Below are 55,275 nucleotides of genomic sequence, written 5' to 3' on the forward strand. Positions count from 1 at the left end.
CCGCACCGCCCGTGACGAACTGCGCTCGCGCGCCCCTCTGCTGCCCGGCGAGGAGCCGGGCGCCGACCGGCTCGTGGTGATCGAGGGCGAGCGTCCCGACGCATGGTGGCTGCCGGGCACAGCACCCCAACTGGCCATCACCACCGCCGCGTTGCGCCGTCTCAAGGGCCGCCAGCTCGATGCCGTACTCGCTCATGAGCAGGGGCATGCCGCGGCGCGGCACGACTGGCTGCTGCACTGTTCGTCCGCGCTGGCGAACGGTTTTCCGCAGGTGCCGGTGTTCGCGGCGTTCCAGGACGAGATGCACCGCCTCGTGGAACTGGCCGCCGACGACGTGGCCTCCCGACGCTTCGGCCGGCTGACCATCGCCCTCGCCCTCGTCGAACTCAACGAGCACCGTGGCGTGTTCGGCCCGTGCCCCACCGCGCACGCCCAGGTCCCGCAGCGCGTGAACCGGCTCCTGTCGGCCAAGCCCCGGCTCACCGCGGGCCGCCGGCTGCGGCTGACCGCGGCGGGAGCGCTGGTGCCCGTGATTCCGCTGCTGGTGGCGTTCGTACCGGGACTCAGCGCGCTGGGCTAGCCCGCAGCGGGGTACTCGGGCAAAGATCGGCCCATGTCACGTCTTCACACTCGCCCCAGCAGGCCCGCCGCACTCGCGGGCCTCTTCGGCGCGCTCGCGGCCGTCCTGCTCGTGCTCGTCGTGTTCGCCTGGCCGCCTCTGCGTTCCTTCGACACGGGGATCGCACGCACCCTTCACCGGTGGGCGCATTCCTTCGACGGCGTGACGCAGGTCAACCGCGTGCTGTCCGACTGGGTCTGGGACCCCTGGACGATGCGGGCGCTGTGCGCCGTCGTCGTGGTGGGACTGTGGGTGCGCGGCGCGCGGCACTTCGCGGTGCTGCTCGCGGTCACCTGCACGGTGGGGACGCTCGCGCAGCAGGCCCTGAAGTCACTGGTCGACAAGGACCGGCCCCAGTGGCAGCAGCCCCTGGACAGTGCGCACTACGCGGCGTTCCCCTCCGGTCATGCCATGACGGCGACGGTCGCGTGCGGACTGCTGCTGTGGCTGCTGCGGCGGTACGGGGTCAGAGGTGCTCTGTGGATCGCGGCCGTCGCGCTCTCGGCGGTATCGGTGATCGGGGTCGGTCTGACGCGGATCTGGCTGGGCGTGCACTGGCCGACGGACGTCCTGGGCGGCTGGCTGTTCGGCATGCTGACCGTCGCCGTCGCCGTATGCGTGCATCAGCGCATGGAAGCCCGGGTTGACCCCGCCGTCGCCGGCGACCGAGGATCGTCCGTATGACGATCAAGGGTGTGCTCTTCGACTTCTCCGGGACCCTGCTGCGGATCGAGGCCACCGACTCGTGGCTGCGGGCCTGCCTGGACGAGGCCGGTTTGGAGCTCCCCGAGGCCGAATTCCGGCGGTACGCGGACCAGTTGGACCACATCGGCGCGCTGCCCGGCGGCACCCCCACCCCGCGCGTGCCGGACCATCTGCGGGACATCTGGGCGGTGCGCGACAAGAGCGCGGAGAATCACCGGGCCGCGTACACGGGCCTCTCGGGTGTCGTGGAACTCCCCTCCCCCGCACTGCACGGCGCGCTCTACGACCGGCACAGGACACCGCCTGCCTGGGGTCCCTACCCGGACACCACGCGGGTCCTGCAAGGGCTGCGCGAGCGCGGTGTACGGGTCGGCGTGGTGAGCAACATCGGCTGGGACCTGCGGCCGGTGTTCCGCGAGCACGGCCTCGATCCGTACATCGACACCTACGTCCTGTCGTACGAGCACGGCATCCAAAAGCCCGACCCGCGCCTGTTCGCGATCGCCTTGGAGCAGCTCGCCGTGGCGCCCGAGGACACCTTGATGGTCGGTGACGACCGCCGTGCGGACGGCGGTGCCGCCCAACTCGGCTGCGCGGTGCACTTCGTGGACCATCTGCCCGCGCACGAGCGATCCGGTCAGCTGCTGCCCGTACTCGATCTGGTCGACGGCCGGGCGGGCTGACCCGATCCGGCCGACGGCCTGGACGGACTGAAACCCGCGAGGCTCTTTGGTCCCGGCCGCCGCTCGCGCCCTGCTGGGCCTCTGGGCCAACGGCGCCCGCCGCGCGAGGCCCTAAGGTGGTGGGCATGCCCCCCGAAACCGCCACTGGTTCCGTGCGGTCTGCTGAACTCAACGAGCAGATCCGCGCGTTGTGGACGCGTGCGGGCGGACGCCTGGACGAGCAACAGCGTGCGGAGTACGAGCGGTTGGTAACCGCTTGGGCGGCCGCCGTCCAGGCCGATGTGACCGAAACGGTCTGATCCGGGCGAACTCCCGCCCCTGATCCGGGCGAACTCCCGCCCTGGCAAAGAACTCCCGCCCCGGCAGAGGTGGACTCCGCTCCGCTGCGTGGAGGCGTCATGGAGACGGCGTACGGAGGTCCGACGTTTACCCGGGGCGGCGAGGCGAACATCACAACACCCGCCCCTGCGCGCCTCGTACACCTCGACTGTGCAGGTCAGAGCCGGTTCTACAGCTCTCGTACAGGTGGAAATCACAGAGTTTTCTCAGCGCGTTGTCATACCCGGCCCCTAAGCTCGTTCACATGTCCTCCACTCCACGTCCGCGCCCCACTCGGTCCGCCGAAGAGCTCAATGAGCAGATACGGCGGCTGATGCTGTGCTCCGGCGGGCGCCTGAGCGAGGAGCAGCGCAAGGAGTACGCCGGGCTGGTCGTCGAGTGGTCCGAGGCGGTACGCGACGGGGTGCTCGAAGCGGTCTGACGGGGCGCTCAAGGCGGCGTCACGCACCTGCCCTGGGGGTTTTCCCCCAGGAGAAGTTCCTGGTCAACCGGGTGTTCCGCAAGATCCACGGACTCTAACGTCGAAGTGTCGGCGCAATCGGAGGCGCCGCTAGACCAGGAGTCCCCATGCGCAGGATCGCCCTCACTCCGGGCCTGATCGTCGGCACCTATCTGATCGTCCGCGCCCTCGCCGAACCGTTCGTGATCGACTTCGGCGACCCCTCCACATACGCCGCGGACTGGGGCGGACCGAGTCTGATCGGCGTACTCGCGGTGCACTGTCTGCCGGGGGTGCTCTCGGCGTGGCTGATGGTCCGCATGGCCCGTCGCCGCTTCGGCCGCAGCTCCGTGAGCTCCGGCCACGGTCCCGTACAAGCGGGCTCGCGCGGCCGGTAGCCGCCCGGGCGCCACGGGACAAGACTGGGCGGGAGCCCGGCCGCCGCGGGTCAGGACTCGGCGCGACCGGCACCGTAGCGACGGGAGCTACGCCATGACTCGATGGACGCCCACCAACATACCCTCCCAAACCGGCCGTACCTTCCTCGTCACCGGAGGCAGCAGCGGCCTGGGCGCCGAGGTGGTCCGCGCGCTGTGCGCGGCCGGCGCGGAAGTGGTCCTCACCTGCAGGGACGAGGACAAGGGCCGGGCGGTGGCGGCGTCCGTGGACGGTCCGGCGCCCGAGGTCCGCCGTCTCGACCTGGCGGACCTGAAGTCGGTGCGCACCTTCGCCGAGACCTTGGCACATCCCGTGGACGTGCTCATCAACAACGCCGGCGTCATGGCGGTCCCGTACTCCGTGACGGCGGACGGCTTCGAACAGCACATCGGCACCAACCACTTGGGGCACTTCGCCCTCACCGGTCTGCTCCTCGACCGCGTACGCGGCCGGATCGTCACCGTCTCCAGCGGTCTGCACCGGCTCGGCCGCGTCCACCTCGACGATCTCCACTACGAGCATCGCCGCTACCGGCGCTGGCTCGCCTACGCCCAGTCCAAACTGGCCAACCTGCTCTTCGCGTACGAACTCCAGCGCCGTCTGCCCGCCGACGGCCCCCTGTCGGTGGCGGCCCACCCCGGTGTCGCGGCGACCGAGGGCCAGCGCGTCGACACCTCATTCCAGGGCAAGATCCTGGCCGGCGGCCGCGCCCAGACCCCGGCCATGGGAGCGCTGCCTCTGCTGTACGCGGCGACGGCGCCGGGTGTCGAAGGAGGCAGCTGCATCGGGCCGGACGGTCTGTTCCAGCGCAACGGCTATCCGGAGGCGGTGGGTACGAGCGGGCGTTCCCGGGACGCGGAGGTGGCTGCGCGCCTGTGGGAGCTTTCGGAGCGGGCGACCGCGGTGCGGTACAGGTCTCCGTCAGCCTGACTGTTCGAGAGCCGCACGCTGCGCCGCGTTCAAGCGATCCGCCCTGGGCACCAGGCAGTGATCACCGGTCGGGAGAGTGCGCAGGGCGAGCGGATCGGCGATCGCCGGTTCATGCTCGATCGCGTGGAGCGCTGCGGCGACCCGCTCACGCGGCCAGTCCAGCGCGGCGAGCAGCGCGTCCCGCGCAAGGGGCCGGCCCGCGTGCACCAGAGCGGCGACCACCGTCAGGGCGTCGTACACGACGGGCTCGGCCAGGCCGCTGCCGCTCATGTGCTCGCTCAGCCGGGCGAAGAACCGGCCCATCCTGTCGAACCGGTCGCCGGCGGGTGTGCCTGATCCGAAGATCTCGATGCCGCGCCGCGCGGCGGTCGCGATCCGGCCGTGCGCATCGGTGTCGGCCTGCCAGGCGCTCAGCCAGACCTCGTCATCGACGAGGTACCGCTTACGACGCGAGGTGCGATCGGCCGTGCGCGCGACCAGTTCCATGGCTTCGAGGGAGCTGACGGACTTGGACACCGACGCCGGGCTGACGTGCAGCTGCCGCACCAGCTCCGCCGAGGTGAGGCCGTCGGCGCCGGCGGTGAGCAGGCAGACGAACACCCGGGCGGTCATCCGCGGCATCCCTGTCGCGGCGAGCAGGGCCGCGAACTCGTCGACGAATGCCCGTACTTCATCGGCCTGTTGACCGTCGGCCACCGGCTCGGCGGGTCCGGCCGGCCGGCGACGCCGGGCGCGCTGCCCGGCGGACTCCCGCGCGTGGTCGGCGAGATAGGCGCCGCTCGGCGCACCATTGCGGGCCACCTCACGGCTGACCGTCGACGTCGGCCGGCCCAGGCGCCGTGCGATCTCGGCGTAGGCGAGGCCCTCGGCCAGCCAGTCCGCGATCTGCCGGCGGTCCTCGTCCGTCAGCCTGCCACCGGGCACCGGGCCACCTCCTGCTTTGCTTTCACCACAGTACATTGCAACGACTCGTCACCAGTGTTGCATTCACTCGCATCTCTGTTGCAATGATTCGCTCTGATCTCAGGGTTTTTCCGCATAGTCCTTTGAGGATCGGCGAAACGCAACGTAGCTTTCCCCATCTGGAAAGGAAAGCGAAGGGAACCGCGATGTATGTGATGGCCGTGTCGACCGTGTCGGACGACCGCAAGTTCTGGAGCGCTCTGAAGCGGGCGCACGCCAAGCTGCCCAAGGGCTCGCAGTGGAAGCTCGCCGTGGCGGACCGCGACGGGGTCAAGGCGGTGAACGTCATCACGTACGCATCCGTCGACGGGCTCAGGGAGTTCTTCGAGGCCCACGCCGGCGACCACGCCACGACGGAGTACTTCGAGGCGGACGCCGCCAACGCGATAGGCCTCGCCCGATGACCCTGGACACCGCGCGCCTGCGGGCCCGCATCACCGGCCTCCTCGCACAGTACGGAGTTCCGAGCGCCGCGGTCGGAGTGCTGCACGCGGGGCGGATGACCGAGCTGGCCGTCGGTGTGCGGAATGTCGAGACACAGGAGCCCGTCGCGACGGACACCGTCTATCAGTGCGGCTCCATGACCAAGACGTGGACCGCACTGGCCGTGATGCAGCTGGTCGACGAGGGCAAGGTCGACCTCGACGTACCGGTGCGGACCTACCTGCCCGGTTTCAAGGTGGCCGATCCCGAGGCCGCCGCCGAAGTGACCCCACGGCACCTGCTGTTCCACACCGGGGGTATCGAGGAGGCGTACGGCGATCCCGGCGAGGATCCCGACGTCTACGAGCGCATGATCGCGGCCATCGCCGACGCACCCCAGGTCTTCCCCCTCGGCAGCACCCACGGCTACAGCGCCGCCCTCGGCTACGCGATCCTCGCGCGGATCCTGGAAGTGCAGGACGCGAAGCCATGGGACGAGGTGATGCGGGATCGCCTCTTCGCACCCATGGGCCTGACCGGCACGAGCAGTTGGCACGAGCAGGTGGACGCGTCCCGTGCCGCGACCGGGCATCTGCTCCGTTCCCTGGAGGAAGGACCCGTCGTCACTCCGGTCGCGTATCTGCCCCGCGCGTTCGGCCCCGGCGGCAACGTCTCCACGACGGCACGGGACGTGCTCGCCCTGGCGCATGTCCTGCTCCATGAGGGCGTGGCGCCCAACGGGCGGCGGATGGCGTCGGCCGACAGCGTCCGGGAGACGTTGAGCTCAAGGGTGCCCGTACCCGATCCCTACATGTACGGGCCCGAGTGGGCGCTCGGTCTGATCGTCTGCGACTGGCACGGGGAGACCGTCTACGCGACCGACGGCAGCACGATCGGCCAGAACGCCCGACTGCGCCTGCTGCCGGACGCCGACACGGCGATCGTGCTGCTGACCAACGGCGGTCCGCGGGACGCCTTCTGCCGCGAGGTGTTCGACGAGATCCTGACCGGACTCGGCTTGCCCACCGTCCCTGAGCTGCCGGCGCCTGATCCCACGCTCGCCCTCGATCTGTCGAGGTACGAAGGGGTCTACGAACGCCCCGGCACACGCTTCGAGGTGACGGCCGAAGGCGGAAAGCTCTGGCTCACCCTGGCCCTCGACCCGATGCATGCGGACTTTCTCGGTAAACCGGAGCACCTGCGCTACCAACTGCAGCCGGTCAGCGAGACCCACTTCCTCATGCCGCCGGCGAACCCCCTCGAGGACACCCAGACGGTCGCCCTCTACGACTTCACGGACGGTAACGCCCGCTATCTCCACACCAATTGCCGCGTGCATCCACGGGTGGTGTGACTCAGGCGGCAGCAGCCCGTTCCTGGGCAAGGACCGCCCAGACCTGCTTGTCGTAGCGGAACCCCTGGTACGGCCACGCCTGCCGGCGTACGCCCTCCAGGGTCATTCCGAGGCGCTTGGCCACCGCGGCGCTGCGCTCGTTGTCGGCGCGGCAGTGCCACTCGGCCCGGTGCAGACCCCGGGTCGTGAACGCCCAGTCAAGGAGGGCCTCGCAGGCCGGCGTCACCAGGCCGTGCCCTTCGGCCGCCGGCTCCAGCCAGCAGCCGATCTCGCAGGAGCCGGCGGCCGCGCTGAAGTCGGTGAACATCACGCCGCCCACCAGTGCGTCGCCCAGCCAGATCCCGTACAGACGGGCCCCGTCGGCGGCCTGACGCTCCGCGTACCGCGCGAGCGTGGCACGAGCACCGTCGAGATCGTCCGTGACGAATGACGCCCCCACCCACGGGCGGATGTGCTCGCGAGCCCGGGCCATGTGCGCGGCGAACTCCTCCACATGCCAGATCTCCAGCGGCGCGAGCCGGGCGCCGTCGCGCAACGACAGCGAGAACATCGAACCTCCCCAGGTCGGCGCGCACCTCGGTGCGCCCTCGGTTGCCCACTCATTCACATAACACTTGTTACGTCAATGTAGCGTGGCCCCATGCCACGTACCAAGGGAGATCACGAAGCCCGCCGCCGCGACGTCTCCGCGGCGGTCTGGCAGGTCATGGCGACGCGAGGTTTCGCCGGGCTGACCCTGCGCGCCGTGGCCGCCGAGCTGGGCGCGACCACCGGGTTGCTCACGCACTACTTTCCGACCAAGCGCGCGCTGATCGCCTACGCCCTGAACCTGCTCGAGGAGCGCACCATCGCCCGCCCTCGGCGCACGTCGGAGCCGGGGCTCTCCTCGGTCAGGGACGCGCTCCTGGACATCCTGCCCCTGACACCCGAGGCCACCGACAGCAACCGGATCTGGGTCTCGTCCTGGGACGCGGCGCTGTCCGATCCGGAGCTCAGTGCGGACTACGCCCGCAAGTACGCGGCCAGCCGCGACAGGCTGCGCGAGCGCGTGCTCGCGGCGCAGGAGCTCGGTGAGCTGCCTCCCGGCGATCCCGCGCAGATCGCCTCAGCGGCGCAGGCCTTCGTCCTCGGCCTGGTCGTCCAGGCCCTTTTCGACCCGGCGGCATACCCGCGGGATCGTCAAGTGGAGCTGCTGGGCGCCTACTTGTCCCGCCTCGGCGGGAGCACCGCCCAGGCTTAATGCGGCTTGGGAGGTTCCTGGTCGTCCGGCGTCTCCCAGGAGTCCTCACGCGGCTGCGGCTGGGGTGGCGGGGCGGCCCGTCTGGCGGCGAGGCGTCGCCCGTACCAGAAGGCCAGCAGCAGGACGACGACGACGACCACACCGATGAGGGTCATCAACCAGGACGTTGAACTTGCGGCGAGGAGCATGGACAAAACCTCCCGGTTCCCATGGAGATTCCTCTCCCCAGTCTCGTCCCACCACCCTGCCGCCGCACACCGAGCCGCTCGGCGCCCGCGGCTCATACGGCCCCTGACCAGCGCAAAGCTGGATCATGTCAGTGCGCTGCGGAGCGGCCTGTCTCCTCAGTGGGCTACGGAGCGGCCTGTCACCTCAGTGGGCTACGGAGCGGCCGGCAGGTAGTAGTCGGCCGTAGCCATGGGAGGTCCAGCCGAGACGGCCCGCGCATACGCCTCATCGGCCAGCTCGACGAACCGCCGGCTTCGGCGGTCCCCCTCGGCAACTGCTTCCGCACGCCATCCGGCAGCGTTGCGTTGCCAGTGGAGTCGGCCGATCTCGCCGCGAAAGTGGCCGTCGAGAATCAACGTCATCGCCGCGTCGCCGGTGCGCCGGAGGCGAAAGTCGGTCCGCCAGCTGTTCACGATCAGGTTGACGAACAGGATCTGGCGCGACTGAACCCTCGTCACCGGACGCCCGACGGGCGGCTCCCAACAGGGCATGAGATCAGGGTCGTTGATGGACTGCAGGATCAGTTCCCGGTGGGTGGACCGCTGCGTCTCCTCGTGCGCGATCCGCGTCTGCCTGGCCTGGTACGCGAGCGAGGCGATGACGCCGAGAAGAGCCGCCGCCGAGAGAAATACGGAGACGGCCCCATAGGTCTGGCTCACGTCGCTCAGCCTGCCCCAGTCGAGCCCATCGGGAGCGACGGCGTCCAGCAGGAAGGGTGTCGTGACAATCACGGCCAGTACAGCGGCTGTTGCACCAGCCCAGGCGACCTCTCGCCGCCTCAGGGAACGCCATTCCATTGCGCCTCCAAGCTCCGCCGATGGGGCGAACAGCATGCGGCGCGGGCCACCTGCGCTCAAGGCCGCCGACCCTCACCCCTCGCGCTCTCGGCCGAATCCGAGCCGTGATGACAGCGGGCGGTGCGGGGCAAGTGGTGCATCGCCTACGATGCGCCGAGGTTGCTGGGGAGCAACCGACAGGGGGTGGGAACCATGGGTTTCCTGATCGGCATCTTGATCATCGTCTTGGGCACGCCGCTGGTGCGGCTCATCGCAGGGATCCTGTTCGGCGTGAAGCCGACCGGAGTCCGCCTACTGCTCTACTTCGGCGGCCAGTTGGTCACGCTGGGCGCAGGGGCTTGGCTGGCCCTCTCCAACCTCTGACCCGCACCGGGTCGCGCCACGGAAGCGCGAGGCCATCGCCTTCGGTACGCGGCACGAGGTGCAGGTGCAGATGGAAGACGGACTGTGTGGCGGCGGCACCCCGACTGGTGATCAGGTTGATGGGGCGCGATGTTCCCCGCATGAGCTCGGCGGCCCGGCGCATGGTCACGGCGGAGACCTCCGGGTCGGACGCGAAATCCGGCACGTGCATACGGGGAACGACGAGTGTGTGGTCCCGGGTGACGGCGTTCAGCGGCCGAAAGGCCACGGCGTCCTCCCACTCGGCGACCATCTGCGCGGACGCCCGCCCTGCGACGATCTCGCAGAACGGACAGGGGTCGGACATGGGCCGCGCCTGATGGTCACCACACGTCATCATGGTCACCACACGTCGTCGTCGGGCATATGCCGCTTGACGCGCTCATCGTTCGCGATCTCATCCGGAAGGCGCGTACTCGAGTGGAGCGTCGCTTCCAATACCTGGTCCGCAGTCAGTCCGAGCGCGCCGGACAGATCAGCATCGTGAAGTTCGGCGTCGACCAGGGAGGCTCCTTCCAGACTTGCGCGGAGCAGGCTCGCGCCGTGCAAGGACGCTCCCGCCAGGTCGGCGGACGCAAGATTCGCGCCGTCCAGTGTGGCCCCATGCAGATGAGCGTCGCGTAGCTTGGCTCGTTGCAGCTGAGCGTCCACCAAGTACGCAGAGTGCATTTGTGCGCCTTGCAGGTTCGCCCCCTCCATGCGCGCCGCGCTCAGATCCGCGTTCTGCAGCGACGCGTCCTGCAAGTTGGCATCCTGCAACCCGGCACCGCTGAGATCTGCGCGGTGAAGACTTGCCTGCACGAGGCTGGCCCGCTGGAGTTGAGCCCCACTGAGGTTCGCTCGCTGGAGACTGGCCGCGTCCAAGTGCACGCCCCTCAGGGACGAGATCCTGAGGTTGGTCCTGAACCCCTCAGGTCGTTCGGGCCGCCTGGCGATGACATTGAATGCCGCCTGAACATCCTCGTCAGCGGACACTGCCCGCTGAGCTGCGTCCCCTTCGTCGACTCCGGGGGCACGACTCTCGGCCGCCACGGTCCGCTGCCGAATGAACGACGTCAGGACCTCGACAACCGTCTGGTGATCTCGTGCCGAGTCATGCATGATCCGCTCGAACGCGTAGATCCCACAGAGGCGTTCGGTCAGGCTGTCGGAAGCGATGAGCTTGCTCGCCTCCACATATCTGCCGGTGACCTGCCCCTCTCGAGTCAACTCGGCCTGGTCGCGGTCCTTCTCCTGGGTCGCCGCGAACTGTTCCTGCGCGTGCTCGAACTGCTGCTGCGCGAGCTTGAACTGCTTCTGCATCTGCGCGAGTTGTTCGCGGTCGAGCTCGTGCTTCTTATGCGTGTACCAGAGGCCGAGACCCGCGATGGCGCCCGCGAGGAGCGCGATGACCATCGTGCGGAAGCCGGTGATGATCACCCCGGCCGCGGTGGGCAGCTCTTTGTCGAGGCGGTCCTGGTCGAACCACCAGGGCCCCTCGACGAGGAGCAGCCCCAGGGCGCCAAGGACGAGAAGCGCTGCACTCCCCCAAGCAATACCGCGCTTCGTCAGCCACTTCATCCCGCACACCTCCCCCACCATCAAAAGACCGGTGCGTCCGACCGCTGTTCGGCCGGCCACTGCGGATTCTCAAGGAGTGCCACCTGGTGCAGGTAGACGGAGACTAGTGGATCTGGGCTGCCTGAACTGAGGCCACGGCCTTTGCTGCTGGCTCCGCCTGGTTGGATGACTGGCCCAAGTTCGCGCCCGGGTGGCTCATTCCGGGCATGCTGCCCCCGATTGTCCCAATCGGGTACATGCCAGGCGCTCGCCGGACCCAGCGGGCAGACACTGGCCTTCCTGGAACCATCGGAGGGGGCCGTCATGGCCGCTGATTCGCCCTACGGAGCGAGCCCACACCTCAACGCACCAATCCCCGGCGGACGTCCGCATATGTACCGCACGACGGTGGCGCGTGCCGTCTGGGTTCTCGTTCCGGTGATCAGTCTCGGATTCCTCGCCGCCCTGCCGTTCGTCGCCGTCACGATCAAGCACGTGATCAAGCCTTGGGTCGCGGTTGCGTACGTCGTCGCTGAAGTCGTCATCATCGGCGTGATTGTGTCGATCGGAGACCCTGGCGCCCTCGCGGGATTCATTCTGATCCTGCTGATCGCCGTCGCCTCCACTCACACCGCCTTCCTCGACAGCGACAAGGTCACCGTCGGGAAGTAGCACCCGAGTTCGCTCCAGGCTGCCCGCCGATCTGATGGCGGCCGGACCACGAGTCACGAGGAAAGCCCCTCCGGGCGCGTGAGCCGGAAGCACCGGTCAAGTCCGGCTGGCCGCCAGTGCGTTGGCCCAGCTGACCCGACAGCAGGGCCAACGCCATCACAGCTCGTCGTTCAACCGCTCATGCTCGTCGTTCAACCGGGCATACATGAACATGTCCCGGCGTTGGTCCCCCACCTGTTGCCACCCACGCAGCAGCCCCTCACGTTGGAACCCCGCACGCTCCGCGGTGCGCACGGAGGCCGTGTTCCACGGCTCCACCCACAGTTGAAGCCGGGGAATCCGGAGATCACGCAAGGCCCAGCCGACCACTGCGTCGACGGCAGCAAAGGCGGCACCGTGCCCACGCGCCGACTTGACGACCCAGTAGCCCAGCGACGCACGGCCCTCTTCGAGGTCCTTCAGCCACAGCCCCACCTGGCCGACCGGCCGATCGTCGGAAGTCACGATGACGAACGTGTACCCAGTCCTCGTGGTCGCCCGGCTCCACTGCCGTTCGATGAACGCGATGCCTGCCGACTCGGAATAGGGCGACGGCACCGTCGTGATCAACGGGATGTGGTCGTCTTCAGACGCCTCTCGGACCAGCGGAAGGTCCGAAAGGCGCCAAGGCCGAAGCGTGAATCCGCCACCAGCGGCGAGGTCAGGCACGTCAAGGGGTCGCGTCACCCGCCCATCCTGCCGTGGCCCCGGATCGGCCCGCACGTAGGTTTCGAGCACCGCCCCGCGCCTCTGTGGACCCCAGCACCTGAGACACAGGAAACCCGCAGGTCAGACACACGAAAGCCGCCCGTCCGGACGATCCCCCGCGTCGCCCGGGCGGACGGCAGCACTGGACTGCCCCTTCATGGAACAGAGGGGTCCGTTCAGTGCACGCTGAGTATAGTTGGCTGCGAGCCAGTCAACACAGGAGTTTGCGATTGTCCCCGCGCAGCGCATCGGTCAACGAGGAGTTGCGCCGGCGTTCCCGTGAGCGGCTGCTGCAGGCGACGGTGGACCTCGTGGGCGAGCGCGGATTCGAGGCGACGACGCTCGGAGACATCACCGACCGGGCGGGATGCGCGCGCGGTCTCGTCTCGTACTACTTCCCCGGAAAGCGTCAGCTGCTGCAGTCGGCGGTGCACCGTCTGATGCATCTGACCCTGCAGGCGGCCCTGGAGCGCGAGCCCCGCGCGAGCGACGGCGATGAGCTGCTGGCCCGGGCCATCGACGCGATCCTGGGCCTGGCAATCGACCGGCCGCTCCTGATGCGGACGCACATGGCCGGGATTCTGCAGGCCGAGGGTTTCGTGCAGTGCCCCGAGCAGCAGCGCCTGGCCGAGCTGCTGCGCGACACCTGCGTACGACATGGATCGCTCGACGTGGACCGTGACTACCCGCTGCTGCGGGCGCAGTTGATGGGTGCGGTGTTCGCGCTGCTCATCCCGGGGGCTCCGATGCCGATCGCGCGGCTGCGGGCGGAGCTGTTCCACCGCTACGAGCTCTCGTGGGAGCTCGGGATTCCGCCGGACGGTCGGGAGCCCGGCGTTCCGCCGGGCGGTCTCCCGCCCGGCGGAACACACGGGGTGACTCAGTCGTCCCAGCGGTCGAAGTAGTCGGGCTGCGTCTGGACGTTGAGCTCGTCCAGGCGAATCCGCTTCGCGGGGTCGGTACGACGGTCGTTGATCTTCAGGACGTCGAAGCCCTTGGCGATGTCGTTCGAGTAGACATAGCCGTTGTAGTAGTACGCGGACCAGGAACCGGCGGTCTGGAGCTTGTCCGTGGTGAGCGGACCGCGCTCGAAGTAGCCGATCTCCTTCGGCTTGCTCGAGTCGGTGAAGTCCCAGACCGAGACGCCGCCCTGGTACCAGGCCTGGACCATCAGGTCCTTGCCCTTGACCGGGATCAGCGAGCCGTTGTGCGCCACGCAGTTCTCGGTGTCGGCCTGGTGGCGGTCGATCTTGAAGTACGACTTGAACACGAGCTTGCGCTTATCGCCCTTGCCCACGATGTCGTAGATGCCGTTCGCGCCGCGCTTGGGGCCGATGGCCTCGTTGCACGTCGCGCCGGAGCCGCCGCCGAGCTCGTCGGTGAAGACGACCTTGTCGGCCTTCTGGTTGAAGGTCGCCGAGTGCCAGAACGCGAAGTTCACGTTGTCCTGGACCTGGTCGATGATCTTCGGCTGCTCCGGGTCCTCGATGTCGATGAGGACACCGTCACCCATGCACGCACCCGCCGCGAGGTCCTCGGAGGGCAGCACGGTGATGTCGTGGCAGCCGGTGGTCTTGGAGACACCCGGGTTGGTGGGCGCACCCGGGTTACCGCCACCGTCAGGTCCCGAACCGGGGAACAGGACGGGGAAGTCGATGACCTTGGCCTGCTCGGGCGCCTTGCGCGGCACCTTGATGATCGAGATGCCGTCGTGCGGAGGCTGGCAGTCCGGGAACGTCGCGCTCGGCGAGTACGAGGACACGTACACGTAGACGTTCTTGCGCTCCGGCACCAGCGTGTGGGTGTGCGAGCCGCACGCGGTCTCGACCGAGGCCACGTACTCGGGCTTGCGCTTGTCGCTGATGTCGAAGATCTTCATGCCCTCCCACGACGACTTCTCGGTCGCGGGCTGCGACGTGCTGGCGCACGAGTCGTCGCTGCGCGAGGAGTCGGTCGACAGGAAGAGCAGATCGCCGGAGACGGAGATGTCGTTCTGGCCGCCGGGGCACAGAACCTGGGCCACCGTCGTCGGCTTCTTCGGGTTCGAGATGTCGAAGATCCGGAAGCCGTCGTAGTTGCCGGCGAAGGCGTACTTCCCCTGGAACGCGAGGTCCGAGTTGGTACCCGGCAGCACGTCCTTGGGGATGTTGGTGATGTGTTCGATGTTGTCGGAGTGGACGATCTCGTCCTGACCGGGGATCTCTCCGTTGGATATCGCGGCACGGGTGTCCGCGGCATCGCTCTTGGAGACGCCCTTCGGCGATACGGGGGCATCGCCCGGGTCCGGAGTCGCGCCGGCCTGACCTGCGGTCAGGAGCGTGGCGACGAGTCCGAAGGCGGCGGCTGCGACGCCGAGGCGTCTGTGCCGGGCACGGGGTCGGTTCTGTTGGGTCACACTGTCCTCCCAAGTCGCCGTTCATAGTTGAACGGTTCACGGACACCGGCAGTATCGTGCCCGTCATGCACATCTCAACAGATGGCAACGCACTTGTAATAGAAGTTTTTGATCTTCGGCGATCGCACTCGTGCTAGGACGGACGCCAACGATCCAGTTGCTTCAGGAGGTTGCCGTGCTGCTTCGTCACAGATCCCCGCGCGGGCGGGTACTTGCCGCCGCGGTGGCGCTCGCCGGTGCGCTGGTGCTCGCCGGCTGCGACTCCGGCGGTGACGAGGACAAGGCCAAGTCCGCCGGTCAGGACGGTGCTTCGGTGATCGCTCCGGGCAAGCCGGGCGAGAAGGCGGAGGAGATATCGCCCGAGGAGGCCAAGAGGCGGGGCGAGGACGACACCCCGAACTCGGCGGACTTCACGTACGCGCAGATGATGATCGAGCATCACAAGCAAGCGCTCGACATGACAGAACTCGCCCCGGACCGGGCGAAGTCGGAGAAGATCAAGCAGCTCGCCGACCGGATCCACGCGGCCCAGGGCCCCGAGATCCAGTCGATGGAGGCGTGGGTCAAGAACAACGGCGGCCCGCGTGACACGGGCGGACACGATCACGGCACGATGCCCGGGATGGCGAGCGAGACGCAGCTGAAGACGCTGCGCGCGGCGAAGGGCGCGGCCTTCGACGAGCTCTTCCTCAAGCTGATGATCACGCACCACAGCGGGGCCGTCACCATGGCCGAAGAGGTGCTCTCGGGCGGCAACAACGTGCAGGTCGAGGAGATGGCCGCCGATGTGATGGCCCAGCAGACCGCCGAGATCGACCGGATGCGCGAGCTGCCGTAGAGCTGCCGGACCGTCGCTCAGCGGCGGTTGTGCCGGGGCGCGAGATAGCCCGCGTCGCGGGCACCGGCGATCAGTCGCAGGGACTTGCGGCGGCTGCGCCCTGTCGCGTGCATCACGGCCAGCACCGGATCGTGGCCCGCCGCCTGAGCTGCCCGGTACGCATCCGCGACGAAGCGGATCATGTCGCCTCCCCGATGCGCGGACCGCTGGGCCCTGCGGTGCGGCTGCGGCGTCGCGGGCCTCGCGGGCGGTTCAGGGGTGGGCGTGGCCACGCCGTGCCGTTCGGCGACGGCGTGGCGGGCAGCGCCGAGCGGACCTTCCAGCCACTGCGTCAGCGTCGCGAACCCCGCGAGCGGCAGCGGCGGTTGGGCCCGCATGTCCTCGATGGCGATGCCCGATTCACCGGCCACAGCGAGCACTTCGACGTGCGAACCGTCACCGAAGGTCACCCGGACGTTGAACCAGGGAGGCAGCGAACCGGCCGCACCCTGGCCCTCCCAGCCGGCTCCCATCTCGTACGAGGCGAGCTGCCGCCCCGTGGACGCACTGCCGTGCCCCTGGAGTTCCCACACCGGCCAGACCGGTTCGCCACTGTCTCCTCCGCCACCCGCCGGCTCACCGGTCCCCGCGTCGCCGTTCTCCGATCCAGCGCTCCCCCACTGATCGCCATTCGGTCGATTCTGCTCAAATTCTGCATCAAATGATCCATAGAGCACATCAACACCGTAACCGCATAATCACTCATGGTCATCGACGGCACGCGAGCGTTCGCCCCGACGCACTCCCCGCACGCGCGCATCTCCCCTTCCGCCGTACGGGAGTGCGATGCTGAAGGCACCCCGCGGGAGGAGCCTCATCGTGCTTCATGTCGCTGTCGTCGGATCGGGACCGAGCGGGGTCTACTGCGCCCAGTCGCTCGTCCAGCAGGACCGGGTGCCGGTACGGGTCGATGTGCTCGACCGGCTGCCGTGCCCGTACGGTCTGGTCCGCTACGGCGTCGCGCCCGACCACGAGAAGATCAAGTCGCTGCAGAACAATCTGCGGACGGTGCTGCAGGACGAACGGGTCCGTTTCCTCGGCGCCGTCGAAGTGGGGCCGGGCGGTATCGCGGCGCAGGAGCTGCTGCGGCTGTACGACGCGGTCGTGTACTGCGTGGGTGCGGCGACCGACCGTCAGCTGGGCGTCCCGGGTGAGGATCTGCGCGGGAGCTGGTCGGCCACCGAGTTCGTGTCCTGGTACAGCGCCCATCCCGACGCGCAATGGAACGGCGCGCTGAGTGCGGCCCGTTCGGCCGTGGTGATCGGCGTGGGCAATGTCGCCGTCGACGTCAGCCGGATCCTCGCCCGCGGCGCCGACGAGCTGACCGGGACCGATATGCCGGGTGCCGCACTGGACGCGCTGGCGGACAGCCGGGTGCGAGAGGTGCACATGGTGGGCCGGCGCGGTCCCTCGCAGGCGAAGTTCACCACCAAGGAACTGCGGGAGCTCGGCTCGCTCGCGGATGCGGAAGTGGTCGTGGATCCGGCCGAGTTGGCGCTCGACCCGCACTACGCCGACCCCTCGGGGCTGCCCGGGGTGAACCGGCGCAACGTCGAGGCACTGCGCGCCTTCGCGGAACGGCCGACACAGGGGCGCGGACGGCGGATCCATCTGCGGTTCTTCCTGCGCCCGGTGGAACTGCTCGGCGAAGGCGGCGCGGTGCGCGCGGCGCGTTTCGAGCGGACCCTGCCGGACGGGCAGGGCGGGGTCACGGGTTCGGGGGCGTACGAGGAGATCGAGGCACAGCTGGTGCTGCGGTCCGTCGGTTATCGCGGAGTGCCGCTCGACGGGCTGCCGTTCGACGAGCACAACGGCACGGTGCCGCATGCTGCGGGACGGGTGCTGCGGGACGGCGAGCAGTCCGAGGGTGAGTACGTCGCCGGATGGATCAAGCGGGGGCCGACCGGGGTGATCGGCACCAACCGGCCCTGCGCCAAGGAGACGGTGACCTCGCTGCTCGAGGACGCCCCCGGTCTCGTACGCGCGAGGGGCGCGGACGACTCCGTACAACTGCCCGAGCGGCGCGACCCGTTGACGGGACTGCGGTCGGCCGGACTGCGGCCCGTGGAGTGGTCCGGATGGCAGGCGATCGAGCGGGCCGAGGCGGCGCTCGGGGCCTCGCTCGGGCGGGGGCCTGTGAAGATCGGCGAGTGGGATGCGCTGCTTGCGGCGGCCCGGGCGGAGCGCGCCCTGGGAAACGCGCAGGCCACTTCCTGAACTCGCGTCCGAGGTCTGGCGATCGCCGACACAGCGCGGCAACATCCGCGTAATCAACAAACTGTTCAGGCCGCCTACGGTCTCGTGCATCCCCCACTGCGCCCTGCGCCTGAACAGTCATGTCCCCTCTCCCAGTACAGGAGTGCCCGATGGCCTCTGCTCCCCCTGCCGGCTCCCCCGCTCCGGCGACAGAGAAGCATCCCGTCGACCAGGTGCCGCCCACCGGCAAGCTGATCGCGTTCGGTCTGCAGCATGTGCTCGCGATGTACGCGGGCGCGGTGGCGGTGCCGCTGATCGTCGGCGGCGCGATGAAGCTGCCGCCTGCCGACCTCGCGTATCTGATCACCGCGGACCTGCTGGTGTGCGGTATCGCGACGCTGCTGCAGTGCGTCGGTGTCTGGCGGTTCGGCGTGCGGCTGCCGATCATGCAGGGCTGCACGTTCGCCGCGGTGTCACCCATGGTGCTGATCGGCACGCAGGGCGGTGGGCTGCCCGCCATCTACGGGGCCGTGATCATTTCCGGTCTCGCGATGGTGCTGCTCGCGCCGGTCTTCGGGCGGCTGCTCAGGTTCTTTCCGCCGCTGGTCACTGGCACGGTGATCCTGATCATCGGTGTGACGCTGCTGCCGGTGGCCGGCCGCTGGGTCGCCGGGGGCGCGGGTTCACCGGAGTTCGGGGCGCCGAAGAACGTCGGGCTCGCGGCCTTCGTGCTCGTGGTCGTCGTGGCGGTGCAGCGCTTCGGGCCCGCCTTCCTCAGCCGGATCGCGGTGCTCGTCGGCATCCTGGTGGGCACGCTGGTGGCGATACCCCTCGACTTCACGGACTTCGACGGGGTGGGCAAGGCCGACTGGCTCGGCATCAGCACACCGTTCCACTTCGGTGCGCCGACCTTCGAGGCCGCGGCCGTGGTCTCGATGCTCGTGGTCGCGCTGGTCATCATGACGGAGACCACCGGCGACATGATCGCCGTGGGTGAGATGACCGGCCGCCAGGTCGGTCCGCGCAATCTCGCGGACGGTCTGCGCGCCGACGGTCTGTCCACAGTGCTCGGCGGTGTCTTCAATACGTTCCCGTACACCGCGTTCGCGCAGAACGTGGGCCTCGTCGGGATGACCCGGGTGCGCAGCCGCTGGGTCGTGGCCTGTTCGGGCGTGATCCTCGTGCTGCTCGGCCTGCTGCCGAAGCTCGGGGCGATCGTCGCCGCGATCCCGGCTCCGGTCCTCGGCGGCGCGGGCCTGGTGATGTTCGGAACGGTGGCCGCGACCGGTCTGCGCACGCTCGCGACCGTGGACTTCCGCGGCAACCACAACCTGACGATCGTCGCGGTGTCGGTGGCCGTGGGCATGCTGCCGGTCGGAGTGCCGGAGATCTACGAGGAGTTCCCCGACTGGTTCCAGACGGTGATGCACAGCGGGATCAGCGCGGGGTGCCTGACCGCCATCGCCCTGAACCTGCTGTTCAACCATCTGCCGGGCAGCAAGGACGCCCCGGCCGAGAGTGCGGCCGGGGCGTCGGACGCGGGCTCAGCCGTCGGCGAGCCGCCGCTCCTGCCGGGCGGCCGCGTCGAGAACACTGTCGAGAAGGCCGGGGAAGAGCGCGGCTAGATCGTCACGGCGCAGCCCGTTCATCTTCGCGGTTCCGCGGTAGACCTGCTGGATCACTCCGCTCTCGCGCAGCACCCGGAAGTGGTGCGTGGTCGTCGACTTGGTGACCGGCAGATCGAAGTACGAGCACGACAACTCGCCCTCCGCCTCGGCCAGTTCCCGTACGACCTGCATACGCATCGGATCGGACAGGGCATGCAGCACGGACTCCAGACGGATCTCCTCGCGCGCGGGGTGGGCGAGTTCTCGGCTGCTCGTGGCGGTGGTCACGGGGCCTCCTGATCCGGTGCGCCCGGCATGGAGACGGGCGCTGTGAAGTTCATTGTACGAGAGGTCTCGTAGTTTGACATCTCTCGTAGTACGGTGAGTATCGTACGAGGCAGTCGAACGGCTCCGGCCTTCGGCTGCCCGTCCGAACGCCTTTGCCGCCTTTGCCGCTGCCTTTGCCGAAGGAGACTCGCCGTGAGCGCACTGTTCGAGCCCTACACCCTGCGGTCGCTGACCGTCCCCAACCGGCTCTGGATGGCGCCGATGTGCCAGTACTCCGCCGAAGCCTTCGGGCCGAACGCGGGCGTCGCGAACGACTGGCACTTCCAGCACTACGGTGCCCGCGCGGCCGGCGGCACCGGCCTGATCCTCCTCGAGGCCACCGCTGTCTCCCCCGAGGGTCGGATCAGCCCGTACGACCTGGGCATCTGGAACGAGACCCAGGTCGCGGCGCTGCGCCGGATCGTGGACTTCCTGAAGTCGCAGAACACCGTTCCCGGCATCCAGATCGCGCACGCGGGCCGCAAGGCCTCCACCGCCCAGCCGTGGAACGGCGGCAAGCAGGTCGACGAGTCCGCACACGGCTGGCAGCCGCTCGCGCCGAGCGCCGTGCCGTTCGCCGAAGGCGACCGCACCCCCGTCGAGCTGAGCGTGGCGCAGATCAAGGAGATCGTGGAGCAGTTCCGGGCCGCCGCCCAGCGCGCCCTGGACGCCGGCTTCGAGGTCGTCGAAGTACACGGCGCGCACGGCTACTTGATCGGCGAGTTCCTCTCGCCGCACGCCAACAAGCGCACCGACTCCTACGGCGGCTCCTTCGAGAACCGCACCCGCTTCGCCCTCGAAGTCGTCGACGCCGTACGGGAAGTGTGGCCCGCCGACAAGCCGCTGTTCTTCCGCATCTCCGCGACCGACTGGCTTGAGGAAGGCGGCTGGACCGCCGACGACACCGTACGCTTCGCCGCGATCCTCAAGGACCACGGCGTCGACCTCCTCGACGTGTCCACGGGCGGCCTCGCACCCAAGGTCAACATTCCCGTCGGACCCTCCTACCAGGTCCCGTTCGCGACCCGGGTCAAGGAAGAGGCCGGTCTGCCGGTGGCTGCGGTGGGCCTGATCACCGAGGTCGAACAGGCCGACAAGATCGTCGCCAACGGCGAGGCGGACGCGGTGCTCCTCGGACGTGAGCTGCTGCGCAACCCCTCGTTCGCGCGGCTTGCGGCGCGTGAACTGGGTGGCGAGGTGCATGTGCCCGACCAGTACCACCGCTCCGTCTGACAGGTAGCACCGAACAGAGCCATCCCCAAGGGCGCGCCTCGATCCGCCGAGAGCGCGCCCTCGGCGCTGCCTGCCCTCCGCTCCGGAGCCGCGGTCCCCCGTATCGCCGCTGTCACGCCGGCGGGCCTGCGCCCGGTGACTCCGTAGCGGCGCCGAAAGACCCGACCGCGGCAGCGCCGAGATAGCGCCGCGGGGAGGTGCCGACGGTTCGGCGGAACGCGGCGAGAAACGCGCTCGGTGTCGCGTAGCCCACGGCGCGCGCGACCGTGGCCACAGGTCGGCCTTCGGCAAGGAGCGGCAGAGCGGCCCGCAGCCGTACGTGGGTGCGCCAGCGGTCGAAGCTCATGCCGGTGTCCTGGACGAACAGTCGTGTCAGGGTGCGCCGGCTCACTCCGGCGGCCCGCGCGTGGGCGTCCAGGCTCCGAGGGTCCGCGGGTTCGGCGAGCAGGGCCTCGGCCACCATGCGAACACGCTCGTCGACGGGTTCCGGCACGTCGATGGGGGTCGCCGGCAAGGGGTGCAGCAGGTCGAGGACCACTGCCTCGGCGCGGAGTCGTGCGTCATCGGCGAGGTCCTGCCGGTTGAGATAGCCGATCAAGTGGGCGAGCAGCCCGTCCACACCGACCGGCGTGGGCTCGGGCCAGTCCGGCTGACAGCGGCCGGGTTCGAGGTAGAGGCTGCACAGCACCGCCTCGCGGGTCGCGCCGGTGCGGTGGACGACCCCGGCAGGGATCCACAGCGCCCGGGTCGGCGGCAGCACCCAGTGGGTGTCGTCGACGGCGATTCCGAGCACCCCGCTGCGCGTCCAGGCCAGTTGATGCTGCGGGTGGCTGTGCGGTTCGATCCACTGCCCTGCCGACAGCGGGAAGTTCCCTACGACGATCGCCCCCACACCTGGGGGCACGGTTCCGTCTCCCGCCTCGAGCATGTCCTCAGGGTATGGCCTCAGCGCGACATGGTCTGGCCTCGTAGCGGATTGTGGCCAGTCGGGGCGGGTTCGTAGCGTCGCCTCATGCCGATCGATCCCGCGCCCCAAGGGCGCTCACCCAGGCCTGACTCGACTCGCACGCTGACGGGAACTCCGCGATGACCTCGCTTTCTCCTCCCGCCGGCGCCACCGGCTCCGGCCGCCGTCGTCAGGCGCTGATCGTGTTGTGCTTCGTGCAGTTCATGCTCGTTCTCGACGACAACGTGGTGAGTGTGGCGCTGCCCTCCGTACGGGACGAGCTCGGGTTCGGCGCCGCCGGTCTCGCCTGGGTGGTCAATGCGTACTTCCTTGCTTTCGGCGGGCTGTTGCTGCTGTCGGGACGCGCCGCCGACCTGCTGGGCCGCCGTCGCGTGTTCCTCGGCGGTGTGGCGCTGTTCGGCGCCGCGAGCCTCGCCTGCGGGCTCGCCCAGGAGCCCTGGCAGCTGGTGGCGGGGCGGTTCGTCCAGGGTGCAGGCGCCGCCATGGCCAGTCCGGCGGCGCTGTCACTGATCACGCTGCTGTTCCCCGGCTCCGGTGAACGCGCCAAGGCCTTCGGTATCTGGGGCGGCATCGCCGGTCTCGGCGGCACCCTGGGTCTGGTGATCTCCGGTGCGCTGACCGGTCTCGCTTCCTGGCGGTGGATCTTCCTGATCAACCTGCCGGTGGCAGCCCTGGCCCTCGTACTGGTCCCGCGTCTGATCGCCGAGAGCCGGGCCTCCCGCACGGCGCGCCTGGACCTCCCTGGCGCGATGTCGGGCACCGCCGCCGTCCTCGCCCTGGTCTACGGCCTTCTCCAGGCCGGGGAATCAGGGTGGGCCGACCCGAGCGTCACCGTTCCCCTGCTCCTGGCCGTGATCCTGACCGCCGTGTTCCTCAGGGTCGAGACGCGTACCGCCGAGCCGTTGGTGCCGCTGTCATTCCTCACGTTCCGGACGCGCGCCGTCGCCAACGCGGCGACCCTGCTGTTCTCCGCCGCCATGTACGCGATGGCCTTCCTGCTGATGATCCATCTGCAGACGGTCCTCGGTTACGGCCCGCTCAAGGCGGGTTTCGCCTACCTGCCGTACGGGGCCGGAATCCTCGCCGGCATGTGGCTCTCCTCCCGCGCGGTGATCAGGTTCGGTCTGCGCCCGACCCTTGTGGTGTCGACGCTGATCAGCGCGGCCGGGTTGCTCCTGCTGTCCGGTATCGCGCCCGGCGACGCCTACGCATCCGGTGTGCTGCCGGCCATGCTCGTCTCGAGCCTCGGCTGCGGTCTGAGCCTGCCCGCCCTCACCGTCGCCGCGCTCACGGGCACCACCGAGGAGAACGCCGGACTGGGCTCCGCGGTCCTCAGCTCCGTCCAACAGATCGGCGGCGCCGTGGGATTGGCCATCCTGGTCACCGTGGCCGCACGCCGCAGCGACTCACTGGCGGACGCCACCGGCCCCCTGCACGCGGCAACGGCGGGCTTCTCGCTCGCGCTCTCCATCGCCGCAGCCCTTCTCGCGCTCGGCGCCGCCCTCATCGGCGCGCTGCTCGCGAGCCCCGGCACGGATTGAGTCCTCAAGCCCGGTCCGGTCCCGTCCGGGGCGTACACCGCCCACTTCGTCCCGGGACTCCACACCTGCTGAAGTCCCAGGTCCAACGTCGGACCCGGGTCGCGACCAATGGGTGAGGCGGCCGGGGTACCGAGTCGCTTATGTTCAAGGAACGCGCTGCGGTCGTACGGGGATACGCGTGTGCAGCGGGGGCGGAACGCGTACGAGAGGCGAAGGTATGAGCGAGAACCAGGCGGCATCCGTGTGGCAGGGCGAGGAGTTGGACCTCGACGCGTATCTGGAGCGGATCGGGTTCGAGGGGTCGCGGGAGGCGACCTTGGAGACGCTGGGCCGGCTCCAGCGCGCGCACACCACGTCGATCCCGTTCGAGAACGTGCATGCGGTTCTCGGTATCCCCCTCCCCCTCGACCTGGCCTCCGTCCAGGAGCGTCTGGTGCACCGGCGGCGTGGTGGCTACTGCTTCGAACACGTCGTCCTGTTCGCGGCCGCCCTGGAGCGCCTCGGGTTCGACTTCACCGGGATCACCGGACGCATCACGCTCGGCGCCCCCAAAGTGACGCCCGCCACCCATGCCATGGTCGTCGTACGCTTCCCCGACGATCCGCGGTCCTGGCTGTGCGACGTGGGCTTCGGGAGCGGGCCGACCGCACCGATCGAACTCGCCGAGGGCGCCACGCTGGAGGCCGACGGCTGGCGCTACCGGCTGGAGCGGCGGCCCGGAGCGCTCGCCGACACCTGGTCGTTGCACCAGTTCGGGCCCGACGGCTGGTTCGACCGCAACACCTTCGTGCTCGTGCAGCAGTACCCGATCGACTACCGGGTCGGCAGCCACTACGTCGGCAGCCATCCGCGCTCCCCGTTCGTCACGCGGCTGTTCGCCCAGCGCTTCACCGGACCGGAGCAGCACCAACTCGACGGAACGACCTGGAAGATGACCACGCCCGACGGCGTGAGTGTCGAGAAGGAGGTCGAGCCCGCACAGATCGGCGCGCTGCTCGCCGAGACCTTCGACCTGGTGCTCGACGAGGACGAACTTGCGGCGGTCCTGCGGAAGTCCGGGCCGCGGTGACGGTTCGCCCTTTCAACTCAGGGTGCGTCTCGCCGGCCGAGGCCATGGCGTCGCGTGTGAGCTCCGGGCCCTCCACTTCCTGGAGCGCACTACGTCCTGCCTGACGGACGGCCGCGGCCGACGGCTGACGGCGAGGGTCGTCTCGCGCTCACGTGCCGCCCCTCCCGTCCCCTGCCGCGGGCCCAGATCCACCAAGGCCGGTCACCTCGAAGACCTTCGTGGACCTCACAAGGTGAACGCGAGATCTTGACGTACCGCCTCGGCGCCCCAAGAATGACCGCTCTCTGACAACGTTGTCGTACGGGAAGGTCGCACCTCTCGATGTCCCAGCAAGCCTGGATTCCCACCCGCCGTCACGCCCTGCAGATGCTCGGCGCGTCCGGCGCTTTGGCGGCCTTCCCCCTCGCTCTCGGCACGGGCACGGCCGCCGCCTCGACCACCACCGCGGTCCAGGCGGACGAGGACCCGGTGGCGCGGACCTACTACCGCGTGCTCCTCGATCACACCCGCTGGTCCGAGACCCAGTGGGACGCGGCCCAGGGCCGATACACCGCCAAGGACTTCGGCTTCGCCGTCGTGCTCGGCAACGCCGTCCTGCTGACCCGCGGCAGCTACGACGCCGAGCGTGCCGGGGTCGACCGGGACACCCTGCGCGCCCGTACGCTCGCCACGCTGAAGCACTTCGCGGCCTCGAACCGGCTCACGGGCGGCACCGTCTGGGGACGCAAGCTGTTCTTCGACACCACCTTCCAGTCGTACTTCGTCCTCGCGGCGCGCCTGCTGTGGGACGAGCTCGACGAGGCGACCCGCCGCGACGTCGACACCATCGTCCGCGAACAGGCCCGCTACACCGAGGCGTTGGGCACCGAGGACGACCCCGACTCCGGCGACTGGGGCCCCAACGGGCTGACCGGCGGCTTCAAGGGCGACACCAAGCTGGAGGAGATGGGCATCTACGCCCAGGCGCTGGCCCCCGCTCTGGCCTGGGCGCACGACGACCCCCGCTCCGATGCGTGGCGGGCCGCGTTCGGACGCTGGAGCCGTAACGAAGCCGGCCTGCCGGCCGCCGATCTGGCGAATCCCGCCAAGGTGGACGGGGTGGCGATCAGCCGGAACACCGCCCAGAACCTGTACGACACGTTCATCGTGGAGAACCACGGCTCGTTCGGCCCGCACTACCAGGAGGAGCTCTGGCGCACCTCCGGGCGCAACGCCGTCCACTTCCTCACCGCGGGACGGCCTCTGCCCGAGGTCATCACCGCTCAGCCCAACGCCGTTCCGCTGTGGCGCACCCTGCTCGGCGTGATGAGCGACGCCGGCGAACCTCTGATGCCGATGGTCGCCGACCGCGAGCACCTCTACGGCCGCGATGTCATCCCGCTCGCGTTCCTTGCGCAGGTCATGGGTGACCGCACTGCCGCCGCCTGTGAACTCGCCCTCGCCGAACGGCTCGAGGCCTACCAGGCGTACCCGCCGATGCACCGCATCGCGAAGTTCTCGGGCGAGCCCAAGTACGAGCCCGAGGCACGCGCCGAGCTGGCCATCAGCTATCTCCTGCATGAGTGGCGCGCCCGCTCGGGGCGCGGCCCCGTGCGGCCGCTGTCGCAGGCTGAGCTCTTCGAGCAGGCGAGCGGTGTCCACGACTACGGGTCGGGTCCCGGGCTGCTCTCGCACCAGTCGCCCGGCGCGTGGGCCGGCGTCGTCAGCAAGCCGGACTTCGTGAAGTTCGCCTGGCAACCGGCCCACGACGACTGGCTGTTCGCGCTCAGCGGCCGGACGCCGATGTTCCTGCCGGGCACGGGCGCGAAGGTCACCGGAAGGAGCGTGACCGCCTACACGCGGCTGCGGGACGGCTTCGACGGGAGTGCGAGTGTCCTGACGCTGGAGGGCGGCCATGCGGGATTCACCACGCTGCCGTCGGGCGCCGTGGTGTACGCGACCTCCGGTGTGGCGGCGGGTGAGGGGCACTTGGAGGTGCACAACCTGACCATGCCCGGGGTGCCCGGTCTCGACGGCGAGCGCACGTACCGCGCGGCGGAGGGCAGCGCGACAGTCCCCGCCAAGGACGCGACGCAGGCGGCCGCCGCCCCGCGTGTCGATGAACTGACCTTCGCCCGCGGCGAGTTCCGCCATCTGCGGATGCTCGGGGTGCGGCCCGATCCGTCGTACGGTTATTCGCTGTACGCCTTCGAGATACGTGACGGCGCCTCGGGTGAGGACCTGGCACGCGGCGGTACGGCGTCCGCGTCCTCCGCCGATACGGGCAGGGAGGCCGCACGGGCGATCGACGGTGACGGCGCGAGCCGCTGGGCGGTGTCGCGTGCCGATCGTCCGCGGGCCGACAGCTGGATCGCCGTCGACCTCGGCGCCGCCCGTGCGGTGGACCGGGTGACGCTGCGCTGGGAGTCGGCGGCGGGACGCGCGTACCGGTTGCAGGGATCCGCCGACGGGCAGCAGTGGACCGATCTGGTCGTCTGGCCGCGACCGGACCTCTCCAGCCGCGGCGGCTGGCTGGACATCGACGGTCGCGCCGGGCTTGTGGTCCGTGGCGGCTCCAACCCGCTCTCCGTGTACGGCGACACGGTCGTCCTCTCCGACGGTCCGGCCGAGGGGCTGCTGGTCGAGGCACTGCCCGGGGCAAGCGCCGAGGAATTGCGTGCGGCGGCCGCCCGCAAGACGCCCACCGCCGACACCCCGCGGGTCAGGGCGGCGCTCACCGAGCACCACCTGAGCCTCTTCAACCTCTCGTCGGCCCCGGTGTCGACCACGGTCACGCTGCCGCGGTACCCCTCGGCGGCGGTCCGGCTCTACGACGGTGTGCAGACCGTCACCGAGACGGGTACGGAGTACCGCGCCGAACTGGGCGCGGCCTCGGCCGTGTTGGCGGCGCCGCGCATGGAGCTGTCCGGCCGCGGACTTCCGGCCGGGCTGCGCGCCGAGGTGACGGACGGACGCACCGTCCGACTCAGCGGGCCCTCCTGCCGTATCACCGTCTCGGCGCAGGGCAGGAGCGTCGCCGCCACGGTCCACGCGGGACGCACCACCACGGTCACCGTGCCGCGCGCGACGGCCTATCCGCTCGCGGACCTCGCGCTGGGCCGCACCACGTTCCCCACCGCTCCTTTGCCGCCCGGTATGACGGACCCGCGGGCAGCGGTCGACGGGGACGAGGCGACCGCGTGGACCCCCGGGCCTGACGGCCGCATGGTGGTCGACCTGGGTTCGCCCCGGCACATCGGTGAGATCCGCGCCCGGTGGCAGGAGGGCCGGGTGCCCGCCGCATACGTGGAGTTCAGCCTGGACGGCCTGAAGTACACGGACGCGGGACGGATGTCCGACCGCGGCTTCCTGCGCACGGACCACACGGCGCGCTATGTGGCCCTGCGCGTCGGCAGCACGAGCGGCCGTCCCGCGGCTCTGACCGGCCTCACGGTCACGGCCGTCTGACCCAGCCTCACGGTCACCCGTCTGACCGCCCGCCTCAGGGGCGCAGGCTCCGGCCCGCGCCCCTGAGGCATCCGCGCCCCGAATAGGGCGTCAATTCCCGTGCGGATCCGATGCGTTGAGGGTGGCGACCACCTGGTCGTAGTCGCCGCGAGCCTCGCCGTAGCGGAGGAACTTGACCCGTTCGACCTGGATTTCCCTGGCGTCCGGCTGGGTCTCCAGGAGCGTCATCACCTCGTCGACGAATTCGTCGAGCGGCATCGCCCACTCGCTGGTCTCCTGCCCGGGCATCAGCTCGGTGCGCACGGCGGGCGGCTGGAGCTCCACGATCCGCACCGTGGTGTCGGCGAGCTGCAGCCGGATCGACTCGCTGAGCATGTGGATCGCCGCCTTGGTGGCGTTGTAGCTCGGTGTCGCGGCCAGCGGCGCGAAGGCGAGGCCCGAGGAGACGGTGAGGATGGTGGCGGCGGGCTGCTTCTGCAGGTGGTCGACGAACGCCGCGATGAGGCGGACGGGGCCGAGCAGGTTCGTCGTGACGACCGCCTCGGCGGTGGCGAGGAACGACTCCGGCCGGTGCCAGTCCTCCACCTGCATGATCCCGGCCATCGGGACGAGCACGTTGAGCTCGGGATGACGGGTCAGGACGGTCTCGGCCGCGGCGGCGATGGATTCCGGGTCGGCCGTGTCGATACGGACCGCGTCGATGCCGGGGTGGTCCTGCTTGATCTGTTCGAGGAGGGCGGTACGGCGCCCGCCGACGATCACGGTGTTGCCCTTGTCCTTGAGCCGCAGCGCGAGGGCGAGACCGATGCCGCTGGTGGCTCCGGGGATGAAGATGGTGTTGCCGGAGATGTCCATGAATTCACTATGCGATCCCCTGGGCGGATGCGCATCGGCGGGTGAGCAGCACGGGGCCGGGCACACGGGTGCGGCGGACGCTTCCTTCCCCGTGCTGTAACGGGACGCGTCCGACACCTCCCGTTCACCCGTACCGGCGGGGAATGTTCGGTTCCGAGAGCACGCTGCGGGTGTGAGACGAATCGCAGGAATCATCCTCGCGGTGCTGTTGATCGGTGGCGTGGTGGCCGCCGTCGTGGCAGGCCGGGCAGAGGAACGGAGCACGGCAACGAAGACCGTGCGCGCAGTGATCGGATCGGAGAAGGCCGAGTTCTTCGCCGATCCGGATGTCGTGGACGCCCTCGCCGCCAAGGGCTACACCGTGAAGGCCGAGACCTCCGGGTCCTGGGCCATGGAGGGGCTCGACCTCAAGGGGTACGACCTCGCGCTGCCGTCGAGTCAGGCGCCCGCCGTCGAACTCGCCGGCAAGTACAAGGTGACCGGCACGCTGCCGCGCCCCTTCTACTCGCCGCTTGTCGTCGTGGCGCACCGGAACGCCGCCGAGGTGCTCTCGGCGAACGGCCTCGCCACCCTCGACGAGGCCCACCGGGGCACCCTGAAGATGGCCGGCTATCTCGACGCGGCGCGCGAGAACCGTACGTGGCAGCAGCTCAAGGGGAGTGAGAAGTACGGGGAGTTGACGGGCACGCTCTATCTGTCCAGCACGGATCCCGGGACCTCCAACTCCGGCGCCCTGTACCTCGCCGCGGCCTCCTACGTGGAGAACGGCGGCAAGGTGGTCTCCGGCGACGCCGAGATCAAGCGCACCGCCCCGCTGCTGCGCAAGCTGGTCAGCGTGCAGGGCGCCCAGCAGGCCGGCAGTGACGCCGTGTTCCGGGACTTCGTCAGCGGCTCCGGCAATCCGCTCGTGGTCGTGTACGAGTCGCAGGTCGCCTCGCTTCTGCGGGAGGGGCAGCAGCCGGACGACCTGGTCGTGCTCTACCCGGACACCACGGTCAACAGCGACCACACCGTCGTCCCGCTCACGGAGGACGGCAAGGCGGTCGCCGAACTCCTCGCGCAGGACAAGGCGTTGCGCGATCTCGAGGTCCGTCACGGGTTCCGTCCGCAAGGCGGTCCGCCGAAGTTCGCGTCCGGCACCACGTATCTGAAGCAGGAACTGACCGGCGTCCACCAAGCGGCCGTGCCCACCTCCGAGGTGCTGCGCGAGCTGGCGCGGCGGGCGAAGGGATAGGGGGAGCACAGCACATGACCAGCAACATGGCCGGCGATACGACCGGCACTGACGACACTTTCGTCCTGACCCCGCCCCAGCCTGTGGCCGCCGTGCCGCGCGAGAAGGCCGGCGGACTCGTACCGGTCGACGACGGCGTACGGACGGACATGGCCGTCAAGGCAGCCGCCTATGTCGAGGGGCTCGCGGCGCTCGATGCCCGCTCCCCCGAGTTCGCCGGCAAGGTCGGGGAGATCACCTCGCTCGGCGCAGGTGAGATGCGTGCGGCGGCGGCACAGTCCAACCGGATGCTCGAGCGGACCATCCGCAGCCTGCCGGACCAGGGCGGTGACGCCCAGTCGCAGGTCGCGGGCTCGCTCGTGGAACTGCGGCGGGTGGTCGAGGACTTGGACCCGCGCGACCTGCCCGCGTCCAAGGGACGCAAGTTCCTCTCCCGCCTTCCCGGCGGCAACAAGCTGCGCGACCACGTCGCCAAGTACGCCTCCGCGCAAGGCACTCTGAACAAGATCGTGGGCTCGCTGCGCGGTGGGCAGGACGAGCTGCGGCGTGACAACGCCGCCCTGCAGACGGAGCGCGTGCGGCTGTGGGAGAGCATGGGCAAGCTCCAGGAGTACGTGGTCCTGACCGAGGCCCTGGACGGTGCGGTCGAGGACCACATCTCCCAGGTGCCGGACCCGCAGCAGGCCGACTCCCTGCGCGCCGACATCCTCTTCCCGGTCCGGCAGAAGCACCAGGACCTGCTCACCCAGCTCGCCGTGTGCGCGCAGGGCTACCTCGCCATGGATGTCGTACGCCGCAACAACGAGGAACTCATCAAGGGCGTCGACCGCGCCGCGACCACGACCGTCTCCGCGCTGCGGATCTCCGTGATGCTGGCGTCCGCGCTCGACAACCAGAAGAAGGTCATCGAGCAGGTCAACGCCCTGCGCGGCACGACCGAGGACCTCATCAGGGGCAACGCCGAGATGCTCGCCACCCAGAGCGGTGAGATCCAGCGCATCGCCGCCGACCCGGCGGTGGGGGCGGAGACGCTGCGCAGTGCGTTCCAGCAGATCTACCGCACGCTCGACGCCATCGACACGTACAAGGTGCAGGCGACCGAGGCGATGGCGACGACCGTGGAGAACCTGACCGCCGAACTGCAGCACGCGAGCGGCTACTTGGAGCGCAGCCGCTCGCGGGGCGCACTGGAAGGCGGTCTTGGATGAGCAGACTCCGCACCAGGCGGCTCCTCGCGTCCACGCTCGCCGTACTGGCGCTGCTGACGGCCTGTACGGCGCAGGAGAAGCCCGACCAGCGGGACGACAACGCCCCGCGGCCCGGCACCGTACGTGTCCTCGCCTCCAGCGAGCTCGGTGACATGACCGAGGTGCTCGACGAGATCGCCGACGACACCGGCATCGAGGTCCGGCCCACCTACATGGGCACCCTCGACGCGGTGGACCTCGTGGCGAAGGGCGAGGCGGACGGGCAGTACGACGCGCTGTGGCTGTCCTCCAACGACTATCTGCGGCTGCGTCCGCAAGCGGCGGGCAAGGTCGTGTCCGAGACGCCGATCATGTCGAGTCCCGTCGCCATCGGGGTGAAGTCCGCCTCGCTGGCCGAGCTGGGCTGGCAGCCGAAGGACGTCACCTGGAAGCAGGTCGAACAGGCCGTCCAGGAGGGCAAGTTGACCTACGGCATGACGGACCCGGCCCGCTCCCACTCCGGCTTCGCCACGCTGGTCTCCGTCGCGTCGGCGCTCTCCGGCGCCCAGTCCGCGCTCACCGACGCCGATGTCACCCAGGCCACGCCCCGGTTGAAGGAGTTCTTCACCGGACAGAAGCTGACCTCGGGCTCTTCGGGCTGGCTGGCGACGGCGTACAAGCGGCGCGGGAACGTCGACGCGCTGCTCAACTACGAGTCCGTCCTGACCGGCATCCCGGGCCTGACCGTGATCCGCCCCAAGGACGGCGTCGTCACCGCCGACTACCCGCTGTCCTCCCTCGCGTCGAGCGACAGTGCGGCCCGCGAGGACGTACGCCGCCTCACCGAGGCCTTGCGCGGCGACGACGCACAGCGGCTGATCACCGAGCGCACCCGGCGCCGTCCGGTCGTCGCATCCGTACCGGTTGCGGCCGGTCTCGACACGGGGCGGCGCCGTGAACTGCCCTTCCCCGGCAGTCTTTCCGTCGCCGAGGGCCTGCTCGACGCGTACGAGAACGAGCTGCGCCGCCCGTCCCGTACGGTCTACGTCCTCGACACGTCCGGCTCGATGAAGGGCGACCGTCTGGCGCAGCTGAAGCGGGCACTCACCGCGCTCACCGGGGACTTCCGCGAGCGCGAGGAGGTCACGCTGATGCCGTTCGGCTCGGACGTGAAGAGTGTGCGCACCCATGTCGTCGAGCCGGCCGACCCGAAGTCCGGGCTCGACGGCATCCGCAAGGACACCGCGGCGCTCGGCGCTCAGGGCGACACCGCGATCTACACCTCGCTGCGGAAGGCGTACGAGCATCTGGGCAGCGGACAGGACACGTTCACGTCGATCGTGCTGATGACGGACGGCGAGAACACCACCGGCGCCGACGCGAACTCCTTCCGCAGGTTCTACGACGGCCTGAACGGGGCGGCGCGGGAAACACCCGTGTTCCCCATCCTCTTCGGCGATTCCAGCAAGGCCGAGCTGCAGGGCATCGCCGATCTGACCGGGGGCCGGCTCTTCGACGCCCAGGAGAGCTCCCTCGACGGTGCCTTCGAGGAGATCCGTGGCTACCAATAGATTCGGCGGCGTCCGAGGACTCCTGGGATATCTGGAGTCACGTAAGAACATCGCGGGAAGCGCGGGCGGGCTCCTTGGCCTCGCACTCACCTTCACCGGGGTGGCGGGCCCGTACTGGCCCGTCGTGGTGGCCGGGCTCTACGGGGCGGGCGCGCTGATCGCCCCGCCGGAGCGGCCCGCACCACCCGACTTCCCCGGTCCGTCGGCCCAACTCGACGAGGTGCGGGGCGACTTCGAGAAGCTGCGTGCGTATCTGGCGGACGTGGAGCTTTCGGTGACGGCGGCCGCCCGGCTGCGGGAACTCACCGACGTGCTGACCGCGCTGCTCGACCGCGGCTGGGTCGCGGAGCTGCTGGCCCACGATCCGGAGAGCGTGCATGTGCTCTCGCGGATCGTACGGCGCGACCTCCCCGAGGCCGTAGACACCTTCGTACGCACTCGATGGTGGGACCGGATGGGACCGGGATCCGAATCCCCCGAACTGCATCTGGAGCGTCAGCTCGGCCTGCTCAGCAAGGAGACCGAGCAACTTGCCGCCGGACTGCGCGAGACGGAGGCCCGCCGGCAGGAGACCCACACCCGGTATCTGGAGGAGCGGGGCGGCACGTCCTGACACCGCGACGCTCACCCGTGCCAGGAAGTCCCCTCCCGGCTCACGGGGCGCCCCCGTGCATCTGCGCGCCCCTGCGGGCGACTTCGGAGTTGGACGGCGGGCCGGATACAGTGCGCCACCCGACACGAGAGGTGGCCTGTGGAACAGAGCGGATGTGTACCCCAGCAGCGCACGGACGAGTTTCCCGCGGCGGAACTCCTCGCTGCGGAGCGCCGGTTGAGACATGCCGTACGGGCGGGCGATCTGGCGGGGTTACGCGGCCTGTTCCATCCGCAGCTGGTGTCGGTGCGCCCCGACGGCCGCTGCCACGGCGCGGAGCACGAGGCCGCAGCGCTTGACACGGGCACCCTGGCGGTCGATGTGATCGAACCCGAGGAGACCGTGGCGACCGTGGTCGGCGCGACGGGGGTGACTCGGACCGTGCTCTTCGCCCAAGGGCACTGTGACGGCGTGCCGTTCGAGGCCCGCGTGCTGTGCACGCGGACCTGGGTGCATGAGGAAGCAACCGGGTGGCAGGTCCTTGCCACTCGCGTGGGTGAGGTGGATCCGGAGGCGTGAAGGGCACGCCTCCGGCGCTTCACCAGTCGCCGTCGGAGACGGGCTTGCCCGGGGCGTCTCCCAGCGGCTTGATCTGGCCGGGATGCGGCTGCTGCCAGGGCTCGTGGTCCTCGCCCAGCCACTCCCCCACCGGCTTGACTCCTTCGAGGGTGTCGGTGGGCGCCACGTCCTTGCCCTCCTCGTCGTAGTAGTCGAACCAGGGCAGCCCCGCCCGGGTGTACGCGGCCCGGTCGACGGGCGAGGGCGGAGGGGCCTCGCCGGTGATGCGGCGCCATTCGGGCGGGGTGACGAGATGGACGAAGATCCGGGCCGAAGGCGCCTTGGACCAGTCGGACCCCGGGCGGTCGCCCTTGTAGACCTCCTGACGCATGGAACCGCCGACGCCGAGGCCCATCGCGGGGGCCGCCCGCGGTGCGGCGGCAGGTGCCGCGCCGTATTGGGGTGCGGCACCGGGCGCCGCGGCCATCGGGGCGGGCATGGCACCGGCCGCGGCCGGCATCGCCCCGTACCCCGTGGAGCGCATCCGCGCGGCCCGCTCGGCCGCCTGCCTGCGCTGCTCCTCACGCCACTTCTCCAGCGCCTCGTCGTTCAGCGTGAACGACTGCAGCTGTACGCCGCCCCAATGCTCCTCACCGGTCACCTGGCCCTCGACGGTCGCGCCGAGTCCGAGGGGTACGGCGACGAACTGACGGACCGTGCCCTTGCCGGAGTTGATGCCGTCGAGCCAGGGCTGGCGGGGCAGCACCACATAGTTCTGCGGATGGCGCTTCAGCTTGTCCCGCCAGGGCTTCCCGGAGACGGCACACACCTTGCCGACCCCCACCTGCAGCGCCGCCGGCTCCGAACTCCCCGAGAAACTCAGCCACATGGCCTCGCGGAGATACACGGGCAGCAGCACCCCGCCCCGCTGCAGCCACTCCGCGGGGACCGTGTCGGGAAAGTCCTCCACGCGCCGCAGCGGAAAGGCGCCGAGTCCTGGCGGCAGCGCATGCGTGCCCGTCTCCGGCAGCCGCAGCGTCCGCATGAACTGCACGCTGACCCCGCCGGGCAGCCGCAGCCTGTCCCCGTCGATCCGTACCGCTTCAGAAGCCACCATGCTCTCCCCTCGCATCGGTGATGCCGACGCTTGGAGAACGCACCCCGGGCGCCTGCCGGTTCCGCTTTCCGGCTTCGGTCTTCCGGCTTGCGCTTTCCGGCTTCCGGTTCGGCGGGCGGTCGGAGGTCAGGCGGCCGTGTGCAGCCGGTGCAGCCCTTCGATGGCGAGCCGGTACCCGTCCGTCCCGAAACCGACGACGATGCCGGCCGCCGCGGGCGAGAGGTACGAGTGGTGCCGGAACGGCTCACGGGCGTGCACGTTCGAGATGTGCACCTCGATGACGCGCAGGCCCGTGCCCTTGATCGCGTCGTGCAGGGCGACGGACGTGTGCGTGTAGGCGCCCGCGTTGAAGACCGCACCGATCAGGTCACCGGACTTCTGCCGCTCCCCCGCCTCATGGATCCAGTCGATGAGCTGCCCCTCGTGGTTGGACTGCCGGCAGTCGGCGTCATGGCCGAGGGACGCGGCCGCCTCCTGACAGAGCACCTCGACGTCCTTGAGGGTCTGCGCACCGTAGATGCCCGGCTCGCGAGTGCCGAGGAGGTTGAGGTTGGGGCCGTTGAGGACCAGTACGGAAGCCATGGGCACAGCTTAGGTGGACTGACCCGGCGGGACTCGTCCCGCTCGTCACCGAGCCCGTCGACTCGCCGGTGAGGGCGGGCTCAGGATCCGCCCAGGCCCGCCTGCCGGGCCCGGACGATCGCTTCCGCGCGGCTCGCCGCCTGGAGTTTGGCGAGGATGTTGGACAGGTGGTTGCGTACCGTCTTCGGGCTCAGGGTCAGCCGCCGGGAGATCGCCAGGTTGTCGAGGCCGCGGGCGACGAGGTCGAGCAACTCGCGCTCACGGGCGGTGAGTTCGGGGAGCGGGGTGGGGGCGGCGCCCGGGGTGCGCAGGCCGGTCAGATAGGCCATCGCACGCGAGGCGACGGCCGGTCCGAGGACCACCCCGCCGCCCGCCACGGTCCGCACCGCCCGGTCGATCTCGGCGGGCGCGGCCCCCTTGAGCAGATAGCCCCGTGCGCCCGCCCGCATCGCAGCGAAGACCGAGTCGTCGTCGTCCAGCATCGTGACGACCAGAACGGCGGTGTCGGGTTGCGCCCGCAGGAGCTCGCGGGTGGCGTCGACACCGGACGGGACCCGGTCGCCCAGGTGCAGATCCATCAGGACCACGTCGGGCCGGTGCTCCCCGGCGGCGGCAAGCGCGCCCTCGGCGGACTCCGCCTCGGCCACCACCCGCAGCCCCGGCAGCGAACCGAGCAGCGCGGACATCCCCATACGGAAGACGGGGTGGTCGTCGACGACGAGGAGGGTGGTCGGCGGGCCGTCGGCCGTTTCGTCCGGGACGGCGCAGACGCCAGGAGCGGAAGGGGCGGCAGGATCAGCAGGACCAGCAGGATTACGGTCACTAGCCACGGTCGACCTCCACGTCCGTGCTCATGCCCGTGCCCGTACGGGCCTCGGGTGCCGCATCCGGAACGCGGAGGGTGAGCCGGGTGCCCCGGCCGCCCGTCCCCGGGCCCCAGACGACCGTCCCGCCGACCCCCTCGGCCCGTTCGCGTACGGAGGCGGTTCCCACGCCGGGCCGGTCGGTCACGCCGTCCATCCCGCGTCCGTCGTCCTCGACGGTCACCAGGAGGCCGCCGCCGCTTCCCCGCGTACCGGCGTCCGTACGTACGAGGTCGACGACGCAGGTGCGGGCCCCGGAGTGGCGGGCGACGTTGCGGGTGGCCTCGGCGACGATCGCGTAGACCGTGCCCGCGACCTCCGGGGCCGGTTCGCGGACGTCCCCGGCGGACCGGACGACGACGGCGAGACCGTCCGCCTCGTAACGCATGACCAGTTCGCGCAGGGCGGCGGTCAGGCCGAGTTCGGCGAGGACGGGCGGGACCAGGCCGCGGGCCAGGACCCGGACCTCCTCGACGCGGGCGTCGACCTCGGACCGCAGCCGTACGAGGAGCGGGTCGGCGGCCTCGGGCGGCAGGTTGCGGACCGCCGCGAGGCCCAGGCCGATGCCGGCGAGGGCGGGGCCGAGCTGGTCGTGCAACTCGCGGCGCAGAATTCTGCGTTCGTCGTCGCGGGCGGCGGCGAGGCGGCCCCGGGACTCGCGCAGGGCTGCGGTGACGGCGGCCAGGTGTACCGCGCTCGCGACCACCGGAGCGACCTCGGTGAGTGCGGTCAGCGCGCGGCGGTCGAGGCGTTCGCCGGGGCGTGGCCAGGTGTGCAGGGCGCCCGCGTGCTGTCCGCGCACGATCAGGGGGACGTCGGTGAGGTCGGGGCGGGGGCCCGTTTCGCCCACCGTCACCAGGGTGGTTCCGGTCGCGTCGAGGACGCGTACGGCGCCCAGATTGAAGGAGGCGGCGATGCTTTCCGCCATGCCGGTCAAGGTTTCCTGCGGGGTGCCCGCGCTGCCCAGGTGGCGGCCGACGCGGCTGAGCGCGGGGGTCGCGCCCTCGCCGTGCACAAGGCGGTCGACGCGGCGCTGGAGCCAGCCGCGCGCGGGCTGCACCAGTGCGGCAGGGACGGCGGTGGCGAGGACCCGGGTGAGCGCGCCGTCGGCGGGCGTGACCAGGCCGAGGGCGGCGACGACCAGGAAATATCCGGCGACCAGCATCCCGGTGAGCAGTGACCAGACCAGGGTGCGGCTGACGGCGAGGTCGATGCCCCACAGGCGCTGGCGCAGAACGGCGACCAGGACGGCGGCGGGGAAGAACGCCTGGGAGGCGAGGTGGGTGAGTGGGGTGAGGAGTTCGACGCGCGGGCCGCCGCCCTGCGGCCACACCACCAGGGGCACGAAGGTCAGGGTGATCAGCACCGTGCCGATGGCCAGCCAGCCGAGCCCGCGCGCCTGCGGGTCGCGCCACCGGCGGACGGCAGCGTGCGCGGCGGCGGCCAGACCAAGCACGATGGCGGCTGCGGTCAGCCAGGTGTTGACGGGTTCGGCGAGCCGCGCCCAGGTCGCGTCACGGACCGGAAGCGGTGCGTAGGAGCCGGCGGCGTCCGGCCACGGCCACGGGTCCGTCAGCCGGGTGGCGAGCGTTCCCGCGATCACCAGCCCCCCGGCCGCCAGCGCGACCCGGGCCGGGCGCGGCCGCCGGGCATCGGACACCAGGTACGGCACGACGAGCATCAGCGACAGCGTGCCCGGCACCCACGCCGTGCTCTGCAGGATCGTCCACGAGGGCGGTACGACGTCCATCGGGTACTCGGCGGCAAGTTGGGACACGACCGCCGCGATCCCGCCGCCGACGCCGGTCAGCGCGACCAGCCAGCCCACCGGGTGCAGCCGCCGGCGCAGCACGACGGCGCCGACAAGGCCGTAGACGACCGCGTCGGCGGTGTCGACGACGAAGTACCACTGCACCGGGGACCACACCGCGTCCGACCGGGCGAGCAGGACGAGACCGGTGGCCGCAAGGCCCCAGGCGAGGGCGAGGACGGAGTACGCGGCAAGGCGGCGGGCGAGGTCGCGGTCGCCTTGACCTGGCTTTCCGTGAGCTGATGGCACGGCAGCGGAGTCCCCTCCGCCGCCCGCCTGTCCCTCATGATCCGGATGACCTTGCCCCGGATGATCCGGATGACCCTGTCCCGGCACCGCAGGCCGCGGGTCTGCCGCTTCCCGGCCCGGTCGTCCCGGCGTCGCCGCCGTCGTCGCTGGTTCCACGGTCCCCCCACGGATTCCCCCACGCGGGATGATCCCAGTACAGGCGAGGGCTGTCATCGGATCGGGCGACCGTGGCCGGCGGCCGGGAGGTTTCCCCGGACCGCCGGCCACGGTCGCGTACCGGAGCGGCGCCGCCCCTCAGACCTCGGCCCGGGCCCGCCCGAAGGCGAACGCCGCACCGATGGCCAGCAGGTACGGGGCTCCGACGAAGAGCGCCATGTACTGGAGGGGGGCGAGTGCCGTCGCCAGGAGGCCAAGACCGAACAGGACGCTGACGACACCGATCCACCGGCTGACGGCCCCCTGCCGGAACGCCGCCACGGCGAGCGACGCCGCCGTGAGCAGCAGCCCGGTCCACAACCAGCCGTACGTGCCGAGCTGGGACAGTCCGGCGGCGATCGTGTCGGGGTCGATCTTCTCCCGGTTGAGAACGGCGTGGAACATCTCCGTCCCCATGCCGGTGCCGACCAGGTTCATCACGCCGACGAGCAGCATCCCGAGGTAGGCGGTCATCGGGACCAGGCTGCCGGCCGGGCACTGCCGCTCCAGGCGGCGGCGCAGCCCGGCGCCGAACAGGACGGCCCCGAACGCCGCGAGCGTGAAGGCGAACTGGGTCGCGTACACCGCCCACATGGTGGAGTCCTCCAGCTTGCCCACCATCAGCGCGCTGTCGCGGAGGTCGCCCTCCGTGTAGGGCCACAGCGGACCGGCCGCGGCGAAGACGAGCAGCCCGCCCACCCCGGCGGCGATCCCGCCCCAGGCCCAGGCCCGCCCTTCCCCGACCCCCGCCGGACGTTCCGCGCCGCGTTCGGTCCCGCCGGACCGTGCGACGCCGGTCGTTCCCGTTCCTGCCACTGGTGCTGCCATGACGTCTTCCCCCTGCTGTCGTCCGCTCGGTCGAGCGGTGTGCGCTGCCCCGTTCCGGCGCATTGCCGTTCTCTGTGTGCGGGGGTTCCTCCCCCGAACGCGGCCTTCCCCGGCCACCGGAACCCCCGCACACCGCATAAGCTCCCGCGCCCGGCGTCCCGGGCGCATGGGCCGGGGGTCCCGGTCTTCCGGGCGATCCCTCCCGGGAACGACGACGTCGGACTCCGCCTGCGGGCATCCATGATCCGGATCAACGACCCCACCCCACCGCCAGGTTGATCACGGCCTCATACGGGCCTAGCGTCGAAGCATGGTCACCTTCACCGAGGCCCTCGCCACGGGACCGCTGGTGCTCGACGGCGGTCTGTCGAACCAGCTGGAGGCGGACGGCCACGACCTGAGTGACGCCCTGTGGTCGGCGCGCCTGCTCGCCGACCGACCCGATGCCGTGCGCGCGGCGCATCGCGCGTACTTCCTGGCGGGTGCCCGTGTCGCGACCACGGCCTCGTACCAGGCGACGTACGAGGGCTTCGCCGCGCGCGGGATCGACGCCGGACGCACCACGGAACTCCTCGCCCTCAGCGTGCGGTTGGCGCACGAGGCCGCCGACCAGGCTCGTACCGAAGGTGTGCGCGGCCCTCTGTGGGTGGCCGCCTCCGCGGGGCCTTACGGGGCGATGCTCGCGGACGGGTCCGAGTACAGGGGCCGGTACGGCCTGAGCGTGGACAAGCTGGAGCGGTTCCACCGGCCGCGCCTGGAAGTCCTGGCAGCCGCCGGTCCGGATGTGCTGGCACTGGAAACCGTGCCGGACGCGGACGAGGCGCGGGCGCTCGTACGGGCGGTACGAGGGCTCGGGGTGCCGGCCTGGCTGTCGTACAGCGTGAGCGGCGGGCTGACGCGCGCGGGGCAGCCCCTGGAGGAGGCGTTCGCGCTCGCCGCCGAGGCCGACGAGGTGATCGCGGTCGGGGTCAACTGCTGCAGTCCGCAGGATGCCGACGCCGCGGTGCCGCTGGCCGCACGGATCACGGGCAAGCCGGTGGTGGTCTACCCCAACAGCGGCGAGCGGTGGGACGCCGGACGACGATCGTGGTGCGGGCCCGTGACGTTCAACGTCGAGGGCCGGGCGGCGCATTGGGTGCGGGACGGGGCCCGGCTGATCGGCGGATGCTGCCGGGTCGGCCCGGAGGGTATCGCCGGGCTGGCCGCGCAGGTACGCGAATAGCGGGATCGCCCGACCGTCGGGCCTGGACCGGAATACTGCGAAACCAGCAGGTCCGGCCCGGTTCGGGCGCTGTTGTCAGTGCCCGGGTGCAGACTGTGCGCACGTCGTGGACAACGAAGTCGACCGACCTGACGGAGGTGGCCTGAGATGGCCGAGGTACTTCTGACCGTGGGCACCCGCAAAGGACTCTTCATCGGACGTCGCCGCGCCGGCGTCTGGGAGTTCGGCGGGCCGCACTTCAACGCGGAGGCGATCTACTCGATCGCGATCGACACCCGGCGCGGGACTCCGCGGCTCCTTGTCGGCGGGGACAGCGCGCACTGGGGTCCGAGCGTCTTCCACTCCGACGACCTCGGCGCGTCCTGGACCGAGCCCGCGAAGCCGGCCGTCAAGTTCCCCAAGGACACCGGGGCTTCGCTGGAGCGCGTCTGGCAGCTGCACCCGTCCGCGTCCGAGGAGGACGTCGTGTGGGCGGGCACCGAGCCGGCCGCGCTGTACCGCTCGGAGGACCGCGGCGAGAGCTTCGAGCTCGTACGGCCGCTGTGGGAGCATCCGACCCGCTCCAAGTGGGTGCCGGGCGGCGGCGGTGAGGGGCTGCACACGATCCTGACGGACGCCCGCGATCCAGGGTCGATCACGGTGGCGGTGTCGACGGCCGGGGTGTTCCGCACACAGGACGGCGGGCAGAGCTGGGCGCCGTCCAACTCCGGTGTGTCCGCGGTGTTCCTGCCCGATCCGAACCCGGAGTTCGGTCAGTGCGTGCACAAGGTGACGCGGGACGCGGTCGATCCCGACCGGCTGTATCTGCAGAACCACTGGGGCGTGTTCCGCAGCGACGACGCGGGCGCCAAGTGGGTCGACATCGGATCAGGCCTTCCGTCCGACTTCGGTTTCGCGGCGGCGGCGCACCCGCACCGGGCCGATACGGCGTATGTGTTCCCGATCAACGCGGACGCCGACCGGGTCCCGGCGGGTCGCCGTTGCCGTGTGTACCGGACCACTGACGCGGGCGCCTCGTGGGAGCCGTTGTCGGCAGGTCTTCCCGAAGGCGATCACTACGGGACCGTGCTGCGGGACGCGCTGTGCACCGACGATCTGGACCCGGCAGGGGTCTACTTCGGCAATCGCAACGGCGAGGTGTTCGCGAGTGCGGACGACGGCGACTCCTGGCAGCAGGTCGCCTCGCACCTGCCGGACGTGCTGTGTGTACGGGCGGCGGCGATCGGCTGAGCGCCGGCCCGGGGCGGGGCGGCGCACGCGCTCGGTGCGGAGCCGGCGCGCGAGGGCCGGCTCCGCTCCCGGGGGCGTGCTCCCGACCGCGGTTGATCGGCCAGTGCGTTACGCCACTAAGGTGAGCCCGTGGCTGCAAGACCATTGAACGAGATCGTCGAACCCGGCTGGGCCAAAGCACTGGAGCCCGTGGCCGAACGGATCGCCGCGATGGGCGACTTCCTGCGCGCGGAGATCGGCGCGGGACGTACCTATCTCCCGGCGGGACCCAATGTGCTGCGGGCTTTTCAGCAGCCCTTCGACGAGGTGAAGGTGCTGATCGTCGGGCAGGACCCCTACCCGACGCCGGGGCACGCCGTGGGCTTGAGCTTCTCGGTGGCGCCCGAAGTGCGGCCGCTGCCCGGCAGCCTGATCAACATCTACCGCGAGATGAACGCCGACCTCGGGCTCCCTCAGCCGTCCAACGGTGACCTGACGCCGTGGACCCGGCAGGGCGTGCTGCTGCTCAACAGGGCGCTGACCACGGCGCCCCGCCGGCCCGCCGCCCACCGCGGCAAGGGCTGGGAAGAGGTCACCGAGCAGGCGATCCGTGCGCTGGCCGCGCGCGGACGACCGCTCGTGTCGGTCCTGTGGGGCCGCGACGCCCGCAATCTGCGGCCGCTGCTCGGACAGTTGCCGGCCGTGGAGTCCGCACACCCCTCGCCCATGTCCGCCGACCGCGGCTTCTTCGGCTCGCGGCCGTTCAGCCGGGTCAACGACCTGCTCGCCCAGCAGGGCGCCCAACCAGTGGACTGGCGGCTGCCGTGACCAACTCCCCTGACGCCCGGCCCGGTTGGGTGCTCGGCGTGGACTCCGGCGGATCCGGGCTGCGCGTCGCGCTGTCCCCCGTCCCGTCGGCCACCGACGAGACCCCCGTCGCGGCCGACGCCGCCGACCGCGCCGACACGGCCGTGTCCCGGCAGCCCGTCCGTACCGGACCGGGCGGCATCGACGCGGGGCATCTCATGGAACAGCTGGTGCCCATGACCGAGGCCCTGCTCGGCGAGGTGGGCGGCCACGGCGAGATCCGGGCCGTGGCCATCGGCGCCGCCGGCATGGCCACCCTCGGCGACGAGCTGCGTGACCGGCTGCCCGACGCGCTCGCCGAGGCTTTCGGCGTACGCAGGCTCGCCCTCGCCGCCGATGCGGTGACCGCGTACGCGGGCGCCCTGGGCCAGCGCCCGGGTGCGGTCGTCGCCGCGGGCACGGGGATGATCGCGCTCGGCACCGAGGGCAAGAAGTGGCACCGGGCGGACGGCTGGGGTCATCTGCTCGGCGACTGCGGCGGCGGCGCCTGGATCGGCCGGGCCGGTCTCGACGCCGCCCTGCGCGACCACGACGGGCGGCGCGGCGGTTCCGCGGCGCTGCGCGTGCGCGCGGAGGAGTTCTTCGACGGACCGGTGGCCGAGCTCCCCGGCAAGCTGTATCCGCGCACCGACCGCCCCGCCGTGCTCGCGTCCTTCGTTCCCGAGGTGGCCCGCTGCGCCGCCGAGGACGATCCGGTCGCCCTCGGCATCCTGCGGGCCGCCGCGCTGCACATCGCCGAGGCCGCGGCCGCGGTGTGCCCGCCGGAGACGGAGTGCGAAGTGGCCTTGACCGGCGGCCTGTTCGGCCTCGGCGACCTCCTCCTCGTACCCCTGAGGGAAGAGCTGTCCGTGCAACTGCCGCGCGCGCAGGCGGTGTCGGCCGACGGCAACCCGCTGGAAGGCGCCGTGGTGCTCGCGACCGCGCTCGCCCTCGATGCGCTGGCGCTGCCCTGCGACGGACGATTGCTGCACGTTCCGGAGGAAACCGGTGGAGCGTCGGCCCCTCAACATTCCCGATAGTGACGACAATTGTCACCATCAGGAAAAATACGGACGTATAACTCGCAGCTGCCCCCTCCCCGAACAGAAGAGCACCGCGAGCCAGTAGCATGCGGCGCCATGAGCTCCCCCACTGGGCCCGCATCCGGCCTGCCTGTACGAATGCCGCGACCCCGCCAGCCCGGTCGGCACCGCCGCCCGGAACCCGCGGTGGCTCCCGAGGGAGCACCCGCGCTTGTTCTCGCCGTGCCGGGCACGCCGAGCGCCGAGGCGCGCGCCCTCGGCGAAGAGGTCATCTCGATCGCCCGCTCCGAGCTGCCCGGCCTCGATGCCCGGATCGGCTACGTGGACGGCGACGGCGCGGAGTACCCGAATCTCCAGACCGTGCTCGCGCAGGCCGCCGAGCAGCGCGCCGCCCGCTACCAGCAGGCGCTGGCCGCCGGTGTCGAGGCCACCGAGCCGCAGGGCCCGGTCGCCGTGGTCGTCCCGCTGCTCGCCGGCCCGGACAACGCGCTGATGCGCCGGATCCGCCAGGCCGTCGTGGACTCCAGCGCGCCCGCCGAGGTCACCGATGTGCTCGGCCCGCACCCGCTGCTCGCCGAAGCCCTGCACGTGCGGCTCTCCGAGGCCGGCCTGTCCCGCGCCGACAGGGCCAGGCTGTTCACGGTGGCGACGGCGGCGGACGGCATCATCCTCGCCACCTCCGGTGGCGAGGAGGCGGTGCAGGCCGCGGGCATCACCGGCATGCTCCTCGCCGCGCGCCTGGCCGTGCCGGTGCTCGCCGCCGCGCTCGACGAGCCGGGTGCGGTCGCCGCCATCGCCGATCAGCTGCGCGCCTCGGGCTCCGGCCAGCTGGCGCTCGCGCCGTACGTGATCGGCCCGGAGGCGGCCGACGGTCTGCTTGACGCGGCCGTCAAGGAGGCCGGCTGCGCCATCGCCGAGCCGCTTGGCGCCTACCCGGCGATCGGCAAGCTGACGCTGTCGAACTACATGAACGCGCTGGGCATCGCGCCGCAGCAGCAGATGGGCGCGTCGGCCCGCTGACGCGTACGAGTCATTGTGAAGGGCCCGCCCGGTCTGACCGGGCGGGCCCTCACGTTTCCGCAGGCGGGCTGAGACCTCCGCGGGCGGCCCGACTCCTGTGCGGGCGACCTCAGCCGTCCGCCGGTGCACTCAGTCCGCGAACACCACGCAGGAGACCGCCGGTACCGCGACCGACCCCGCACGCACCGGGACGCCGTCGGCGCCCGTACCGAACCACGTCACATCCCCCGACCGCTCATTGGCCGCGTACAGGAAGCGGCCGGAAGGATGTACGGCCAGGTCGCGCGGCCAGTGCCCGCCACAGGGCGTCACGGCCACGAGGGCCGGGGCACCGTCCGCGAGCGAGAAGGTGGAGATGACGTCCTCACCGCGGGTCGCCGTCCACAGGAAGCGCCCGTCGGGCGAGACCTTGATCGCGGACGGGTAGGCGTCGCCCTTCGGCTCGTCGGCGAGCACGGGGACCTCGCGCAGCGGGGTCAGCAGACCGGCGTCCGCGTCCCAGGAGCAGACGGTGAGCGTGGGGTCCAGCTCGTTCAGGACGTAGACGTGGCCGCCGGCCGGATCGAACGCGAGATGCCGGGGTCCGCTGCCGGCCCGCAAGGTCACTTCCCTGCGGACCGCGAACACGCCCTCGTCGACAGCGCAGACCCGCACCGAGTCCGTCCCGAGGTCCACGCTGAGGATCCAGCGGCCGCTCGGATCGGGCAGCACCTGGTGGGCGTGCGGGCCTTCCTGGCGCGCCTGGTCCGGACCGGAGCCCTTGTGCTGGACGACGCTCGCGGGCCCCTCCCCCAGAGGCAGCGCGGACACGCTTCCCGAACCGTAGTTGGCGGTCAGGACGTGACCGCCGGCCACGGCGAGATGCGTCGGTCCCGACCCCTGCACGGACCGCGGCGCACCAAGCAGACGCGGCTTGTCCGCGGTCAGGTCGAAGACGCCGACCGAGCCCTCGTTCGCCTCCGACACGGCGTACAACAGGCCGTCGTGGAGGGCGAGATACGAGGGATCGGTGAGCGCGTCCGTCGCCGCCACCACGCTCAGCGCCCCGGTGGCGGGATCGACGTCCGCCACCGTGACCCCGGGTCCGCCCGCCGAGGTGAAGGAACCGATGTACGCCCGTGCGCCCGCCATGTGCCGCCTTCCGTCCGCCGTGAGTTCGGGGCGACAGTAGCAGCCGGTCTAGACCATCGGGCACCCGTCGGAGGCCTTGAACGAACCGAACCCGGCTGCCCGCGCCTGGGCGTCGGGGTGGTGTACATAGGCGGGATGGTGCTCCGCGGTGTCGTACGTCCGGTGGAAGACCGGTGTCGCCGAGCCCGAGATCGGCGGCACGATCCACGACCAGTCGGCGCCCACGGGTCGGCCGCTGCGCTCCTCGCGGCCGATATGGGCGAGGAAGCGGCGGGATTCGGTGTGGTGGTCGGTGACCGTGACACCCGCGCGGTCGAAGGAGTGCAGAACAGCCCGGTTGAGTTCGACGAGCGCGCGGTCGCGCCACAGCGAACGCTCGTCGCGCAGGTCGAGGCCGAGACGGGCGCCGATCACGGGGAGCAGGTCGTAGCGGTCGGTGTCGGCGAAGTTGCGCGCGCCGATCTCCGTCCCCATGTACCAGCCGTTGAACGGGGCGCTCGGGTAGCAGATGCCGCCGATCTCCAGGCACATGGTGGCGAGCGCGGGAACGGCGTGCCAGCGCAGTCCGAGCAGCTGGAACCAGCCGAACTCCGGGTGCTCGATCGGTACTTCGAGTACCGCTTCGGGCGGCAGCGGATACCAGTGCGGGCAGCTGCCCGGTTCCTGGATCACCAAGGGGAGTACGTCGAAGGGGGTGCCGGGGCCGCCGGGCCAGCCGAGGGAGTGGGCGAGCGCGGTGAGTCCGGCGTTGCGCGGGTCACCCGTGACCGTGCCGTCCTCGGCGGTGTAGCCGGCGTACCGGATGAGCTGCTCGTTCCAGATCCGGGGCGCGGGGCGGCCCGGCCGGTCGGGGGCGAAGACGGTGATCAGGGGGCGGATGCGGCCCCCGTTCGCGGCCTCGCGCAGATGCGTGACGCATTCGGCGGCGATGTCCTCGGCGCTGCTGAGGTGGCGCCGGTCGCGGATGCGCAGCGAGCGCCAGTACAGGCGGCCTATGCAGCGGTTGGCGTTGCGCCACGCGACCCGTGCGCCGAAGGCCAGCTCGTCGCCGGTGTGCCGGTAGGTACCCGTGGAGTCGAGTTCGGCGCGGACCTCCGCGAGTCTGCGGGCCGGATCCGCGCCCGCCAGGTCCTCCCGGTGGTGGTCGGCGATGAATTCGGCGGCTTGCCGCCACAGCGAGCGCTGGTCGTGGCCGGGGTGGTCGCGGACCTTGTCGGCACCCGCCGACCGGCCGTCGTGCCGCGGAAGAGCATCGGGAAGCAGAGCCGAGGGGATGGTGCCGTCGGGCGCACAGCCGAGACCGGTGAGGGTGGCCTGGTCACGGCGCAGGAAGTTGCGCATGGTGTGTCCTCCCGCGTCCTGGGAGCACGGGCCGCTCCCGCACGGCCCGTGCGCTTGTCCCATGTGTGACGCGGGGCTTACCCCCGGCCTTCACTGATCCACCGTGTATGTGCCCCGTGAAAGTGCCTCATTCAAGGGCCGGTTGTACATGCCGCAGGTGGGGCGCCGGGGCGCTGTTGTCAGGCTCCGGCCAGCGGGGAGCGCGGAGCCGTACGCAAGGGCGCGGCCAGCGAGACGAGCGCCCGCTCCAGTGCGTGCAGATGCGCGAGGGCCGGTTCGGCAGCGGGGTGCGCGGGTGCGGTGAGTGGTTCCGGGTGGTGCGCGGTGGTGGCCTCGGTGCCGACGAGGGCGGCGACCGCGGTCTCCACGCGGGCGCAGGCCGCGGTGAGCCGGGCGTCGTGCGAGGCGACGGGGTCGGCGGCGATCGCGGCCAGGCCCCGGATCTCGCGGGCGCAGTCGTCGAGCAGGGCGAGGACCTGACGGGCGCGCCGCTTGCGGGCACGCTGCGGGCTCAGGGGGTGGACGAGCGGCGCGAGGGCCATCCGTACCCGGGCGAGCAGCGATTCCAGGTCACCGAGTGCCTCCTTGAGGAGCGCCGGATCGGCCGCCGGGTCACCGGCGAGCCGTCGAGCGGCCTCGGTGGTGCAGGTGTGGACACGGCCGAGGGCGCGCTTGATCCACGCGTCCGTCGCGCGGTGGGTGGTGATCGGCAGCACGAACAGCACGGCGAGCGCCGCACCGAGCGCGCCGACTGCGGTCTCGACGAAGCGGAGCCCGAGCAGCCCGGGGTGGAGCACACCGAGGAGCCCGTACAGGAGACCTGCCATCACGGTGACGAAGAACATCATCCAGCTGTACGAGGGCGCCGCGGTGTAGAAGATCCCGAAGACGCAGACGGCCACCAGGGCGGCGGTCGGCGCGGGCGCTCCGTGCAGCGGTACGGCGATCAGGAGGCCGGCCGCGATGCCGATGACCGTGCCGAGGACGCGCCGGAATCCGCGGACGAGCGTCTCGCCGCGCGAGGCGGTGTTGACGAAGATCCACCAGGCGGTGCCGACGGCCCAGTACCAGCGGTCGCCCGAGACGAACTGTCCGAGGGCGACGGCGAACGTGCAGGCCGCCGCTGCCTGGAACGCCTGCCGGGTGCTCGGCCGGGCGAGCCGCCGCCCCTCGAGCGGGGCGGGCGGAACGGCGGGCGGGGTTCGGCGCTCGATGCACCACAGGCCGAAGCGGACCGTCGAGGACGCGGCCAGGGCGATGGCCACGGAGGCGTACAGCTCGGGGAGTTGAGCGGGCAGCGCGTGCAGGAACTGCGTGACGAAGAACATCATGAACGCGAAGATCCCGAGCGCATGCCCGCGCGCTCCCCAGCGCCGTGCGTACACACCGGCGAAGACCACGGCCACGAAGGCCGCGTCACGCGCGAGCGGCGCCCCGTGCAGCGAGGCGGCGAGCGCGAGAACCGGGAAGCCGGCCGCCGGGAGCAGCGCGGTGGTCACGGCCTGGCGGCGGACGGAGGCGTCGGCGACGGTGAAGAGTGCGAGCAGGGCGGCGAGCCCGCCGGTGATGGAGGCCGTCAGCGAGAATCCGGCGAGTTCGGCGGCCGCGACGGCCAGACCGATGCCGAGCACCGCTCGCAAGGAGACCCGCAGGCGCAGCCGTCCCGGATCCGGTGCGACGAACATCCTCTTCACCGCGCTCACTCACCCCCGCCTGGCGCGCGCGTTCCCCGCGTACGCCCTCGCTGTGTGGTCCGCCCGGCCTGTGTGGCCGTGGACGGACATGGAAAAGGCGCCGCGGAAGGTCCCGCAGCGCCATCGACTGCATAAGGAAAGCATTCACAGGCCTAGTGGCTCAACTCAGGCCAAAAGCCCTGGGCCATTGGTACAGTCATAGCTTCATTCGTACGGCCACTGGAGGGCCAATGGCAGTCGATGCGCTGGATGCACGGATTCTGCGTCTGCTGATCGAGCAGCCCCGTACGAGCGTGCGCGAGTACGCGCGGATCCTGGGCATCGCGCGCGGCACCCTGCAGGCGCGGCTCGACCGGCTGGAGCGGGACGGGGTGATCACCGGTTCCGGGCCGACCCTGTCGCCGGGTGCGCTCGGCCATCCCGTGCTCGCCTTCGTGCACGTCGAGGTCACCCAGGGACATCTCGACGACGTGGGGGACGCCCTCGCGCAGGTGCCGGAGATCATCGAGGCGTTCTCGATCACGGGTGGCGGGGATCTGCTGACCCGGGTGGCGGCCCGGGACAACGCGCATCTGGAGGACGTCGTACAGGAGCTGATCTCGCTGCCCGGCGTGGTCCGCACCCGCACCGAAGTGGCGCTGCGCGAGCGGGTGCCGCACCGGGTGCTTCCGCTGGTGGAGGAGGTGGGCCGGGCCGCCGAGGCCGGACGGCCACGGCATGCTTGACGTATGAGCACCTCGAACAGCACCAGTCCTCTCGGCCGTACGGCGGTCGTCTTCGACCTCGACGGCACCCTCGTCGACAGCGAACCCAACTACTTCGAAGCCGGACGCGAGGTGCTCGCGCGCTACGGGGTGACGCTCACCTGGCAGGAGCACGAGCGGTACATCGGTGTGTCCACCGCCGAGACGCTGCAGATCTGGCAGGACAAGTACGGCATCACGGACCCGCTCGACGAGCTCCTGGACGAGAAGAACGCCATCTACCTGCGGCTCGCCCGCCGCTCCACGCATGCGTACCCGGAGATGGTGAAGTTCGTGCGGCGGCTGCACGAGGACGGGGTGCCGATGATCGTGGCCTCCGGCTCCTCGCTCGCCGCGATCCACGCGATCCTCGAGGGCACCGGCCTGGACGCGTATCTGACGATGGCCGTCTCGGCCGACGAGGTGGCGCACGGCAAGCCGGAGCCGGATGTGTTCCTGGAGGCGGCCCGCCGGCTCGGAGTGCAGCCGGCGGACTGCGTGGTCCTCGAGGACGCGGCACCCGGCACGGTGGCAGCGCACAAGGCCGGGATGCGCTGCATCGCGATTCCGTACGTGGCTTCGGCGGCGGACGACGCGGAGTTCGCGACCGCGGGGCTGCTGTTCCGCGGCGGCCAGCGGGAGTTCACGGCCCAGGCGGCGTATGACTGGCTGAGCGCTCGCTGAGTGCCGCGTACGGCATAAGCCCTCAGGGCGCTCAGGGCTTCGTGCCGACCGCCAGGAACATCGGGATCGCCAGGAAGAACCGGTCCGCGGCGGCCCGTCGGCGCTGGTCGGCGAGCCAGGTCTCGGCCTCGTCCGCGGTGATCGCGCCCGCCTCGTGGGCCGCCGAGGCCATTCCGGCGAGCAGCGGCAGGGCCGAGCCCTCGGTGAAGACGGCGGTGTGCACCTCCACGCCGGTCTGCGTGAAGCCCGCGTCGAGCAGCAGGGCGCGATGGGTCCGGGCGGCCCGGGGACTGGTGGTCAGGTCGGCGCGGGCCTGCACGATCGTGCGGGTCAGCGCCGGGTCGGCGGCGTCGATGACGAACGTGTCCCAGTCCTGGCCCACGAGCACGGCACGTCCGCCCGGCACCAGCACGCGCCGGGCCTCGGCCACGGCCCGCGCGGGATCGGCGAGTGTGTGCAGGACCTTGTCGGCGCGGTAGCCGTCCAACGTGGCGTCGTCGAAAGGAAGTTCCGTAAGGTCGCCCTCGCGGAAGTCCCCCTTCGGGCAGCGCTCGCGGGCCACGTGCAGCATCTGCGGATCGAGGTCGATCCCGGTGGCCCGGGCACCGATCCCGGTGAGCTCGGCCACGGCCCGCCCGGCGCCGCAGCCCGCGTCGACGATACGGCTGCCGGGGCCGGCTTCCAGCAGGTCGTACGTACGGCTGCGCAGCCGGCGGGCGACGGGCATGGCGTCCAGGGCATCGAGCAGGGCGATCAGCTGAGCGACCGGGTCCTGCCCGGGCTGCCGGCCGTGCGGGGTCTCGGACGGTTCGGGGTGCGGGGTCTCGGACGGGCTGGGGTGCGCGGACTCCGTCCGCGTGGGGTGAGTGGACATACGCCCCAGAGTGCGACTTCATGTCGGCATGAAGTCAACACCGGCCGCGGCCTTGAGCATTGGCGAGCTGGCGGAGCACTACGGGCTCGCCACCCATGTACTGCGCCACTGGGAGAGCGTCGGCCTGTTGGCGCCCGGCCGGGATACCGCCGGGCGCCGTGTGTACGGGCAGCAGGACCTGCTCCGGGTAGGCGCGATCCTGTGCGCCAAGGACGCCGGGCTCTCCCTCGCCGAGATCCACGCCCTCACCTCCGCGCGTGCCGGTGCGCCGCGTCGCGTGCTGCTCGCGGACCGGCGGGCCGCTCTGCAGGCCGACATCGCCCGGCTGCAGGCGCAGCTCGCCCTCGTGGAATGCGGCCTCGACTGCCCCCATGAGGACCTGCTCACCTGCCCCAACTTCCAGGCCATCGTGGAGCGGCGAGCTGGGGAACAAGACCGTGGCCCGGGGCGCGCAGGCACCCCGGGCCACAGCTGAAAGAACAGGAGCTAGCGCCGGCTGCGTACCAGCAGATACAGGAAGTACGGCGTGCCGATCACCGCGGTCATCAGGCCCGCACCCAGCTGCGCGGGGGCGATGACCGTACGGCCGACCACGTCGGCCGTGCAGACGAGGATCGCGCCGAGCAGCACCGAGACCGGTACGACGCGGGCGTGTTGGCGGCCGACCAGGGCGCGGGCCGCATGCGGCGCCACCAGGCCGACGAAGGCGATGGTGCCGGCCGCGGCCACCGCGGTCGCGGTGAGCAGGACGGCGAGCACCAGGAAGCCCAGGCGTCCCTTGCCGAGGTTGAGTCCGAGCAGCCGCGGGGTGTCCTCGTCGAGTGAGACGAGGTCCAGTTCGCGGCGGCGGGCCACCGAGATCGCCACGCCGATGGCGAGCACCACCACGAGGGGCAGGGTGTCGATGAAGGTGCGGCCGTAGGTGGATCCGGAGAGCCAGGTCAGGGCCTTGGTCTGGTTGAACGGATCGGTGAGGATGATCATCAGGCTGGTCAGCGCGTAACCGGCCGTGGCCATGCCGAAGCCGACCAGGACCACGCGGTTCTGCTGGAAGCCGCCCCGGGCGGAGAGTCCGAAGACGATCGCCGCGGTGATCGTCGCACCGGCGAGCGCCGCGGCTGCCACGGTCCACGCGCTGGCCAACGGCACGGTGGTGACCAGCAGGATGGCGCCGACCGCGGCACCGTTCGTCACGCCCAGCGTGCCCGGTTCGGCCAGTGGGTTACGGGTCACCGCCTGGATCAGCGTGCCCGCAAGGGCGAGTGCACCGCCCGCGAGCAGCGCCGCCGTGACGCGCGGCATCCTCGTGTCGAGGACGAACGAGATGCCCTGACCGGCCCGGCCCTGCGCCCAGTTGAGTACGTCGCCGAGCAGCAGCTTGGCATCGCCGAGGAGCACCGAGCCGATGGTCACGCCGACGAGGGCGATGACGAGCACGACGGTCGTGGTGACGAACACGGCCCGGCTGCGGATCCGCAGCCGGTCGGCCTCGACCGAACCGCCCGCGTCCTTGACCCGTGCGGCGAGGACGACCAGGAACACCGCGCCGACCAGGCTGGTGACCACGCCGGTCGGCACCGCGACGGCGGTGTCCGCGGGGACGAGGGCCCGCAGGACCACGTCGGAGCCGAGCACCAGGACGGCGCCGGCGAGCGCCGAGAACGGCAGGCTCGCCCGGGACTTGTTGAAGGTACGGAAACGGCGCGCGAGGAACCGTACGAGCGCGGGGGCGCACAGACCGACGAAGCCGATGGGACCCGCCAGGGTGACGGCGGCGGTCGAGAGCAGGGCCGCGAGGGTCACGGCGGTGACGCGGGTGGAGCGCACCGGCACTCCGACACCGCGGGCGGCATCGTCGCCGAGCGCCAGGGCGTCCACGCGGCGCGCGAGCAGCATCAGACCGACGAGCGCGAGGACGGCGACCGGGAGCATCTGCAGGATGCCGTCGAAGCCGTTCTGCGCGATGCTGCCCTGGTTCCACTCGTGGAGGCCCTCGGTCTCCAGCGGGAAGAGCAGCAGCAGGCCCTCGGTGATGGACGTCAGGCCCAGCGTGAGGGCGGTGCCCGCGAGCACGAGGCGTACGGTGCCGGCACCGAGACCGGACAGGGCCAGGACGACCGCGCCGGCGGCGAGCCCGCCGAAGAAGGCGATGCCCGATGAGGCGAGCAGCGGCAGCGACAGGCCGGTGGCCGCGGCGAGGCCGAGGGCGAAGTACGAACCGGCGTTGACGGCGAGGGTGTCGGGCGAGGCGATCACATTGCGGCTGATGGCCTGCAGTGTGTGACCGGCCATGCCGAGTACGGCGCCGATGAGCAGACCGGCGACCATGCGCGGCAGGCGGGAGGCGATCACCACGGAGGAGTCGCCTGATTCGGCCTGCCCCGTGAGCGCCTTCCAGACCTCGGAGGCGCCCACGTCGGCGGTGCCCTGGGTGATGTCGACGGCCGCGAGCACGGCCACGACGAGGACCAGGAGGGCCGTCACCGCGGCCGCGCCCGAACGGGACGGTGCGGCCGTCTGCGGACGGGTTGCGGGGGTGGTTGCGGTGACGGCCATCGGTTACTTGGTCAGCGCCTTCACGAGGTTGTCGATGTAGGCGCTCATCGACCCGGTGCCGCCGAACATCCAGATGCCGTCGTCAAGACGGTGCACGTTGCCGGCCTTCACGAACGGCAGCGAGGTCCACACCTTGTCCTTGGCGAAGATGCCGGTGAACGGGGTGCTGGACTTGTCGTCCTTGTTCGCGATGTAGGCGAAGTGGACGTCATCGGGCAGCTTGGTGAGGCCCTCGAGGTCGGTGTTGCCCAGGCCGTAGGCCGGGTCGCCCTCGACGGTCCAGGCGTTCTTCAGACCGAGCTTCTCGTTGACGGCGCCGATCAGCGAACCGCTGGTGAACGGGCGGATCGAGGCCTGGTTGCCGTCGACGTAGCCGTCGGCGAACGCGAGGTTCGCGCCGGCGAGATCGGCGTCGGCGAGCGCCTTCTTGCCCTCTTCGACCTTGGCGTCGAAGTCCTTCTTGAGCTGGTCGGCCTTGTCGGTGGTGCCGGTGGCCTGGGCCAGGAGGTCCAGGTTCTTGGTCATCTGACCGAACGGGTCCTTGGCGTCGGCGGGCTTCAGCGTGATGACCGTGCCCACCTCCTTGAGCTGCTTGATCGCGGCCGCGGGGAGGTCCGTGGTCGCCACGATCAGGTCCGGCGAGAGCGCCGCGATGGAGTCCATGCTGGGCTCGCCGCGGGTGCCGATGTCCTTGGGGTTGCCGGTCAGCGGGACGGCCTGGTCCCACTGCTTGTAGCCCTTGATGTCGGAGACGCCCGCCGGGTCCACGCCGAGTTCGACGAGGTGCTCGACGATGTTCCACTCGGTGGCGATGACCTTCTTGGCCGGTCCGTCGAGCTTGACCTTGGCACCGGTGCCGTCGGTGAGGTTGATGGCCTCGGACGACTTCTTGTCGTCCTTCTTGTCGGCGGCGGGCTCGGTGGTTCCGCAGGCGGACAGAGTGAGAGCCGCTGCCGTGGTGACGGCCGCGGCGAGCAGGATGCGCCTCATGACTGGGTGGTGAGCCTTTCGCTTCGCGAGTGGTGACGGCCTATCGCGCGGGTGCGCAGATGGCCGGTGAGGGGATCTGTGTCGACCTCGATACGGATGCCGTA

At 70.7% G+C, this 55,275-nt stretch carries 57 protein-coding genes (1 of these 57 only partly in view); 33 read left to right on the top strand and 24 right to left on the bottom strand.

The features are described from left to right. The 7 genes from ABT367_RS08230 to ABT367_RS08260 all read left to right on the top strand — a co-directional run. Positions 1-580: M56 family metallopeptidase (locus ABT367_RS08230; RefSeq protein WP_352250817.1), on the top strand; the 580-nt coding region annotated here is incomplete at its 5' end. Positions 581-613: 33 nt separating this feature from the next. Further along, complete coding sequence (locus tag ABT367_RS08235) at positions 614-1,303, top strand: phosphatase PAP2 family protein (protein WP_352250819.1); 690 nt, start codon at positions 614-616, stop codon at positions 1,301-1,303. Further along, positions 1,300-2,007, top strand: a complete 708-nt coding sequence (locus ABT367_RS08240) for an HAD family hydrolase (protein WP_352250820.1) — start codon at positions 1,300-1,302, stop codon at positions 2,005-2,007. The genes ABT367_RS08235 and ABT367_RS08240 overlap by 4 nt, the downstream gene beginning before the upstream one ends. Before the next feature lie 125 nt (positions 2,008-2,132). Next, a complete protein-coding gene (locus tag ABT367_RS08245) occupies positions 2,133-2,306 on the top strand; it encodes a hypothetical protein (RefSeq protein ID WP_352250822.1) in 174 nt (57 codons plus the stop codon). 284 nt (positions 2,307-2,590) lie between these two features. Then, positions 2,591-2,767, top strand: a complete 177-nt coding sequence (locus ABT367_RS08250; protein WP_199549451.1) for a hypothetical protein — start codon at positions 2,591-2,593, stop codon at positions 2,765-2,767. Positions 2,768-2,913: 146 nt separating this feature from the next. Then, on the top strand, positions 2,914-3,183 hold the full coding sequence (locus tag ABT367_RS08255) for a hypothetical protein (RefSeq protein ID WP_352250824.1): 270 nt from the start codon (positions 2,914-2,916) through the stop codon (positions 3,181-3,183). A gap of 94 nt (positions 3,184-3,277) precedes the next feature. Further along, positions 3,278-4,153, top strand: a complete 876-nt coding sequence (locus ABT367_RS08260; RefSeq protein ID WP_352250826.1) for an oxidoreductase — start codon at positions 3,278-3,280, stop codon at positions 4,151-4,153. Here ABT367_RS08260 and ABT367_RS08265 read toward each other — a convergent pair. Beyond that, positions 4,145-5,077 (bottom strand): GbsR/MarR family transcriptional regulator, encoded by a 933-nt coding sequence (locus ABT367_RS08265; protein WP_352250828.1) that lies wholly within the window; start codon positions 5,075-5,077, stop codon positions 4,145-4,147. The genes ABT367_RS08260 and ABT367_RS08265 overlap by 9 nt on opposite strands. A 185-nt stretch (positions 5,078-5,262) precedes the next feature. On the opposite strand from ABT367_RS08265, the gene ABT367_RS08270 reads away from it, so the two are divergent. Beyond that, positions 5,263-5,520: a hypothetical protein gene (locus tag ABT367_RS08270; RefSeq protein WP_352250830.1), complete on the top strand. Its 258-nt coding sequence runs from the start codon at positions 5,263-5,265 to the stop codon at positions 5,518-5,520. Beyond that, a complete protein-coding gene (locus ABT367_RS08275) occupies positions 5,517-6,893 on the top strand; it encodes a serine hydrolase (RefSeq protein ID WP_352250832.1) in 1,377 nt (458 codons plus the stop codon). Before ABT367_RS08270 ends, ABT367_RS08275 begins: the two co-directional genes overlap by 4 nt. Before the next feature lies 1 nt (position 6,894). On the opposite strand, the gene ABT367_RS08280 is transcribed toward ABT367_RS08275, so the two are convergent. Next, the gene (locus ABT367_RS08280) at positions 6,895-7,443 is read right to left on the bottom strand and encodes a GNAT family N-acetyltransferase (RefSeq protein ID WP_352250834.1); all 549 of its coding nucleotides are present in this window, start codon (positions 7,441-7,443) and stop codon (positions 6,895-6,897) included. Positions 7,444-7,533: 90 nt separating this feature from the next. Between ABT367_RS08280 and ABT367_RS08285 the strand changes: the two genes are divergently transcribed. Further along, entirely contained in the window at positions 7,534-8,133 is a 600-nt protein-coding gene (locus tag ABT367_RS08285; protein WP_352250836.1) for a TetR/AcrR family transcriptional regulator, read from the top strand. Here ABT367_RS08285 and ABT367_RS08290 read toward each other — a convergent pair. Next, positions 8,130-8,321, bottom strand: coding sequence for a DUF6479 family protein (locus ABT367_RS08290; RefSeq protein ID WP_352250838.1), 192 nt, complete (start codon positions 8,319-8,321; stop codon positions 8,130-8,132). The two genes, ABT367_RS08285 and ABT367_RS08290, sit on opposite strands and share 4 nt — an antisense overlap. Positions 8,322-8,513: 192 nt before the next feature. Then, a complete protein-coding gene (locus ABT367_RS08295) occupies positions 8,514-9,194 on the bottom strand; it encodes a DUF6082 family protein (RefSeq protein ID WP_352250840.1) in 681 nt (226 codons plus the stop codon). Positions 9,195-9,350: 156 nt separating this feature from the next. Here ABT367_RS08295 and ABT367_RS08300 point away from each other — a divergent pair, with 156 nt between their 5' ends. Then, positions 9,351-9,521 (top strand): hypothetical protein, encoded by a 171-nt coding sequence (locus tag ABT367_RS08300; protein ID WP_352250842.1) that lies wholly within the window; start codon positions 9,351-9,353, stop codon positions 9,519-9,521. On the opposite strand, the gene ABT367_RS08305 is transcribed toward ABT367_RS08300, so the two are convergent. Beyond that, positions 9,478-9,900: an HIT family protein gene (locus tag ABT367_RS08305; protein ID WP_352250964.1), complete on the bottom strand. Its 423-nt coding sequence runs from the start codon at positions 9,898-9,900 to the stop codon at positions 9,478-9,480. The two genes, ABT367_RS08300 and ABT367_RS08305, sit on opposite strands and share 44 nt — an antisense overlap. Before the next feature lie 2 nt (positions 9,901-9,902). Further along, complete coding sequence (locus ABT367_RS08310) at positions 9,903-11,120, bottom strand: pentapeptide repeat-containing protein (protein ID WP_352250844.1); 1,218 nt, start codon at positions 11,118-11,120, stop codon at positions 9,903-9,905. Positions 11,121-11,423: 303 nt separating this feature from the next. Between ABT367_RS08310 and ABT367_RS08315 the strand changes: the two genes are divergently transcribed. Beyond that, entirely contained in the window at positions 11,424-11,771 is a 348-nt protein-coding gene (locus ABT367_RS08315) for a hypothetical protein (protein ID WP_352250846.1), read from the top strand. A 156-nt stretch (positions 11,772-11,927) separates the two neighbouring features. Here the strand turns inward: ABT367_RS08315 and ABT367_RS08320 are convergent, their stop codons facing one another. Next, a complete protein-coding gene (locus ABT367_RS08320; RefSeq protein ID WP_352250848.1) occupies positions 11,928-12,548 on the bottom strand; it encodes a GNAT family N-acetyltransferase in 621 nt (206 codons plus the stop codon). A gap of 200 nt (positions 12,549-12,748) precedes the next feature. Here ABT367_RS08320 and ABT367_RS08325 point away from each other — a divergent pair, with 200 nt between their 5' ends. Beyond that, positions 12,749-13,423, top strand: coding sequence for a TetR/AcrR family transcriptional regulator (locus ABT367_RS08325; protein ID WP_352250850.1), 675 nt, complete (start codon positions 12,749-12,751; stop codon positions 13,421-13,423). Here ABT367_RS08325 and ABT367_RS08330 read toward each other — a convergent pair. Continuing rightward, positions 13,399-14,913: a hypothetical protein gene (locus tag ABT367_RS08330; RefSeq protein ID WP_352250852.1), complete on the bottom strand. Its 1,515-nt coding sequence runs from the start codon at positions 14,911-14,913 to the stop codon at positions 13,399-13,401. The genes ABT367_RS08325 and ABT367_RS08330 overlap by 25 nt on opposite strands. Positions 14,914-15,088: 175 nt before the next feature. On the opposite strand from ABT367_RS08330, the gene ABT367_RS08335 reads away from it, so the two are divergent. Next, a complete protein-coding gene (locus ABT367_RS08335; protein ID WP_352250854.1) occupies positions 15,089-15,751 on the top strand; it encodes a DUF305 domain-containing protein in 663 nt (220 codons plus the stop codon). Between the two features lie 17 nt (positions 15,752-15,768). Here ABT367_RS08335 and ABT367_RS08340 read toward each other — a convergent pair whose 3' ends face one another. Beyond that, positions 15,769-16,323, bottom strand: coding sequence for a DUF6214 family protein (locus tag ABT367_RS08340; RefSeq protein WP_352250856.1), 555 nt, complete (start codon positions 16,321-16,323; stop codon positions 15,769-15,771). A 286-nt stretch (positions 16,324-16,609) separates the two neighbouring features. On the opposite strand from ABT367_RS08340, the gene ABT367_RS08345 reads away from it, so the two are divergent. Continuing rightward, entirely contained in the window at positions 16,610-18,007 is a 1,398-nt protein-coding gene (locus ABT367_RS08345; RefSeq protein ID WP_352250858.1) for an FAD-dependent oxidoreductase, read from the top strand. A 149-nt stretch (positions 18,008-18,156) separates the two neighbouring features. Next, the gene (locus ABT367_RS08350; RefSeq protein ID WP_352250860.1) at positions 18,157-19,611 is read left to right on the top strand and encodes a nucleobase:cation symporter-2 family protein; all 1,455 of its coding nucleotides are present in this window, start codon (positions 18,157-18,159) and stop codon (positions 19,609-19,611) included. On the opposite strand, the gene ABT367_RS08355 is transcribed toward ABT367_RS08350, so the two are convergent. After that, a complete protein-coding gene (locus tag ABT367_RS08355; protein WP_307813520.1) occupies positions 19,531-19,881 on the bottom strand; it encodes an ArsR/SmtB family transcription factor in 351 nt (116 codons plus the stop codon). The two genes, ABT367_RS08350 and ABT367_RS08355, sit on opposite strands and share 81 nt — an antisense overlap. 192 nt (positions 19,882-20,073) lie before the next feature. Here ABT367_RS08355 and ABT367_RS08360 point away from each other — a divergent pair, with 192 nt between their 5' ends. Continuing rightward, the gene (locus tag ABT367_RS08360) at positions 20,074-21,153 is read left to right on the top strand and encodes an NADH:flavin oxidoreductase/NADH oxidase (protein ID WP_352250862.1); all 1,080 of its coding nucleotides are present in this window, start codon (positions 20,074-20,076) and stop codon (positions 21,151-21,153) included. Between the two features lie 112 nt (positions 21,154-21,265). Here the strand turns inward: ABT367_RS08360 and ABT367_RS08365 are convergent, their stop codons facing one another. After that, positions 21,266-22,081, bottom strand: coding sequence for a helix-turn-helix transcriptional regulator (locus ABT367_RS08365; RefSeq protein WP_352250864.1), 816 nt, complete (start codon positions 22,079-22,081; stop codon positions 21,266-21,268). 158 nt (positions 22,082-22,239) lie between these two features. Here ABT367_RS08365 and ABT367_RS08370 point away from each other — a divergent pair, with 158 nt between their 5' ends. From ABT367_RS08370 to ABT367_RS08380, 3 genes are all read left to right on the top strand, one after another. Next, positions 22,240-23,661, top strand: coding sequence for an MFS transporter (locus ABT367_RS08370; RefSeq protein ID WP_352250866.1), 1,422 nt, complete (start codon positions 22,240-22,242; stop codon positions 23,659-23,661). A 217-nt stretch (positions 23,662-23,878) separates the two neighbouring features. Further along, complete coding sequence (locus tag ABT367_RS08375) at positions 23,879-24,730, top strand: arylamine N-acetyltransferase family protein (protein WP_352250868.1); 852 nt, start codon at positions 23,879-23,881, stop codon at positions 24,728-24,730. 321 nt (positions 24,731-25,051) lie between these two features. Continuing rightward, positions 25,052-28,177, top strand: a complete 3,126-nt coding sequence (locus tag ABT367_RS08380) for a discoidin domain-containing protein (protein WP_352250870.1) — start codon at positions 25,052-25,054, stop codon at positions 28,175-28,177. A 90-nt stretch (positions 28,178-28,267) separates the two neighbouring features. Here ABT367_RS08380 and ABT367_RS08385 read toward each other — a convergent pair whose 3' ends face one another. After that, positions 28,268-29,032 (bottom strand): SDR family oxidoreductase, encoded by a 765-nt coding sequence (locus ABT367_RS08385; protein WP_352250872.1) that lies wholly within the window; start codon positions 29,030-29,032, stop codon positions 28,268-28,270. Between the two features lie 172 nt (positions 29,033-29,204). Between ABT367_RS08385 and ABT367_RS08390 the strand changes: the two genes are divergently transcribed. From ABT367_RS08390 to ABT367_RS08410, 5 genes are all read left to right on the top strand, one after another. Next, entirely contained in the window at positions 29,205-30,266 is a 1,062-nt protein-coding gene (locus ABT367_RS08390; protein ID WP_352250874.1) for a hypothetical protein, read from the top strand. Between the two features lie 14 nt (positions 30,267-30,280). Beyond that, positions 30,281-31,474 carry a toxic anion resistance protein gene (locus ABT367_RS08395; protein ID WP_352250875.1) on the top strand — a complete coding sequence of 398 codons (1,194 nt, stop codon included), beginning with the start codon at positions 30,281-30,283 and terminating at the stop codon, positions 31,472-31,474. Continuing rightward, on the top strand, positions 31,471-33,024 hold the full coding sequence (locus ABT367_RS08400) for a vWA domain-containing protein (protein WP_352250877.1): 1,554 nt from the start codon (positions 31,471-31,473) through the stop codon (positions 33,022-33,024). Before ABT367_RS08395 ends, ABT367_RS08400 begins: the two co-directional genes overlap by 4 nt. Further along, entirely contained in the window at positions 33,011-33,637 is a 627-nt protein-coding gene (locus ABT367_RS08405; RefSeq protein WP_352250879.1) for a hypothetical protein, read from the top strand. Before ABT367_RS08400 ends, ABT367_RS08405 begins: the two co-directional genes overlap by 14 nt. 138 nt (positions 33,638-33,775) lie before the next feature. After that, positions 33,776-34,195 (top strand): nuclear transport factor 2 family protein, encoded by a 420-nt coding sequence (locus ABT367_RS08410; RefSeq protein ID WP_352250881.1) that lies wholly within the window; start codon positions 33,776-33,778, stop codon positions 34,193-34,195. Between the two features lie 19 nt (positions 34,196-34,214). Here ABT367_RS08410 and ABT367_RS08415 read toward each other — a convergent pair whose 3' ends face one another. From ABT367_RS08415 to ABT367_RS08435, 5 genes are all read right to left on the bottom strand, one after another. Next, complete coding sequence (locus ABT367_RS08415) at positions 34,215-35,288, bottom strand: hypothetical protein (protein ID WP_352250966.1); 1,074 nt, start codon at positions 35,286-35,288, stop codon at positions 34,215-34,217. Between the two features lie 129 nt (positions 35,289-35,417). Beyond that, a complete protein-coding gene (gene aroQ, locus ABT367_RS08420; protein WP_352250883.1) occupies positions 35,418-35,873 on the bottom strand; it encodes a type II 3-dehydroquinate dehydratase in 456 nt (151 codons plus the stop codon). Between the two features lie 80 nt (positions 35,874-35,953). Beyond that, complete coding sequence (locus ABT367_RS08425; RefSeq protein ID WP_352250885.1) at positions 35,954-36,703, bottom strand: response regulator transcription factor; 750 nt, start codon at positions 36,701-36,703, stop codon at positions 35,954-35,956. Further along, a complete protein-coding gene (locus ABT367_RS08430; protein WP_352250887.1) occupies positions 36,696-38,795 on the bottom strand; it encodes a sensor histidine kinase in 2,100 nt (699 codons plus the stop codon). The genes ABT367_RS08425 and ABT367_RS08430 overlap by 8 nt, the downstream gene beginning before the upstream one ends. A gap of 294 nt (positions 38,796-39,089) precedes the next feature. After that, a complete protein-coding gene (locus tag ABT367_RS08435) occupies positions 39,090-39,818 on the bottom strand; it encodes a hypothetical protein (protein WP_352250889.1) in 729 nt (242 codons plus the stop codon). 310 nt (positions 39,819-40,128) lie between these two features. Here ABT367_RS08435 and mmuM point away from each other — a divergent pair, with 310 nt between their 5' ends. The 5 genes from mmuM to ABT367_RS08460 all read left to right on the top strand — a co-directional run bounded on the left by mmuM (position 40,129) and on the right by ABT367_RS08460 (position 45,158). Further along, entirely contained in the window at positions 40,129-41,040 is a 912-nt protein-coding gene (gene mmuM / locus ABT367_RS08440) for a homocysteine S-methyltransferase (protein WP_352250891.1), read from the top strand. A gap of 147 nt (positions 41,041-41,187) precedes the next feature. After that, on the top strand, positions 41,188-42,270 hold the full coding sequence (locus tag ABT367_RS08445; protein WP_352250893.1) for a WD40/YVTN/BNR-like repeat-containing protein: 1,083 nt from the start codon (positions 41,188-41,190) through the stop codon (positions 42,268-42,270). Positions 42,271-42,399: 129 nt separating this feature from the next. Next, on the top strand, positions 42,400-43,077 hold the full coding sequence (locus tag ABT367_RS08450; protein WP_352250895.1) for a uracil-DNA glycosylase: 678 nt from the start codon (positions 42,400-42,402) through the stop codon (positions 43,075-43,077). Continuing rightward, positions 43,074-44,135, top strand: a complete 1,062-nt coding sequence (locus ABT367_RS08455) for an N-acetylglucosamine kinase (protein WP_352250897.1) — start codon at positions 43,074-43,076, stop codon at positions 44,133-44,135. The genes ABT367_RS08450 and ABT367_RS08455 overlap by 4 nt, the downstream gene beginning before the upstream one ends. 99 nt (positions 44,136-44,234) lie before the next feature. Further along, entirely contained in the window at positions 44,235-45,158 is a 924-nt protein-coding gene (locus ABT367_RS08460; protein WP_352250899.1) for a sirohydrochlorin chelatase, read from the top strand. 129 nt (positions 45,159-45,287) lie between these two features. Here ABT367_RS08460 and ABT367_RS08465 read toward each other — a convergent pair whose 3' ends face one another. From ABT367_RS08465 to ABT367_RS08475, 3 genes are all read right to left on the bottom strand, one after another. After that, on the bottom strand, positions 45,288-46,289 hold the full coding sequence (locus ABT367_RS08465; RefSeq protein ID WP_352250901.1) for a lactonase family protein: 1,002 nt from the start codon (positions 46,287-46,289) through the stop codon (positions 45,288-45,290). 48 nt (positions 46,290-46,337) lie between these two features. Continuing rightward, positions 46,338-47,630 carry a nitric oxide synthase oxygenase gene (locus tag ABT367_RS08470; protein WP_352250903.1) on the bottom strand — a complete coding sequence of 431 codons (1,293 nt, stop codon included), beginning with the start codon at positions 47,628-47,630 and terminating at the stop codon, positions 46,338-46,340. A gap of 179 nt (positions 47,631-47,809) precedes the next feature. Then, positions 47,810-49,315 carry an FUSC family protein gene (locus ABT367_RS08475; protein ID WP_352250905.1) on the bottom strand — a complete coding sequence of 502 codons (1,506 nt, stop codon included), beginning with the start codon at positions 49,313-49,315 and terminating at the stop codon, positions 47,810-47,812. A 239-nt stretch (positions 49,316-49,554) separates the two neighbouring features. Between ABT367_RS08475 and ABT367_RS08480 the strand changes: the two genes are divergently transcribed. Together ABT367_RS08480 and ABT367_RS08485 are read left to right on the top strand one after the other, a co-directional pair. Further along, positions 49,555-50,049 carry an Lrp/AsnC family transcriptional regulator gene (locus tag ABT367_RS08480; protein ID WP_352250907.1) on the top strand — a complete coding sequence of 165 codons (495 nt, stop codon included), beginning with the start codon at positions 49,555-49,557 and terminating at the stop codon, positions 50,047-50,049. Positions 50,050-50,052: 3 nt separating this feature from the next. Continuing rightward, positions 50,053-50,751 carry an HAD family hydrolase gene (locus tag ABT367_RS08485; RefSeq protein WP_352250909.1) on the top strand — a complete coding sequence of 233 codons (699 nt, stop codon included), beginning with the start codon at positions 50,053-50,055 and terminating at the stop codon, positions 50,749-50,751. Positions 50,752-50,782: 31 nt separating this feature from the next. On the opposite strand, the gene ABT367_RS08490 is transcribed toward ABT367_RS08485, so the two are convergent. Next, on the bottom strand, positions 50,783-51,625 hold the full coding sequence (locus ABT367_RS08490; protein ID WP_352250911.1) for a methyltransferase domain-containing protein: 843 nt from the start codon (positions 51,623-51,625) through the stop codon (positions 50,783-50,785). Positions 51,626-51,653: 28 nt separating this feature from the next. Here ABT367_RS08490 and ABT367_RS08495 point away from each other — a divergent pair, with 28 nt between their 5' ends. Next, on the top strand, positions 51,654-52,100 hold the full coding sequence (locus ABT367_RS08495; RefSeq protein ID WP_352250913.1) for a MerR family transcriptional regulator: 447 nt from the start codon (positions 51,654-51,656) through the stop codon (positions 52,098-52,100). Between the two features lie 11 nt (positions 52,101-52,111). On the opposite strand, the gene ABT367_RS08500 is transcribed toward ABT367_RS08495, so the two are convergent. The 3 genes in view from ABT367_RS08500 to ABT367_RS08510 are tightly spaced (at most 3 nt apart) and all read right to left on the bottom strand, a layout consistent with a single transcriptional unit that may run on beyond the window. Continuing rightward, the gene (locus tag ABT367_RS08500) at positions 52,112-54,181 is read right to left on the bottom strand and encodes an iron ABC transporter permease (protein WP_352250915.1); all 2,070 of its coding nucleotides are present in this window, start codon (positions 54,179-54,181) and stop codon (positions 52,112-52,114) included. A 3-nt stretch (positions 54,182-54,184) separates the two neighbouring features. Next, positions 54,185-55,171, bottom strand: a complete 987-nt coding sequence (locus ABT367_RS08505; RefSeq protein WP_352250917.1) for an iron-siderophore ABC transporter substrate-binding protein — start codon at positions 55,169-55,171, stop codon at positions 54,185-54,187. Beyond that, positions 55,168-55,275: the 3' portion of an ABC transporter ATP-binding protein gene (locus ABT367_RS08510; RefSeq protein ID WP_352250919.1), read on the bottom strand. 753 nt of this gene lie beyond the right edge of the window; the window shows 108 of its 861 coding nt (coding positions 754-861); the start codon falls outside the window, past its right edge — the gene reads right to left on this strand; its stop codon occupies positions 55,168-55,170. The genes ABT367_RS08505 and ABT367_RS08510 overlap by 4 nt, the downstream gene beginning before the upstream one ends.

The organism is Streptomyces mesophilus, from assembly GCF_040300965.1.
In the GTDB taxonomy this organism is placed as follows: Bacteria; Actinomycetota; Actinomycetes; order Streptomycetales; family Streptomycetaceae; genus Streptomyces; species Streptomyces mesophilus_A.

What these genes read in the sequence shown, in the direction of transcription:
- ABT367_RS08235 (WP_352250819.1), top strand. Translation starts at nt 614, where the DNA reads ATGTCACGTCTTCACACTCGCCCCAGCAGGCCCGCCGCACTCGCGGGC.
- ABT367_RS08240 (WP_352250820.1), top strand. Translation starts at nt 1,300, where the DNA reads ATGACGATCAAGGGTGTGCTCTTCGACTTCTCCGGGACCCTGCTGCGG.
- ABT367_RS08245 (WP_352250822.1), top strand. Translation starts at nt 2,133, where the DNA reads ATGCCCCCCGAAACCGCCACTGGTTCCGTGCGGTCTGCTGAACTCAAC.
- ABT367_RS08250 (WP_199549451.1), top strand. Translation starts at nt 2,591, where the DNA reads ATGTCCTCCACTCCACGTCCGCGCCCCACTCGGTCCGCCGAAGAGCTC.
- ABT367_RS08255 (WP_352250824.1), top strand. Translation starts at nt 2,914, where the DNA reads ATGCGCAGGATCGCCCTCACTCCGGGCCTGATCGTCGGCACCTATCTG.
- ABT367_RS08260 (WP_352250826.1), top strand. Translation starts at nt 3,278, where the DNA reads ATGACTCGATGGACGCCCACCAACATACCCTCCCAAACCGGCCGTACC.
- ABT367_RS08270 (WP_352250830.1), top strand. Translation starts at nt 5,263, where the DNA reads ATGTATGTGATGGCCGTGTCGACCGTGTCGGACGACCGCAAGTTCTGG.
- ABT367_RS08275 (WP_352250832.1), top strand. Translation starts at nt 5,517, where the DNA reads ATGACCCTGGACACCGCGCGCCTGCGGGCCCGCATCACCGGCCTCCTC.
- ABT367_RS08280 (WP_352250834.1), bottom strand. Translation starts at nt 7,443, where the DNA reads ATGTTCTCGCTGTCGTTGCGCGACGGCGCCCGGCTCGCGCCGCTGGAG.
- ABT367_RS08285 (WP_352250836.1), top strand. Translation starts at nt 7,534, where the DNA reads ATGCCACGTACCAAGGGAGATCACGAAGCCCGCCGCCGCGACGTCTCC.
- ABT367_RS08290 (WP_352250838.1), bottom strand. Translation starts at nt 8,321, where the DNA reads ATGCTCCTCGCCGCAAGTTCAACGTCCTGGTTGATGACCCTCATCGGT.
- ABT367_RS08295 (WP_352250840.1), bottom strand. Translation starts at nt 9,194, where the DNA reads ATGCTGTTCGCCCCATCGGCGGAGCTTGGAGGCGCAATGGAATGGCGT.
- ABT367_RS08300 (WP_352250842.1), top strand. Translation starts at nt 9,351, where the DNA reads ATGGGTTTCCTGATCGGCATCTTGATCATCGTCTTGGGCACGCCGCTG.
- ABT367_RS08305 (WP_352250964.1), bottom strand. Translation starts at nt 9,900, where the DNA reads ATGATGACGTGTGGTGACCATCAGGCGCGGCCCATGTCCGACCCCTGT.
- ABT367_RS08310 (WP_352250844.1), bottom strand. Translation starts at nt 11,120, where the DNA reads ATGAAGTGGCTGACGAAGCGCGGTATTGCTTGGGGGAGTGCAGCGCTT.
- ABT367_RS08315 (WP_352250846.1), top strand. Translation starts at nt 11,424, where the DNA reads ATGGCCGCTGATTCGCCCTACGGAGCGAGCCCACACCTCAACGCACCA.
- ABT367_RS08350 (WP_352250860.1), top strand. Translation starts at nt 18,157, where the DNA reads ATGGCCTCTGCTCCCCCTGCCGGCTCCCCCGCTCCGGCGACAGAGAAG.
- ABT367_RS08365 (WP_352250864.1), bottom strand. Translation starts at nt 22,081, where the DNA reads ATGCTCGAGGCGGGAGACGGAACCGTGCCCCCAGGTGTGGGGGCGATC.
- ABT367_RS08370 (WP_352250866.1), top strand. Translation starts at nt 22,240, where the DNA reads ATGACCTCGCTTTCTCCTCCCGCCGGCGCCACCGGCTCCGGCCGCCGT.
- ABT367_RS08375 (WP_352250868.1), top strand. Translation starts at nt 23,879, where the DNA reads ATGAGCGAGAACCAGGCGGCATCCGTGTGGCAGGGCGAGGAGTTGGAC.
- ABT367_RS08380 (WP_352250870.1), top strand. Translation starts at nt 25,052, where the DNA reads ATGTCCCAGCAAGCCTGGATTCCCACCCGCCGTCACGCCCTGCAGATG.
- ABT367_RS08385 (WP_352250872.1), bottom strand. Translation starts at nt 29,032, where the DNA reads ATGGACATCTCCGGCAACACCATCTTCATCCCCGGAGCCACCAGCGGC.
- ABT367_RS08395 (WP_352250875.1), top strand. Translation starts at nt 30,281, where the DNA reads ATGACCAGCAACATGGCCGGCGATACGACCGGCACTGACGACACTTTC.
- ABT367_RS08400 (WP_352250877.1), top strand. Translation starts at nt 31,471, where the DNA reads ATGAGCAGACTCCGCACCAGGCGGCTCCTCGCGTCCACGCTCGCCGTA.
- aroQ (WP_352250883.1), bottom strand. Translation starts at nt 35,873, where the DNA reads ATGGCTTCCGTACTGGTCCTCAACGGCCCCAACCTCAACCTCCTCGGC.
- ABT367_RS08435 (WP_352250889.1), bottom strand. Translation starts at nt 39,818, where the DNA reads ATGGCAGCACCAGTGGCAGGAACGGGAACGACCGGCGTCGCACGGTCC.
- mmuM (WP_352250891.1), top strand. Translation starts at nt 40,129, where the DNA reads ATGGTCACCTTCACCGAGGCCCTCGCCACGGGACCGCTGGTGCTCGAC.
- ABT367_RS08445 (WP_352250893.1), top strand. Translation starts at nt 41,188, where the DNA reads ATGGCCGAGGTACTTCTGACCGTGGGCACCCGCAAAGGACTCTTCATC.
- ABT367_RS08460 (WP_352250899.1), top strand. Translation starts at nt 44,235, where the DNA reads ATGAGCTCCCCCACTGGGCCCGCATCCGGCCTGCCTGTACGAATGCCG.
- ABT367_RS08465 (WP_352250901.1), bottom strand. Translation starts at nt 46,289, where the DNA reads ATGGCGGGCGCACGGGCGTACATCGGTTCCTTCACCTCGGCGGGCGGA.
- ABT367_RS08470 (WP_352250903.1), bottom strand. Translation starts at nt 47,630, where the DNA reads ATGCGCAACTTCCTGCGCCGTGACCAGGCCACCCTCACCGGTCTCGGC.
- ABT367_RS08475 (WP_352250905.1), bottom strand. Translation starts at nt 49,315, where the DNA reads ATGTTCGTCGCACCGGATCCGGGACGGCTGCGCCTGCGGGTCTCCTTG.
- ABT367_RS08480 (WP_352250907.1), top strand. Translation starts at nt 49,555, where the DNA reads ATGGCAGTCGATGCGCTGGATGCACGGATTCTGCGTCTGCTGATCGAG.
- ABT367_RS08485 (WP_352250909.1), top strand. Translation starts at nt 50,053, where the DNA reads ATGAGCACCTCGAACAGCACCAGTCCTCTCGGCCGTACGGCGGTCGTC.
- ABT367_RS08490 (WP_352250911.1), bottom strand. Translation starts at nt 51,625, where the DNA reads ATGTCCACTCACCCCACGCGGACGGAGTCCGCGCACCCCAGCCCGTCC.
- ABT367_RS08495 (WP_352250913.1), top strand. Translation starts at nt 51,654, where the DNA reads ATGAAGTCAACACCGGCCGCGGCCTTGAGCATTGGCGAGCTGGCGGAG.
- ABT367_RS08500 (WP_352250915.1), bottom strand. Translation starts at nt 54,181, where the DNA reads ATGGCCGTCACCGCAACCACCCCCGCAACCCGTCCGCAGACGGCCGCA.
- ABT367_RS08505 (WP_352250917.1), bottom strand. Translation starts at nt 55,171, where the DNA reads ATGAGGCGCATCCTGCTCGCCGCGGCCGTCACCACGGCAGCGGCTCTC.